Genomic DNA, 55,751 nt, shown 5'->3' with positions numbered 1-55,751 from the left:
ACAAGGTCAATGCGCTCGGCATCGGCGCGCAAGGCTTGGGGGGCTTGTCCACGATCCTGGACGTGAAGATCATGGACTGGCCGACGCACGCTGCGTCGAAGCCGATCGCGATGATCCCGAATTGCGCGGCGACCCGGCACGCGCATTTCCACCTCGACGGATCGGGCCCGGCCTATCTGGAGCCGCCGAGCCTCGACGAATGGCCGAAGGTGCAGTGGACGCCGAGCAAGGAAGCGATCCGCGTCGATCTCGACACGCTGACGCCAGAAGTGGTTGCCAGCTGGAAGCCGGGCGACCGCTTGCTCCTCAACGGCAAGATGCTGACCGGCCGCGACGCCGCGCACAAGCGCATCCAGGATATGCTTGCCCGCGGCGAACAGCTGCCGGTCCAGTTCAAGGGGCGCGTGATCTACTATGTCGGGCCGGTCGATCCGGTGCGCGAGGAAGTCGTCGGTCCGGCCGGTCCGACCACGGCCACGCGGATGGACAAGTTCACCCGCATGATGCTGGAGCAGGGCCTGCTCGCGATGGTCGGCAAGGCCGAGCGCGGGCCGGTCGCGATCGAGGCGATCAAGGACCACAAGGCGGCCTATCTGATGGCGGTCGGCGGCGCGGCCTATCTGGTCGCGCGGGCGATCAAGGCGTCGAAGGTGGTCGGCTTCGAAGACCTGGGCATGGAAGCGATCTACGAGTTCGAGCTGAAGGACATGCCGGTCACCGTCGCCGTCGACGCGACCGGCGAGAGCGTCCACCACACGGCGCCGTTGGTGTGGCGGGAGAAGATCGCGCGGGAGAAGCTGCTGGAAAAGGCCTGATTTGGTTCACGCGAAGGCGCGAAGAAGATCGGAGTGTTCGTTCGATCGGTGTCGCTTAACGCCGGCCCTTCGCGTCTTCGCGTCTTCGCGGCTTCGCGTGAACCCCGACCGGCGTTGCCGGCTTAACGGCCAAGATGCCGCCGCCCTCTCGCGAATTCGTCTCCCGTCATTCCCGCGAAAGCGGAAATCCCGCTTCTTTCTGTTCTTCGTGTCTTTGTGCGAGTCCCCTTTTTGGCTCGCACGAAGACACGAAGCTCACGAAGAGAAGGAAAGAAGAAGCGGGATTCCCGCTTTCGCGGGAATGACGAGGGTGGCTTAGGATTCCACCTTCGGCAGGCGCATTCGGGCGATTTCTATTTTCGGGCAGCGGTCCATCACGACCTTGAGGCCGGCGGCTTCGGCGCGGGCGGCGGCTTCTTCGTTGATCACGCCGAGCTGCATCCAGACGGCTTTCGCGCCGGCCGCAATGGCTTCGTCGACCGCTTCGCCGGCGGCCTGGGGGCGGCGGAAGATGTCGACCAGGTCGATCGGTTCGCCGATCTGGGCGAGTTCGCGCCAGACATATTCGCCGTGGACGTGCTCGCCGGTGATCTGCGGATTGACCGGGATGACGCGGTAGCCGTGCTGCTGGAGGAAGTGCATCACTTCATAGCTGGGGCGATCGGGGCGGTCCGACGCGCCGACCAGGGCGATCGTGCGGGTCGACTGGAGGAGGTCGGCGATTTCGGCGTCTGAGGTGATCGGCATCAACGGACTCCAAGTCGGTTTGGGCTGAGCTTGTCGAAGCCCTCTCTTCCTTCTTTCGCTGCCCCAAGAACAAGGGAGGCCTTCGACAAGCTCAGGCCAAACCGAGTGTAAGGCGTGTAACCCTCTAAGCCGCTCCGCGATCCAGCCAGGCCGCGACCTTGGCCGCGATCGCGCGGAACGGGTCGCCGGCGAAGCCGTCGGTGGCGGCGGGAGGCTCGCCGGCGTCGCTCGCCTGGCGGATCGCGATTTCGAGCGGGACGCGGCCGAGGAATGGCAGGTCCATCGCCGCGGCGGCTGCCTGCGCACCGCCGGCGCCGAACGGATCGCTGATCTGGCCGCAATGGGGGCAGGCATAGCCGGCCATGTTCTCGACCAGGCCGACGATCGGGATGTTCGCCTGGGAGAAGAGATCCACCGCGCGCGCGGCGTCGATCAGCGCCAGATCCTGCGGGGTGGAGACGATCACCGCGCCCGCGGGCTTGTGCTTCTGCATCATCGACAGCTGCACGTCGCCGGTGCCGGGCGGCAGGTCGACGATCAGCGTGTCGGTGTCGCCCCAGGCGGCGTCGATCAGCTGGCCGAGCGCGTTGCCCGCCATCGGGCCGCGCCATGCGATCGCCTGGCCCGGCTTCACCAGCTGGCCCATCGACAGGATCGGCACGCCGAAGCGGGTTTCGACCGGCAGCAGCTTCTGGTCCTCCGCCATCGGCCGCGTGCCTTCCGCATCCATCAGCCGCGGCACCGAGGGGCCGTAGATGTCGGCATCGACCAGCCCGACCTTGCGGCCCAACCCGTGCAGCGCGACCGCGAGGTTGGCGGCGAGCGTCGACTTGCCGACCCCGCCCTTGCCCGAGCCGACCGCGATGATCCGCCGCTCGCGCTTTTCGCTGGTCATCGCGATACGCACGTCGGTGACGTCGGGGAGCGCGAGCAGCGCCTGCTTCGCCGCCTCTGCCATCGCGTCGCGCGTCTTGGCGTCGAGGCCGGTCACGTCGAGAATCAGCGAGGCGCGGCCATCGGTGAGGCGCGGCGCCGCGGCGCGGCTGCCGACGATTTTGGAGATCGCGGCGTACAGGCGGTCGGGTTCGGGCATGGGCGCTCCGATAGGCGCTTGGTTCCGCACACGGAACACTGTTTTTCTGAACGGCCCTCCCTATAAAGGCCGGATGAACAAGCTGACGGCGTGGCTGAGGCCCCAAGGCGCGATGTTGAACGAAGGCGGCGGCGGGCCCTGGGGCGGCCGCGGCAGTGGTGGAAGCGGCGGCGGGGACGGCGACGGCGGCGGGCCGCGCAATCCCTGGAGCCCGCCGCCCGGCGGCGGACGGCCGCGCGGCAACCGGCCGGGACCGGCGGCGCTCGACGAGCTGCTGCGCCGCAGCCGCGAGCGCTTCGGGGGTGGCGGCGGCCTTCCCGATCTGGGCGGCAAGCCGATCTGGCTTTACGCGATCCTGCTGTTCCTCGGCCTCTGGATCCTGCTGACCAGCGTCCATTCGATCGACCCGCGCGAGCGCGGCGTGATCCTGCGCCTCGGCCGCTATGCGGGGACGATGACGCCGGGCGTCAACTTCAGCTTCCCCGCGCCGATCGACCGGGTCGTGAAGCAGAATATCGAGGAAATCCGCACCATCGACATCGGCTCGACCGCGGGCGACAACCAGAATCTGGTGCTGACCAGCGACCAGAACATCGTCGACCTGGCCTATTCGGTGCGCTGGAACATCAGCGACCCCGCGCTTTTCCTGTTCCAGCTGAAGGAGCCGGAGGACACGATCCGCGAAGTCGCCGAATCGGCGATGCGCGCGGTGATGGCCAATGTGAGCCTGAACGACGCGATCGGCGCCGGCCGGACCGATATCGAGGCGCGCGTCGCCCAGCGCATGCAGGAGCTGCTGAACGCCTATCGCTCGGGCGTGCGCATCCAGGGCGTCGCGATCAAGCAGGCCGATCCGCCGAACGAAGTGACCGAAAGCTTCAAGAAGGTGTCGGCCGCGCAGCAGAACGCGATCGCCTATGTGAACGGCGCGCGCGCCTATGCCCAGCAGATCACCGCCAAGGCGCAGGGCGAGGCGGCGGCCTTCGACAAGGTCTATGAACAATACAAGCTTGCCCCCGAAGTGACCCGGCGGCGCATGTATTACGAAGCGATGGAGGACGTGCTGTCGAAGGTCGACAAGACGATCATCGAGGCGCCGGGCGTGAATTCCTACCTGCCGCTGGACCGGCTGCCGCGCGCACGAGCGACCCCCAGCGAGGAGGCGCAGCAGTGAGCCCGGTGTTCAGCTGGAAGAACCCGATCGTGCTGCTGGTCGCGGCGATCGCGATCCTGGTGGTGCTTGCCAGCACCATCGCGGTGGTGCCCGAGACGCGCCAGGCCGTGATCGTCCGGTTCGGCGAGCCGATCAGCATCGTCAACCGCTACCGCCCGGGCGAGCAATTCGGCCGCACCGGCGCCGGACTGATCCTGCGGGTGCCGTTCGTCGACCAGCTCGTCTGGCTCGACAAGCGGGTGCAGGACGTGTCGATGGAGCGCCAGCAGGTGCTGTCGACCGACCAGCGGCGGCTGAATGTGGACGCCTATGCGCGTTTCCGTATCGTCGATCCGCTGCGCACCTACGTGACCGCCGGGAACGAGCAACAGGTCGCCGACCAGCTGCGCCCGATTCTGGGCTCGGCGCTGCGCAACGAGCTGGGCAAGGTGCCGGCCGCGGCGCTGCTGAGCCCCGAACGGACGCGGGTGATGCACGAGATCGTGCAGGGACTCGACCGGGTCGCACGGCAATATGGCGCCGAGATCATCGACGTGCGCATCAAGCGCACCGACCTGCCGGAGGGATCGCCGCTGCAATCGGCCTATGAGCGGATGCGTTCGGCGCGCGAGCAGGAAGCGCTGACCATCGACGCGCAGGGCCGCAAGCAGGCGCAGATCATCCGCGCCGAAGCCGATGCCGACGCCGCGCGCACTTATGCCGCGAGCTTTGGGAAAGACCCGGACTTTTATGAGTTCTATAGAGCGATGCAGTCGTACCGGCTGACGTTCAATTCGCAGAACGCCGACACGAATGTCATCCTGTCGCCGGACAATGCTTATCTGAAGGAGTTCACCGGGCGCGGTCGATGACAGATGTCATTCAAACGACGTTCAGCAAGCATTCCGCACCCGTAGGGCCGCGCGCCGCGCGCGACCGTGCCGGTGCCCAGACTTGAGAGGATAATCGACACGTGCGTTACGCCTATGCCTTGACCTCTGCCCTTCTGCTGGGTGGCGTCGCCAGTTCCGTCGTCATGCAGCAGCCGGTGGGCGCCCAGACCCCCCAGAACGCGCCGCAGGCGATGGCCGCCGCCGCGCCCCGCGGCGCGCCGATGAGCTTCGCCGACCTCGCGGCGAGGCTGCAGCCGGCGGTCGTCAACATCTCGACGACCCAGCGCGTCCAGGTCAGCCAGGGCGGCACCAACCCGTTCGCAGGCACGCCCTTCGCCGACCTGTTCGGCGGGCAGGACAGCAATGGCCGGCCCGTCACCCGGCAGGCGCAGTCGCTCGGCTCCGGCTTCATCATCTCGCCGGACGGCTATATCGTCACCAACAATCACGTGGTCGCGCCGGGCCGTCAGGGCGCGGTGGTCGAGTCGATCACCGTCACGCTGCCCGACAAGCGCGAGTTCAAGGCGCGCCTCGTCGGCCGCGACCTCGCCTCCGACCTTGCGGTGCTGAAGATCGACGCGGGCCAGAACCTGCCGTTCGTGCGCTTCGGCAATTCGGCGGACGCGCGCGTCGGCGACTGGGTGCTGGCGATCGGCAATCCGTTCGGCCTGGGCGGCACGGTCACGTCGGGCATCGTCTCGGCGATCCACCGCAATACCGGCCAGGGCGGCGCCTATGACCGCTACATCCAGACCGACGCGTCGATCAACATGGGCAATTCGGGCGGCCCGATGTTCGACCTGCAGGGCAATGTGATCGGCATCAACACCGCGATCCTGTCGCCTTCGGGCGGCAATGTCGGCATCGGCTTCGCGATCCCGGCCGAGCAGGCCAAGCCGGTCGTCGACGCGCTGATGCACGGCGGCCGGGTCAAGCGCGGCTATCTGGGCGTGCAGATCCAGCAGATTTCCGACGACATCGCCGAGTCGCTGGGCCTGCCGAAGAACCGGGGCGAGCTGATCGCCAGCGTCGAACCCGGCCAGGCGGCCGAGCGCGCCGGCATCCGCCAGGGCGACGTAATCGTCGCGGTCAACGGCCAGGAAGTCACGCCGGACACGACCTTGTCCTATCTCGTCTCGAACGCCGAAATCGGGTCCCGCGTGCCGATCGAGCTGATCCGGGGCGGCAAGCGGATGACGGTGACGGCAACCTTGGGCGAACGTCCGCCCGAAGAGCAGCTTGCGGCCCGGCTGGGCGGCGGCGACGACGACAGCTTCAGCAAGGACGACGACGATAACGGATCGCAGCAGGAAGCGGCCAAGGCCTCGCTCGGCCTGGCCGTGCAGCCGCTGACGCCGGGGATCGCCCGCTCGGTGGGCGTGCCGGCGACGACCAAGGGACTGGTGATCGGCGGCGTCGATCCGTCGAGCGACGCGGCCGCCAAGGGTCTGCAGCGCGGCGACGTGATCATCTCTGTGAACGGCCGCCCGGCCGCCACCGCAGAGGACGTTCGCGCCGCCGTCGCCGACGCGACCCGCGCCAATCGGCCGAGCGTGCTGCTGCTCGTCCAGCGCGGCAATTCGCCGGCGCGCTATATCGGCCTGAAGATCAAGAACGGCTAACCCTCTCCCATCGGGAGAGGGTCGACTCAAGCGAAGCTTGAGCGGGGTGAGGGTGACACGCATTGGTCGCCCTCACCCTCCCACCGCTTCGCGGCGGGCCCCTCCCTCTCCCGCTGGGAGAGGGGCTTTTCCGGCCTGCTTCCCCGCTCTACACCCGCGCCATGAGCGATGACGGCATCTTCATCGGACAGGGCGGGGGCCAGCCCCAAATCCTGAACTTCAAGCGCGCCAACCGGCACGGCCTGATCGCGGGCGCGACCGGCACCGGCAAAACGGTGACGCTGCAGGGAATCGTCGAAGGCTTTTCGAAAGCGGGCGTGCCGACCTTCGTCGCCGACGTGAAGGGCGATCTTGCCGGACTCGGCATGGCCGGATCGCCGACCGCGAAGACGCACGATGCGTTCGCCGCGCGCGCGGCGGAGATCGGCATGACCGACTGGGCCTATGCCGACAATCCGGTCCAGCTCTGGGATTTGTTCGGCGAACAGGGCCACCCGGTCCGCACGACCATCTCCGAAATGGGGCCGCTGCTGCTCGCCCGGCTGATGGGCCTCAACGAAGTGCAGGAAGGCGTGCTGACGATCGCCTTCACGGTCGCGGACAAGGACGGACTGCTGCTGCTCGACCTCGACGATTTGCAGGCCATGCTCAGCCATTGCGCCGAGCGCGCGGACGAGCTGACCACCACCTACGGCAATGTATCCAAGCAGAGCATCGGCGCGATTCAGCGCTCGCTGCTCCAGCTCCGGTCCCAAGGCGGCGAGCATTTCTTCGGGGAGCCGGCGCTGGAGATCGCCGACCTGATCGCCACCGACGATCAGGGCCGCGGCGTGGTCAACATCCTTGCCGCCGACAAATTGATGGCGAGCCCGAAGCTTTACGCGACGTTCCTGCTGTGGCTGTTGTCGGAGCTGTTCGAGCAGCTTCCGGAGATCGGCGATCCGGACAAGCCCAAGCTCTGCTTCTTCTTCGACGAGGCGCACCTGCTGTTCGATCAGGCGCCGCCGGCGCTGCTCGAGAAAGTCGAGCAGGTGGTGCGGCTGATCCGGTCGAAGGGCGTCGGCGTCTATTTCATAACGCAGAACCCGGTCGACGTGCCGGATACGGTCGCGGCGCAGTTGGGCAACCGCGTGCAACACGCGTTGCGGGCGTTCACGCCGAAGGACGAAAAGGCGATTCGCGCCGCGGCCGAGACGTTTCGCGCCAATCCCGGCGTCGATGTCGCCAAGGCGATCACGGAACTGAAGGTCGGCGAGGCTCTCGTCTCACTGCTGCAGGCGGACGGCAGCCCGAGCCTGGTCGAGCGCACCCTGATCAAGCCGCCCTCCTCGCGCGTCGGCCCGCTGACGCCGGTCGAGCGCGGCGTGCTGCGCGAGACCGACGCGATCGGCAAGAAATACGACACGGTCGTCGATCGCGAATCGGCCGAGGAATTGCTCGCGGCGAAGGCACAGGAAGCCGCCGCTGCCGCCGCCGCGGCAAAGGCGCAGACCGAGGCGGAGAAGTCCGCGGCGCTGCAGGCCAAGGAGGATGCACGCCAGGCAAAGGAAGCGGAACGCGCGCGGATCGCCGCCGAGCGCGAGGCGGCCAAGCCCGGCATGATGGACAAGATCATCGTCTCCGCCACGCGCTCCGCTTCGTCGTCGATCGGACGGCAGGTCGCGAACGAGCTGGGCCGCGCCGTGTTCGGCGGCGCGAGCCGGCGGAGCTCGTCGAGCGGCGGGCTGGTCGGAAGCCTGATGCGCGGCGTGCTGGGGAATCTGCTGCGGTGAAATCCAGCATCTGCGCCGACTCCCACGCTCGGTTTGGCCTGAGCTTGTCGAAGGCCTCCCTTCTTCTATTTCGATTTCAGAAGGAAAAGGGAGGGCTTCGACAAGCTCAGCCCAAACCGGCTTGGATGATCGCGTTAGGCTGTCTGGTCTGGGCCGCTCCCGCCCCCGCCGCCGTCCTGCCCGGCACCTATGACGGGTCGCAGACAGAGATGGCGGCGCGGCTCGTGCTCCGTCCGGACGGGAAGTTCGGCTATGCGCTGAGCTATGGCGCGCTCGACGAGCAGGCGCAGGGGCGGTGGGTCGAGGCGGGCGGGAAAGTGCTGCTGACCACCGAGCCGAAGCCGAAGCCGCCCCGTTTCGCGGTGGTCAGCGATAAGCCGGCCGCCGACGGCAGCATCCATGTCGCGCTGTCCGATCCGGACCTGCTGCAGGGATCGTCGCTGACGATGGTCGTCACCTATGCGGGTGCCAGCCAGCCGGCGTTCGTCGAGGTGGACGAGGACGGGCGCCTGCCTGTGCCGCCCGGAAAGACAGTCGCGGCGCTGGTGCCCGATCTGCCGATCTTCGACCTGAGCCTGCCCGCCTATCCCCTCACACCCGGTGGGCACACGATCGTGTTCCGGTTCGAGCCCAACGACCTCGGCATCGCCGCGTTCGACAAGGAACCGCTCGGCATCGAAGGCGATACGCTGGTGCTGCAGCGTTACGGCCGCACGATCCGTTTTGAAAAGGATGCCAATTGACTCGTGAACTGACGGTCCGCGCGGTGCTGCTGGGCGGGGTGATCACTCTGCTGTTCACCGCCGCCAACGTGTATCTGGGGCTGCGCGTCGGCCTGACCTTTGCGACCTCCATTCCGGCCGCCGTCATCTCGATGGCGCTGCTGCGCGCGTTCGCGAACGGTACGATCCTCGAGAACAACATCGTCCAGACGGTCGCTTCGGCAGCCGGCACGCTGGCCGCGATCTGCTTCGTGCTGCCGGGGCTGGTGATGATCGGCGCGTGGCACGACTTCCCGTTCTGGACGACCGCCTTGATCACGTTCCTGGGCGGGTTCCTGGGCGTGATGTTCTCGATCCCCCTGCGCCGCGCGCTGGTGGTGGACACGTCCCTTCCCTACCCCGAAGGCGTGGCCGCCGCCGAAGTGCTGAAGGTCGGCGAGAGCGGCAATCGCGCAGGCCTGAAGATCATCACCACCGGCGCATTGGCGTCGGCGGGCTATGCGCTGCTCGCCGCGATGAAGGTCGCGCTGGCCGAAGCATCGACCTTCTTTCGGGTCGGCAGCGGCGCCACCGGCATTTCCGCGGGGCTGTCGTTCGCGCTGCTGGGCGCCGGGCATCTGGTCGGCCTGTCGGTCGGCATCGCGATCGGGCTTGGCATCCTGATCGGCTGGGCGGTCGCGGTGCCGTTGCTGACGGCCGGCATCCCCGGCCCGGCGGAGACCGTCGCGTTGCAGGTCTGGGGCGACCAGGTGCGCTTCTTCGGCGCGGGCGTGATAGGCGTCGCCGCGATCTGGACGCTGCTCAGCATCCTGGGCCCGATCATCGGCGGCATCCGATCGGCAGTCGCCGCGTCGGCGCATCGCAAGGGCAGCGGCGGCGAACTGCCGCTGCACGAGCGCGACATCCCGATCGGCATCGTCGCGGTCTGCACACTCGCGGCGCTGGTGCTGATCGGCGTGCTGCTGGCGACGCAGGTCGGCGCGATCGGCAACGTGGTCGTACTGATCGGCGGCAGCCTGGTGTTCGTGGTGCTGGCGGGCGCGTTCATCGCTGCGGTGTGCGGCTATATGGCCGGGCTGATCGGCGCGTCGAACAGCCCGATCTCGGGCGTCGGCATCCTGTCGATCATTGCTGCCGCGCTGCTGATCGGCGCAGTCGCGGGCGGCAACGGCGAAAGCGGGCCGCTGGTCGTCTATGCGCTGATCGTCACCGCGGTGGTGTTCGGCGTCGCGACCATTTCCAACGACAATCTCCAGGACCTGAAGACCGGCCAGCTGGTCGGGGCGACGCCGTGGCGGCAGCAGGTGGCGTTGATCTTCGGCGTGTTCTTCGGGTCGCTGGTGATCCCGCCGGTGCTATCGCTGCTAAACCAGGCCTATGGCTTTGCCGGCGCGCCGGGCGCGAGCGCGAACGCCCTCCCCGCCCCGCAAGCGGCGTTGATCTCCGCCCTGGCCAAGGGCGTGCTGGGCGGCACGCTCGACTGGAAGATGATCGGCTATGGCGCGATCGCGGGCGCGATCATCGTCGCGATCGACTTCGTGCTGGCGGGGCGGCCTCGCCTCGGCTGGCGCCTGCCGCCGCTTGCCGTCGGCCTGGGCATCTACCTGCCGATGCAGACCAGCCTGCTGGTGGTGGTCGGCGCGGTCGCAGGCTGGTTCTACGACCGCTGGGCGCACCGGCAGCGCGATCCCGAAGGCGCCGAGCGCATGGGCGTGCTGCTCGCGACCGGGCTGATCGTCGGCGAGAGCTTGTTCGGCGTGGCGCTGGCCGGGCTGGTGGTCGCCACCGGTAGCGGTGCGCCGCTGCGCATCACGCCCGAAAGCTTCGAGCCGACGGCGCTGATTCTTGCGCCGGTCCTGTTCGCGCTGCTGGCGGTGTGGCTCTACCGGCGAACCGCGCAGGCCGCTTCAGCCTAGGAAGCGGGCGATCACGTCCTTGGCGAGCCGCGCTGGACGGCGCGTGCTCGCATCCAGGCAGCACCAGCTCGATTTGACCTCGGCCAGCACGTCTTCGCCGCGCTTGATCAGCGTCGCGTAGAAAGCGCGCGCGCCCTCCACCTTCTCCAGCACGACGCTGGCGATCACCTGGTCGTCGAGGAAGGCCGGCTTGCGGTAGGTGATCTCATGCTTCAGCGCGACCCAGAGCTTGGCCGCGACTTCCTCGGCCGGCGCGAACCGGCGCCAGTGATCGATCACCGCTTCCTGCACCCAGTTCAGGTAGCGCGCATTGTTCACGTGCCCCATGAAATCGATGTCGTCGGGCAGGATGCGAATCCGGTGATCGTGAACAGCGCTACTCATCGCGCAAGCTTACACCCTTGTCAGCGAAGAGTCAGCCGCGTCCGCGATAGCCGGGCACATCCTGCGACGGGAGCCACAGGCCGGCGGGCGGATGGCCCGATTGCCAGAACACGTCGATCGGAATGCCGCCGCGCGGATACCAATAGCCGCCGATGCGCAGCCAGTGCGGCTGCATCTCGGCGAATAGCCGCTCGCCGATGCCGACCGTGCAATCCTCGTGGAAGGCGGCGTGGTTGCGGAAGCTGCTGAGGAACAGCTTCAGCGACTTGGATTCGACGATCGTCGCCTGCGGGGCATAGTCGATCACCAGATGCGCGAAATCGGGCTGGCCGGTGACCGGGCACAATGACGTGAACTCGGGCGCGGTGAACCGAACGAGATAGGGGCGGCCGGGCCGCGGATTGGGCACGTAATCGAGCACCGCGTCCTCGGGACGCGCGGGAAGGCTCGACTGCTGGCCAAGATGCGTGATGTTCATGCGGCCTTACCTAATGCGGAGCGCGGGAATACCAAACACCGGTTTGGCCTGAGCTTGTCGAAGGCCTCCCTTCTTTCTAGGGCGGGTAAAGAAAGGGAGGGCTTCGACAGGCTCAGCCCGAACCGGGAGGAAAGATTGCGCCCTTATCTGCTCGCAGCCGTCGCGCTGCTCGCCGCGCCTGCGTTCGCGCAGGACAAGAAGGCGGACACCAGGACCGAAGCGCCGGCCGACATTCCGCCGCCGCAGGTGGTGGTGACGCACCACAGCGGCGTGTTCGGCGGGCAGAAGATCAACTACACCGCGACTGCGGGCGAGATTTACCTGAAGGCCGAGGACGGCACCCCGCGCGCCGCGATCAATTATTATAGCTACGTCAAGGAACCGCGCGATCCGTCGCGGCCGGTGACGTTCCTGTTCAACGGCGGCCCCGGCTCCGGCTCGGTGTGGCTGCACATGGGCGCGTTCGGACCGAAGCGGGTCGCGATTCCGTCGGACGCGCGCGACGACGGCGCCCCGCCCTATCCGTTGGTCGATAATCCCGACTGTCTGCTGGACGTGACGGACATCGTCTTCATCGATCCGGTCGGCACCGGCTTCAGCCATGCGCTGGGCAAGACCGACCCGAAGGAATTCTGGGGCGTCACCAAGGACGCGAAGTCGATCAACCAGGTGATCCGGCTGTGGCTGAACGACAATGGCCGCTGGAACAGCCCCAAATTCTTAGGCGGCGAAAGCTATGGCACGACGCGATCCGCCGCCGTCGCGCACGAGCTGGAGGGCAGCTACAACGACGTCGCGCTGAACGGCATCATCCTGATGTCGACGATCCTCGATTTCGGCGCGCAGGCGGAGGTCGAGGGCAACGACATGCCGTACATCATCGCCCTGCCGTCGATGGCGGCGGTCGCCTGGTATCATGACAAGGTGCCGAACAAGCCGGCGACGGTCGCGGCGTTCGTGGCGGAAGCGAAGGCGTTCGCAAGCGGCGAATATGCGACCGCGCTGATGAAGGGCCAGGCGCTGACCGGGCCCGAGCGCGACGCGATCCGCGCCAAGCTTGCCCGCTACACGGGCCTTTCGGAGCAATATGTCGAGCGCACCGACCTGCGCGTCTCGCCCGGCCGGTTCTGGAAGGAGCTGTTGCGCGACCGCGGACTGGTCGTCGGCCGGCTCGACAGCCGCTACACCGGCAAGGACCGCGACAATGCCGGCGAAGGCTTCGACAACGATCCGAGCTTCTACGGCATCGACGGCGGCTATACGGCGGCGATCAACACCTATGTGCGGGGCGACCTCGGCTTCAAATCGGATCGCTCCTATGTGACGATCGGGTCGGTCCAGCCCTGGGACTGGGACCTGGGCGACCGGGGCGGCGACGGCACCTATTATAAGTCGGTCGCGCCCTATCTCGGCCAGGCGCTGCGCGAGAATAGCGGGCTGCGCATCTTCGTGGGCCAAGGCTACTATGACTTCGCGACGCCCTTCTTCGGCGCCGAATATGCGCTATCCCGCACCGGCTTCCCGCAAGATCGCATCCAGTTTCATTACTATGATGCCGGCCACATGATGTACGTCCGCGACGAGGATCGCCACAAATTGGCGAGCGATATCAAGGCGTTCATCCGCTCGCGCTGACACGCTGCTCGACTCTGCTCGAAGGACAACCGCCTTCGAGCAGAGCCGAGTCGCGATCAGGCGAACGCGAGCTTGCGACGCCGCGCCGCTGCTCCCGCTAGGCCAAAGCCGGCGATCATCATGGCCCATGCGGCAGGCTCTGGCACGCTGGGGATCTCAAGCCGCCCGGCTATGGTGCCGCTATAGACGCCGTTCCCGTTCAGGAACTGCAGCGTCCCGCTCGTGTCGATCAGGCCGGTTGCGTTGAGGAAACGGCCTGTGCCCCCGCTCACAACGAGGTTTTCCGTCGCATGAAACACCCCCGGGGTCATGCCAAGCGCGACGGCGCCTGAGTAGGTTCCGACGAGAGTGTCACCCGAACCGAAGTCGTAGGTGAAGATGCCGGAATCGTACGAGGCCGGAAGCGGCGGCGTGATGCAATGGCTTTGGATCGACGTGAAGGCCCCCAGGTTCGAGGTGCCGGTCGATGAACCATTGCCCGGCCCGATGGTGACGGTCGAACGGCCCGGCCCGCAGCGCCCCACTCCCAAGGGTGCAAGCGGGTTCACATTCTGCCGTGCGCCGGAAATCGAGACGACATAGGCGCTCGCCGGCTGAGCCGAAGCCAACGCCCCCAGGGACGCGAGGGCGGCGGTCAGGATTGTTCCTTTCATCCATTTTCTCCCTGACGCTTGCAAACGCGCAAGCGGGATCAGGTTCGGCGGAAGGATGCGCGCGCGCTACTCTCCGGTCATTATCGATTGCTTATGAAATCGTGATGATGGCGGCTAAACCGATGGGCGCCGGTAATCCGGCAGCGTGCCGCTCTCCCGCCAATAAGCGTCCAGCCCGATCGCCTGCGTCAGCAGCGGGAAGCGCGGGTCTGCGCGCAGCGGCGCGCTCGGGCTGGCAAACAGGAAGTCGGTGAGCCGTTCCGCATAGGGCGGCAGCGGTGGCCGCTCTTTGGTCAGTGGATTTCGCCGGCCGAGATAATAGTCGTAACTTTGCCGGAACGCGGATTCGAGATCGCCAAGCGCCGCGAGGTACGGGATCGCGACGAACGAGGCGACGTTTCCGCCCTTTCTGGATGCGACAATGGCGTCTGCCGCCCGTCGGCGGTCGCGCTCGCCGGCTCCATCCGCCAGCCCTTGAGCACAGGCAATCGCGACCTCGCCCGGCAGCGGACCGATTGCTGCCGCCCGGCGTCCCTCTCCGACAGTCATTGCCAGGGCCTGCTTCGTTGAGCCCGTGAAGCTGAGGAACATGAACCTGAACGGCCAGACCAGTTCGTCATCCGGCCAGCGTCGATACGCACCATCGAAGGTGACGCGCGCAGCGTCGGTCTGCCCCGTCTGCCACAGTAGCCAGGCGTACCGTGCCTGGTAGCCGGGCAAGAGCGGCTCGCTTGCGATCGCGCGCCTCATGACGTTCAGTGCATCCCGATAGCGACCAACGTTGGCGAGCGAGAAGGAAAGCTTCAGCCGGGCAAGGTTGAGATCGGGCCGCCGGGCGAGCACCTTTGCGATCGTGCGCTCAAGATTTCTCCAATTTCGGAAAACGGGTGTGACCGCGACATGGGCCAGGAGCGCGTCGCCGTTTTCGGGGTCGAGTTGCAAAGCGCGCGCGGCGGCCTGATCGATGCGCTGGGCGACTAGCTCTATTTTTTGCTCGTCGAGCGAATCGGTGCTTGAGGCCAAAGCGCGCGCAAGCGCCCCCCACGCCGGACCATAGTCCGGATCGGCGCGCACGGCTTGTTCATAGCGGGCAATCGCCTGCGTCAGGCCGATTTCGCCTAGCCTCTCGCTATCGATCCCGGCTTGATAGAACTGCTCCGCCTGGTGACGGCGCGGGGAGAGGCCGGTGCGCCACATCCAAAGACCGGTCGCTCCGACGGCCGCCGCACCGAGCGTGGTCATGGCTCGGCGTCGTGAAACGGCGCGTGGCGGAGGCTGCGACACTGCCGGCGCAGACGCGTCTGCGGCAGCTACGCGCAGGCGGTACCCCACCTTCGTGACGGTGTCGATTTCGAAGGCGCGCGTCTCCTGCGCGAGCGAACGCAGGATCGAGATAACCCGGTTGATCGCATTCTCGCCGACAATGCGGCCGTTCCAGCAACGCGCGATCAGGTCGTCCCGGCCCACAATGCTTTCCTTTGCGTCGGCAAGCGCGACCAGCACCTGCATCACGCGCGGTTCCAGCGTGCGGCTTTCGCCCTCGATTCGGACCTGACGCCACGCCGGCACGACGTCGAGCGCGCCCAAGCGGAACGGCGGCTCGCTTGCGAGCACGATCCGATCGGCCCCGCCCCCTGCCAACGTCGCCATCCGACAGGAGACTAGCGCGTCGGCGTGCCCGAATCGAGAGAGAGCTCCGGTTCCCGCGGCTGCGGACGGACGAAGATGCGGAACAGTTCGGGATGTTCGGCGCGGATGCGGTCCTCGAGCCGCGCGATCAGGTGCTCGATGTCGCTGACGCTCAGCGAATCGTCGAACTGCAGGCCCAGGGCGGCGAACACCTTGTCGGGGGCGAGTTGCGAGGTGGTGATGCTCTCCACCGATTCGACGCACGGATCGGCCGCGACCATCTTCTCGATCGATTCAGTCAGCACCGGCGACGCGCGCTCACCGATCAGCAGCGCCTTGCTTTCGCGCGCGAGGACGACGGACACGGCCGCCAGTACGCCGCCGATCAGGATAGAGGCAACGCCGTCGATCCAAGGCTTTTGCAGCTCGACCGAGACGAAGGTGCCGACCGCGGCGATGACGATGCCGATCAGTGCGGCGGAGTCTTCGAAGAAGACCATGAAGCTGGTCGGGTCCTTGCTGACCCGGACCGCGGTCCACCATGCGAGCTTGCCCTTGGCTTGCCGGAAAGCACGCCAGCCGAACCACCAGGACGCGCCTTCGAACAGGAAGGCCAGACCGAACACGATATAGCTGAGCGTCGGCCGGGTGTTCGGCTCGGGATGGCGAATATGCAGAATGCCTTCATAGATCGATACGCCCGCGCCCACCGCGAAGATCAGCAGCGCCACCACGAAGCACCAGAAATAAAGCTCGCGGCCATAGCCGAACGGGTGCTGCTCGTCGGGCGGCTTGGCGGCACGATGCTGGCCGTAGAGCAGCAGGATTTCGTTGCCCGAATCGACCAGCGAGTGGACCGACTCGCTGAGCATCGCGGAGCTGCCGGACAGCGCCGCCGCCACGCCCTTGGTCGCCGCGATCAGCAGGTTGCCGACCAGCGCCGCGATGATCGACGTGCGGGATTCGGGCGCGGGCATGTCGTGGATCAGGTGGCCGGAGCGGCCGCCGTCACCCGCCAGATGGTATTGCCGACATCGTCCGCGATCAGCAGCGCGCCGGTCTTGTCGATCGCGACCCCGACGGGACGGCCCAGGCTCTTGCCGTTGTCCATGTCCAGGAAGCCGCCGACCACTTCCTCGGCCTTGCCGGACGGGCGGCCGTTCGCGAACGGCACGAACACGACCTTGTAGCCCGACGGCGTGTAGCGATCCCAGCTGCCATGTTCGCCGATGAACGCGCCGCCGCGATAATGCGCGGGCAGCGACGTCCCGGTATAGAAGGTCAGGCCAAGGGCTGCGACATGGCTGCCGAGCGCATAATCCGGCTTGATTGCGCGGGCGACGAGATCGGGCCGTTGCGGCTTCACCCGCGGATCGAGATGCTGGCCGTAATAGCTATAGGGCCAGCCATAGAAGCCGCCCTCCTTCACCGACGTCAGATAATCCGGCACCAGGTGCGGACCGAGCTCATCGCGCTCGTTCACGACCACCCAGAGCGTGTTGGTGCCGGGATAGAAATTCGGGCTGTTCGGGTTACGCAGGCCGCCCGCGAACACGCGCGAGCGCCCGGTCGCGCGGTCGATCTCCCACACCGCGGCTCGGTTCTTTTCGGCTTCGAACCCGTTTTCGACGATGTTGCTGTTGGAACCCACGGTCGCATACAGCCGCTGGCCGTCCGGACTGACGGTCAGGCTCTTTGTCCAGTGATGGTCGATCGGGCCGCCGGGCAGCTCCGTCAGCACCTGGCCGGGCGCGGTGATGCTGGTCTGGCCCGGCGTGAACGGATAGCGCACGATCGCGTCGGTGTTGGCGACGTAGAGAAAACCGTCGATCCAGACGACGCCGAAGGGCGAGTTCAGGTGATCGAGCAACGTCACCTGCAGCTCCGGCTTGCCGTCGCCGTTCGCGTCGCGGATCAGGGTGATCCGGCTCTCGGCATCCGGGCTGCCGGGGAATTTCGTCGCCTTCGACTTCACGATGCCGAAGATCAGGTCCTTGGGTCGCTTGACCGGCTCCGACGGCGGCGACTTGGCCTGGACCGCGAGGATGTCGCCGTTCGGCAGGACATAGACGTTGCGGGGATGATGCAGGCCGGTCGCGAGCGCCTGGATCCTGAGGCCGGGGGCGACCTTCGGCGTGGCGCCGTTCTTCCAGCCCTCGCCCGGCGCGACGTTGATCGGCGGCAGCAGATAGGCCTTGGGATCGGGGAGCTTCGGGTCGGGGCCGAGCTGGCTCGATTCGTCGAACTTGGGGTCGCTGCAGGCGGCGAGCGCCAGCACCAGGGCGAGCAGGGAGAGAGCGCGGGTCATTCGACGACCGCCGCACCGTGCCGGTAGACCATCGATCCACCGAGCCAGGCGCTGACCAGCAGGATCAGCACGACGATCCCGGAGAGGATGATCCCGGTCGGGACCACCGCCTGCCAGCCGTCGCGGCTGTGCACGAAGGCGTTCACCAGCGACAGGATCATCGCCAGCAGGTTCAGCAGCATGTGCGGCGTCGCCGGGCGGAGCGCGCGGATGCGGCGGTTGCCGAAATAATCGATGAAGCCGAAGACGGCAGCCAAGCCGCCCATGATCAGGCCAGCGGTGATCAGCCAGATCGAGAAATACTGCCACATCAAATAGGCCGTCTGGGCGTAGATGATGTCCGTCACGAACGCGCCGATGAAGAAGGCGACCGGGAACGGGATCAGCATCGGGTGGATCGGATGGCCGAAAATCCGGGCCGTTGAGCGGGGATTCCCGTTGTCCGTCTCGTCGCGCATCGGTGCCTCGCTGCTGGATCTGCAGGCATTACGATGGGGCACGCCCAGAGTTCCGCGCGCTGCGGCGGAATCGGTTCCCAAGCGTTACGGCTTTGACTAAGCAAAACGCGAGACACGGAGGAACGCGCATGGACGCCCTGGTTTCGACCGACTGGCTGGAAAAGGAACTGAACGCCTTCGATCTGCGCGTCGTCGATGCCACCTGGCTGATGCCGGGCGAAGGCGACGCCGCCGCCGCTTACGAGCAAGCGCACATTCCGGGCGCGGTCTTTATGGACCTGGCGGAGCTGGCCGACAGCCACAGCTCGCTTCCCAACATGCTGCCCTCCGCCGAAAAGTTCGCGAGCCGGATGCAATCGCTGGGCCTGGGCGACGGCAGCCGCATCGTGATCTACGACCAGTCGCCCTACAAGACGGCGGCGCGGGCGTGGTGGATGCTCCGCACGTTCGGCGCGCATGACGTGGCAATCCTCGACGGCGGGCTCGCCAAGTGGCGCGCGGAATCGCGGCCGGTCGAAAGCGGCAAGCCCAACGTCCGCCACCGCCACTTCACCGCCTGGGCGGATTCCAAGGGCGTGCGCTCGCTCGACCAGATGAAGGCAAATGTGGGCAGCAAGGCCGAGCAAGTGCTCGATGCGCGCGGCGCCGATCGCTTCGCTGGCCAGGTCGCCGAACGCGCGGGCGTGCAGCCGGGCCATATCCCGGGATCGAAAAACCTGCCCTACACGCAGCTGTTCAACGCCGACGGCACCTACAAGCGCGGCGACGACCTGCGCCGCGCCTTCGAACAGGCCGGCATCGATCTCGACAAGCCGGTCGTGACCACGTGCGGCTCCGGCATCACCGCATCCGTGCTGCTGTTCGGGCTGCACCTGCTGGGCAAGGACGCGGCGCTGTACGACGGATCATGGAGCGAATGGGGCGCGGACGCCTCCACGCCCAAGGAACTCGGCGCCGCGGCGTGAGCGAAGGCGAACGCGACGCGGAACAGCAGCCGGCCACCACGCTCGTCACCGCCGGGCGACGGGCGGAGTGGACGCAAGGGATCGTCAATCCGCCGGTGTGGCGGGCATCGACGATCCTGTACGACAATGTCGCCGACCTGAAGGAACGGCAGAAGGACACGCACCACCGGCTCTATTACGGCCGCCGCGGCACGCCGACGCAGTGGTCGCTGGCGGACGCGCTGACCGAGCTCGAGCCCGGCGCGGAGGCGACGCTGCTTTACCCGTCGGGCGTGGCCGCGGTCGCGACGGCGTTGCTGGCGGTGCTGAAGCCCGGCGACGAGCTGCTGATGGTCGACAGCGCCTATGAGCCGACGCGCGCGCTGTGCGGCGGCCTGCTCAAGCGCCTCGGCGTCACCACGCGCTTCTATGACCCGCTGGTGGGCGCCGGCATCGCCGGCATGATCGGCGAGAACACCCGCGCGGTGTTCATGGAAAGCCCCGGCAGTCTGACCTTCGAAGTGCAGGACGTGCCGGCGATCTGCGCGGCGGCCAGGGCCCGCGGCGTAACGACCTTGCTCGACAACACATGGGCGACGCCGCTCTATTTCCGCGCGATCGAAAAGGGCGTCGACCTGTCGATCCTCGCCTGCACCAAATATGTCGTCGGCCATTCGGACGCGATGCTGGGATCGGTGACGGCGGCACCGTCAGCCTGGAGCAAGCTGCGGCAGACCACCTACCAGCTCGGCCAGCACGCCGCGCCGGACGATGCCTGGCTCGGGAGCCGCGGCCTGCGCACGATGGGCGTACGGCTGGCGCAGCATCAGGCGAGTGCGCTGAAGGTCGCCCGCTGGCTTGGCGAGCAGCCGGAGATTGCGCGCGTGCTTCATCCGGCGCTGCCCGACTGTCCGGGGCACGAGACCTGGGCGCGCGACTTTACCGGCGCTTCGGGCCTGTTCGGGGTCGTGCTGAACGGCGGCGACGATGCTGCCCGCGCGGCACTGATCGACGGGCTTCGGCTGTTCGGCATCGGCTTCAGCTGGGGCGGCTTCGAAAGCCTCGTCGTCCCGGCCGATCCGGCCCCGCTTCGCAGCGCCGTGCCCTGGTCCGCCGAGGGCCTGCTGGTGCGGCTGCACATCGGCCTGGAAGATCCCGACGATCTGATCGCCGATCTTGCCGCCGGCCTCGCCCGATTCCGGGCTGCTGCTTCCTGAACGCACTGTTCCGCCAAGGTTAAGATGCACTTAGCTATTTGGGGCACGTTGGAACCGTAGGGCTTGCCCCGCGTCGATTCCATGTGTTGTCGAAGGAGACAGAGGGTGAAACTTTCCACCAAACTCACCGCCGGTCTGCTCGCCGGCGCGACCTTGCTGGCCGCGTCGACGCCGGCCGATGCGCAATGGCATCATCGTTATTATGGTCATCGTGGGGACCGGGCCGGCCTGGCGCTCGGCGCCGGCGCGCTGGGCCTCGCGCTGGGTGCGGCGATCGGATCGAGTTCGCACCGTGGCTATTATGGTGATGGCTATTATGGCGGTGGCTATTACGGCCGGCCCTATGCCTATGGCTATGGCGGCTATGGCGACGGCTATTATGCCCAGCCCTATGGCTATGGCTACGGTTCGTACTACGCGCCGCGGCGTTGCTGGACCGACCGGCAGTGGGACGATTGGCGCGGCCGCTGGCGCCGGGTCCGCGTCTGCGATCGCTATTAAAGCTTAGTTGAGGGCGGCGCCGCGCGAACCGGCGCCGCCTGATGCGTCGGCATACTGCACCGGCGCGCTCTTCGGATAGATAAAGCCGAACGTGGGGTAGGTCGTGCCGCCCAGATCGTCGACCCCGGCGTACCAGACCTTCACTTCGCTCCAGTCGCCCTCGGGCGAGACGTCGACGACGCGGACGTCCTTTTCGATGCCGCCCGGCCGCGACCAATTGGCGTGGGTGACCGTGATCTCGCGATCGGACACGATACCGCTCACCATCGCGACATGGCCGATGGTCATTTTGCCGTGCGGCTTCAGCACCATCACGCTGCCGACTTCCGGCGCATGACCGCGATCATAGCGGCCCGCCGCCTGGTCCCACCAGGTGCCGGCGTTGCCGTGGATATCGATGCCGGAAATCATCCGCGCATAGGGCACGCACTGCCAGAACTGAGCGCTGGCCGGCGTGATCCCAAACATCGAAGCAAACAACAAAGTGGCGCCAAACACGGCGCTGCGACCGAATTTCATTGTAAAGAGTGTCCCCGCTCTCGCTGACAGCGCTGTAGGGAAGGGCCGCTTCCCGAGTCATCCGTCGTGCGGCGACTCGAACCCAAGTTCCGATGAATGGCGGGAACTTTTCAGCTCATCGTCAGTGCGCTTCGACTCGTCGGCGCTGCTTCCAAGCGGGCGGGCGAATCACTATAGCCCGCGGCCATGGAGCGGCTGGACGGCGGCTCGGCGGTTCCGGCGAGCTTGCGCGGCGGAGTCGTCGCGCTTGGCAATTTCGACGGATTTCACCTTGGCCATCAAGCTGTTGCGGGCCGCGCGATCGCACGCGCGCGAGCCGAGGGCCGGCCTGCCCTGGTGGCGACGTTCGACCCGCACCCGGTGCGCTTCTTCCAGCCCGACGCGCCGCCGTTCCGCCTGACCACGCTCGACCAGCGCCAGCGACTGTTCGCCGCAGCGGGCGCCGATGCGATGGTCGTCTTCCACTTCGATGCCGCGCTGGCCGGGCTTTCGGCCGAGGCATTCGTAGCGGAGCGGCTGGTCGGGCTGATCGGCGCCGCGGGCGTGGTGACCGGCGAGGACTTCACATTCGGCAAGGGCCGTTCCGGCGATGCCGCCGTCCTGGCCGAGCTTGCCGCCAGGGACGGCCTGTTCGCCGAAGCGGTGGCGCCGGTCGCCCTCGACGGCGAACCGGTCTCTTCCAGTCGCATCCGCGAGGCGCTGCAGGCCGGCGATTGCGCCACGGCCGAGCGCCTGCTGACGCGGCCGTTCGCGATCGAGGGCGTGGTGCAGCACGGCGCCAAGCTTGGCCGCACGATCGGCTATCCGACCGCGAACATCGATCTCGATCGCTATCTGCGCCCCCGCTACGGCGTTTATGCCGTGCGCGGGCGGCTGCCGGACGGGCGCGTGATGGATGGAGCGGCCAATCTGGGGATTCGGCCAAGCTTCGATCCACCGAAGGAACTGCTCGAGCCGTATTTCTTCGGCGACCCGGGCGATCTCTACGGACAAACGATCGAGGTCGAGCTGCACCGCTGGCTGCGGCCGGAAGAGAAATTCGACAGCCTCGACGCACTGAAGGCGCAGATCGAACGCGACTGCGCCGAGGCGCAGCGCCTGCTCGGCTAGGCAGCCAGCGCCGCTTCGGGCTCCATTGCGATATGCCCCGGCAAGGCCGCCACTGCGGCGAGCCAGCGGCCGACATGCGGGTAGGCGCCAAGGTCGAACCCGCCGTCTTCAGCAACGTGCGTATAGGCATAGAGGCAGATGTCGGCGAGGCTGAAGGCGCCGCCGGCGAACCAGTCGCGACCGGCCAGATGCTCGTCCATCAGACGAAGCGCCGCCTCGCCCGCGGTCCGCTTGGCAGGCAATTGCACCTGCTGCGCCTCCGTCAGCCGGTCCTCACCGACGAACACGCGCCAGAAGCGCAACGTCGCGACGTTGGGCTCGTGATTATATTGTTCCCAGAACATCCAGTGCAGCATGTCGGCGCGGGCGAAGCGGTCATGCGGGATCAGGTGCGATCCGTCGGCGAGCCAGAAGCAGGCGGCATTGCTTTCCGGAAGGAAGCGGTCGCCGACCTGAAGGACGGGGATGCGGCCATTGGCGTTCACGGTGCCGAGGAACGCGGGCGTACGGGTTTCGCCGCGCATGATATCGTAATTGTGCCGGGTCAGCGGCACGTCGAGATGCGCGGCCGTCAGCCGGATCTTGTAGCAATTGCCCGACCGCGCGTCTTCGTGAAGGATCAGCTGCCCGTCCATATCGCCCTCCTGTGCGGGCCGGCGCTGTCATGGGGACGGCGTCCACGCCAATCAGTTTCGACGAACCGCCGATAAGCCTCGCTTATCCACCCACCGTCAGCACGATCTTGCCGACATGGTCGCCCGCATCCATCCGGGCGTGCGCCTGGGCGGCCTCGGCCAGAGGAAACGTGGAGTCGATGACGGGCTTCAGCCGGCCGGCCCGCACGTGCGGCCAGACCATCCGGTCGAGCTCGTCGGCGACCAGCTGCTTGAACTCCCGGGAACGGGGACGGAGCGTCGATCCGGTCAGGGTCAGGCGGCGGCGCATGATGTCGAAGATCGGGATTTCGGCCGTAGCCCCGCGCTGGACCGCGATCGAGACGTGCCGGCCTTCCTCCGCCAGGCATTCGAGATTGCGCGACAGATAGTCGCCGCCGACCATGTCGATCACCGCCTGCACCCCTTTGCCGCCGGTGGCCTGCTTGGTTTCGGCGACGAAGTCCTGCGTCTTGTAGTTGATCGCGTGTTCCGCGCCGAGCTCCAGGGCGCGCGCGCATTTCTCGTCCGATCCGCAGGTGACGATCATCCTGAGGCCGAACAGCCTGGAAAGGCTGATCGCCATCGTGCCGATGCCGCTGGTGCCGCCATGGAGCAGCACCGCATCGCCGTCGCCGACGAACGCGCGCTCGAACAGGTTCACCCAGACGGTGAACAGTGTCTCCGGCATCGCCGCCGCTTCGACCAACGTCAGCGCTTCGGGCACGATCAGGCACGAGCCGGCGGGGGCGACCGCATATTCGGCATAGCCGCCGCCGGGGATCAAGGCGCAGACCGGCTGGCCGATCAGCGCCTCTTCGGCCAGGCCGCTGGCCGCGACGACCTGCCCGGCGACTTCCAGGCCCGGGATCGAAGGCGCGCCCGGGGGCGGCGGGTAGCCGCCCTGGCGCTGCAGCACGTCGGGGCGATTGACTCCCGCGGCCGCCACCTTGATCAGCACCTCGCCTTCGCCGGGGCTCGGCACGGGGCGCTCGACGGGCTTCAGCACCTCGGGCCCGCCGGGCGTCTCCGGGTCGATCGCGATCATCATCTTGGGCAAATCGATCACAGTCATCCCCAGAAAGCGTGAGCGCCCTAATTGACTTGGGGGCGTAGCGGGTCAACGTTCCGGTCATGGACCTGGACGATATCCTGCCGAAAAATCCGGGGGATCCGCTGGTTATGCTGCTGAAGCAGGACCTCGATCCGATGTCGGTCGAAGAGCTGCAGGCCCGGATCGCCGCGCTGGAAGGCGAGATCGCGCGCGCCAAAGGCAAGATCGAACGCGCGGTTAACCACCGCGCAAGCGCTGACGCTCTATTCAAGCGATGACTCGGCGCGGTGCCCTTTGTCACAGCGGCGGGCCGATGGAGACGGTAATATGCCGGGGTTGATGAACGGAAGACCGTCTCCGACATTAGGACAGAAGCGGTGCCCGGCACCCGCCGGGCCCCAGGAGTAACCTGAATGCCCTCTTTTGCCCCCGCGCTCGAGACCACGCTGCACAAGGCGCTGACGCAGGCGTCCAGCCGCCGCCACGAATATGCGACGCTCGAGCATCTTCTTCTCGCGCTGACCGACGACAGCGATGCATCCAAGGTGATGGTCGCCTGCGGCGTCGATCTGGGCGAGCTGAAGGACGCGGTCACCCATTATCTGGATACCGAGCTCGAGGCGCTGCGCGTCGAGGGCGAGACCGATCCGTCGCCGACCAGCGGCTTCCAGCGCGTCGTCCAGCGCGCGATCCTGCACGTGCAGTCGTCCGGCCGCGATGAAGTGACCGGCGCGAACGTGCTCGTCGCGCTGTTTTCCGAGCGCGAGAGCTACGCCGTCTATTTCCTCCAGCAGCAGGACATGAGCCGTCTCGATGCGGTCAGCTATATCAGCCACGGCGTCGGCAAGGGCGGCACGCCCCCGGAGACGCGCGAAGTGAAGGGCGCGGAAGAGGAAAAGACCCAGAAGGCCGAAGGCAAGCAGAAGAACGAGAGCGCGCTGAAGCAGTTCTGCGTCGATCTCAACGCCAAGGCCAAGGACGGCAAGGTCGATCCGCTGATCGGCCGCGGCCCGGAGGTCGACCGGACGATCCAGATCCTCTGCCGCCGGTCCAAGAACAATCCGCTCTATGTGGGCGATCCGGGCGTCGGCAAGACCGCGATCGCGGAAGGACTGGCGCGCAAGATCGTCGAGGGCGACGTGCCCGAAGTGCTGAAGCCCGCCGTCATCTACGCGCTCGACATGGGCGCGCTGCTGGCCGGCACGCGTTATCGCGGCGACTTCGAGGAGCGGCTGAAGGCGGTGGTGGGCGAGCTCGAGAAGCTGCCGCACGCGATCCTGTTCATCGACGAGATCCACACGGTGATCGGCGCCGGCGCGACCTCGGGCGGCGCGATGGACGCGTCGAACCTGTTGAAGCCGGCGCTGTCGGGCGGCGTGATCCGCTGCATCGGCTCGACCACCTACAAGGAGTTCCGCAACCACTTCGAGAAGGACCGCGCGCTGCTGCGGCGCTTCCAGAAGATCGACGTGAACGAGCCGACGGTCGAGGACACGATCAAGATCCTCGCCGGCTTGCGCTCGGCGTTCGAGAACCATCACAGCGTCAAGTACACGCCCGACGCGATCAAGTCGGCGGTGGAACTCTCGGCGCGCTACATCAACGACCGCAAGCTGCCCGACAAGGCGATCGACGTGATCGACGAAGTCGGGGCGATGCAGATGCTGGTGGCGCCGAACAAGCGCAAGAAAACGATCACCTCGAAGGAGATCGAGGCGGTGATCGCGACGATGGCGCGCATTCCGCCGAAGAGCGTGTCCGCCGACGACAAGAAGAGCCTCGAAAGCCTGGAAACCGACCTGAAGCGGGTCGTGTTCGGCCAGGATATCGCGATCGAGAAGCTGTCGTCGGCGATCAAGCTTAGCCGTGCCGGCCTGCGCGATCCCGACAAGCCGATTGGCAATTACCTGTTCACCGGCCCGACCGGCGTCGGCAAGACCGAGGTCGCGCGCCAGCTCGCCTCGATCATGGGCATTCCGCTCCAGCGGTTCGACATGTCCGAATATATGGAGCGCCACTCGGTCAGCCGGCTGATCGGCGCGCCTCCGGGCTATGTCGGCTATGATCAGGGCGGGCTCTTGACCGACGCGGTCGACCAGCAGCCCCATTCGGTGCTGCTGCTCGACGAGATCGAGAAGGCGCACCCGGACCTGTTCAACATCCTCCTTCAGGTGATGGACAACGGCAAGCTGACCGACCACCACGGCAAGACGGTCGATTTCAGGAACACGATCCTGATCATGACCACCAATGCCGGCGCGTCGGACATGGCGCGCGAGGCGCTGGGCTTCGGCGTTTCCAGCCGCGAGGGCGAGGACGAGGAAGCGGTCAAGCGGATGTTCACGCCGGAGTTCCGCAACCGCCTCGATGCGATCGTGCCGTTCGGCTATCTGCCGCCGGAAGTGGTTGCCCGCGTGGTCGACAAGTTCATCCTGCAGCTGGAGCTGCAGCTGGCCGACCGCGACGTGCACATCCAGCTCGACGACGACGCCAAGACGTGGCTGACCGCGAAGGGCTATGACAAGCTCTACGGCGCCCGCCCGATGGGCCGGCTGATCCAGGAAAAGGTCAAGCAGCCGCTCGCGGAAGAGCTGCTGTTCGGCAAGCTGGTCCATGGCGGCGAAGTGAAGGTCCACCTGAAGGACGAGGCCCTCGCCTTCGAGATCGTCGCCGCCCCGCCGAAGAAGCCCAAGAAGAAGGGCGCCAAGGCGGACGTGAAGGCGTAAGCCAGTCTGGAATGGAGCAGATCGGGGCGGCGTCGGTTTGAACCGGGGCCGCCCTTCTGTTATAACGATGGTATGAACAAGCCGCTGAAGGTCGTTAAGATCGGAAACTCCGCGGGCGTGATCCTCCCGCGGGATCTGCTTGCCAAGCTGCATGCCGAGCCGGGCGGGATGATTTCCGTCGAGACCAACGACGACGGAATCCGGCTGAAGCCGTTCGAGGCTGACTTCGAGGCCCAAATGGCGGCGGCGCGTGCTGTCATGGAGCGTAGAAAACGAGCCCTTCGCGAATTGGCGAAGTAGATGGCTCAATGGATTTGGGTCGGCGTTGACGCCGCCCTTGCGGCGCACCGCGCCCAGATCGCCGAACACGGCGGCGGAGACGGGGTTCGGGACGAAGCATTGCTGGAAAGCGCGCTCTCCAGACCGCTCAGCCTGGCCGCTTATGGCGAACCGGATGCAGCCGCGCTGGCGGCCGCGTACGCCTTCGGCCTGGCGCGAAACCATCCCTTTGTAGACGGCAACAAGCGCACGGCAGCGGTCGTCAGCGAAGCTTTTCTGAACCTGAATGGCTACGATCTGACGGCAACCGACCCTGAGGTGGTCGTAGCTTTCCTTGCGCTCGCAGCGGGCGAGTTGACCGAGGCTCAGATGGCCGACTGGTTCCGCCAGCACCTCGCTTAATCCTCCACGATCCGGCTCTGGTCGCGGGTTTCGGGCATGCGGAGGTAGACGATCAGGGACAGGCCGATCAGCGCGGCGACATAGGCGTAGAAGCCGCGTTCGAGGCCCTGGTCCTTGAGCCAGAGGGCGACCGCTTCGGCGGTGCCGCCGAAGAGCGTGTTGGCGAGCGCGTAGGGGAAAGCGACGCCGAGCGCGCGGATATGGGCGGGGAAGAGCTCGGCCTTCACCACCGCGTTGATCGAGGTGTAGCCGGTCACGATCAGCAGCGCGGCGCAGACGATCGCGAAGGCCATCCAGGGGTCACGCACCGTCTCCAGGGTCGTGAAGATCGGCCAGGTGAAGACGAGGCCCAGCACGCCGAAGCCGATCATCAGCGGCTTGCGGCCGATCCGGTCGGACAAGGCGCCCGCCAGCGGCTGGACGCACATGAACAGCAGCAGGGCGGCGGCCATGATCGCGCTTGCCGTCGCGGGGCTGAACCCCGAGGTGTTGGCGAGGAATTTCTGCAGGTAGATCGAATAGGCATAAAAGGCGAGCGTGCCGCCGGCGGTGAGCGCCATGACCGTGAATGCCTCGCGCGGATGGTCGCGGAACAGCGCGAGCGCGGTCGAGCGCGGCGCATCGGTGGCTTTCGCGTTCTCGAACGATTCGGTCTCGGCGAGGCGGCGGCGGATCCAGAAGACGATGACCGCGAGCGTACCGCCGACCAGGAACGGAATGCGCCAGCCCCAGGCGAACATGTCGTCCTTGGTCAGCACCGATCGGATGACCAGCAGTAGTGCGAGCGCGGTGAGCTGGCCGGCGATCAGGGTCACATATTGGAAGCTCGACCAGAAACCGCGGTGCTTCCGGCCCGCCATTTCCGAGAGGTAGGTCGCGCTGGCGCCGTATTCGCCGCCGAGGCTGAGGCCCTGGACCATGCGGGCGACGACCAGGATCAGCGGCGCGAGCGGGCCGATCTGCGCATAGGTGGGCGTCACCGCGATCGCGAGCGAGCCCGCGCACATCAGCGAGACAGACAGGGTCAGGCCCGCCTTGCGGCCCTGGCGGTCGGCATAAACGCCCATCAGCCAGCCGCCGATCGGGCGCATCAGGAAGCCGACCGCGAACACCGCGGCGGCGCTCAGCAGCTGGGCGGTGCGGTCCTCTGCCGGGAAGAAGGCGTGGGCGAAGTAGAGGGTGAAGGCGCTGTACGCGTACCAGTCATACCATTCGACCAGGTTCCCCGCCGATCCGCCGAGGATGGAACGGAGGCGGTGGGGTGTGCGGGCGTGCATGGGGCCTTCTAAGCAGGATCATGGCCTGTAGGACAGCCCTCTCCCTGCAGGGGAGAGGGCAGGCTGAGCGAAGCTCAGCCGGGAGAGGGGCCGAGCGCTGTACCACAGGACCCTCTCCCCGCTCGCGCCCGCAGGCGCGAGTCGACCCTCTCCCCTGAGGGAGAGGGTTGAGGGTCACGCCGCGTCCTTTTTGAACTGGGCGGCTTCGGTGCTTTCGGCGAGCGCGGTCGTCGACGCCGCGCCGCCCGACACCGCCTGGGCGACGAGGTCGAAATAGCCGGTGCCAACTTCGCGCTGGTGGCGGGTGGCGGTGTAGCCGGCGGCTTCGGCCGCGAATTCGGCCTGCTGGAGCTCCGAATAGGCGGCCATGCCGCGGTCCTTATAGCCGCGCGCCAGCTCGAACATGCCGTGATTGAGCTGGTGGAAGCCGGCGAGCGTCACGAACTGGAATTTGTAGCCCATCGCGCCGAGCTCGCGCTGGAACTTCGCGATCGTGTCCTTGTCGAGCTTCGCTTCCCAGTTGAACGAGGGCGAGCAATTATAGGCCATCATCTTACCCGGGTGCGCCTTCTGCACGGCCTCGGCGAAACGCCTGGCGTCCTCGAGATTGGGGTGGCTGGTTTCCCACCACAAGAGATCGGCGTGCTCGGCAAAGGCGATGCCGCGCTTGATGCAGTAATCGACGCCGGTGCCCTCCTTCAGACGGAAGAAGCCCTCGGGCGTGCGCTCGCCGGTCAGGAATTCATGGTCACGCTCGTCGACGTCGGAGGTGATCAGCTTCGCTGATTCCGCATCGGTGCGGGCGACGAGGACGGTCGGCACGCCGCACACGTCCGCCGCCAGCCGGGCGGCGTTGAGGTTGCGGATGTGCGCCTGGGTCGGGATCAGCACCTTGCCGCCCAAGTGGCCGCACTTCTTTTCGGAAGCGAGCTGGTCCTCGAAATGCACGCCGGCCGCGCCCGCCTCGATATAGGCTTTCATGATCTCGAAGCAGTTGAGCGGCCCCCCAAAGCCCGCCTCGGCGTCGGCGACGATCGGCACGAACCAGTCGCGCTTGGCGCCGCCTTCGCTATGCTCGATCTGGTCCGCGCGCTGCAGCGTGCGGTTGATTTTCCGGCACAGCTCCGGCCCGGCATTGGCGGGGTAGAGCGACTGGTCCGGATACATGGCGCCGGCGGTATTGGCGTCGGCCGCGACTTGCCAGCCGGAGAGGTAGATGGCTTTGAGGCCGGCGCGGACCATCTGCATCGCCTGGTTGCCACTGAGAGCGCCGAGCGCATTGATGTACGGTTCCGACTTCAGCAGCTCCCACAGCTTCAGCGCGCCCCGCCTGGCAAGCGTATGCTCGATCGGCACCGAACCGCGCAGCCGCTCGACGTCCGCAGCGGTGTAGGTGCGGCGGATGCCGTCGAACCGGCCCTCGGGCGCGACGACGAGATGGGCGAAGTCGGTCATGTGCAATCCCTTTACAAATCTTTCCCTCGACATGGGCAAAATGGACGAGTTGAACATGGATTCAGCAAAATTCCCGACCGGTTTCGCGTGAAGCTGTTCGCGTCCGCAGCCAGCGCGGACGTGCGCAAGTAAATTATTGACAAGAGAGTGCGTTGCATGACACTGGAACGTAGCAGGAACGCAGGCGTGTAGGACAGCATGGCGAAGCTGATCGCGGGGCATCAGGTGCGCAAGGTTCGGCGACAGGCCGGGCTGTCCCAGGCGGCGATGGCCGAGCAGCTGGGCATTTCGGCGAGCTATCTGAACCTGATCGAGCGCAACCAGCGGCCGCTGACCGCGCAATTGCTGGTGCGGCTGACGGAGCTTTACGACTTCGACCCGCGCGCGCTGAACGCGGCCGCGCCGGGGGGCGGCGGCGACGCGATCCGGCGGCGGCTGGGCGACCCGATGTTTGCCGACCTGGAGATCGACCGCACCGAGCTGGAGGAATGGCTGGCCGCGGCGCCCGGCGGCGCCGAAGCCTTTGCGCGCGCCTATGACCGGATCGGCGGCGGGGCGGCCGCGACCGCAGCCGGCGACGACCCGCTGGCGGCGGTGCGGCGCGAGGTCGAGCGCTGGCGCAACCATTTCCCCGACCTGGATGCGGCCGCGGAGGCGCTGGCGGACGAGCTGCGGCTGTCGGCCGGCGACCTGTATGCGGCGATCGCCGAGCGGCTGCGGGTCAAGCATAGCCTGACCATCCGCGTGCTGCCGGTCGAAGTGCTGCCCGATGCACTGCGAAGGCTCGACCTGCACGCGCGCCAGCTCCAGCTATCGGAAATGCTGGACCCGGCGTCGCGGACGTTCCAGGCGGCGTTCCAGCTGGGGGCGATCGAGGCGCGGGCGGAGATCGACGCGCTGGTGAAAGGCGCCGGCCTGGCCGAGCGCGCGGCCGAGCGGCTCTATCGCCGGCACCTGACCTCCTATTTCGCGGCCGCGCTGATGATGCCGTATGCGCGGTTCCTGCGCGCGTGCGAGGCGACCGGCTATGAGGTGGAGCTGCTGCAGCGCCGGTTCGGCGCCGGGTACGAGCAGGTCGCACACCGGCTGACCACGCTGCAACGGGTCGGCGCGCGCGGGCTCCCGTTTTTCATGATCCGGATCGATCGCGCGGGGCAGGCGAGCAAGCGCTACGCCGGCGCGAGCGGCGCGGTGCTGGTGGAAGCCGAAGGGCGCTGCCCCTTATGGCGGCTGCACAACGCGTTCGACCGGCCGGGGCGGATCGAGCGCGACCTGGTCGAGCTTCAGTCGGGGGAGCGCTGGTTCACCCTTGCCCGCACCGTCCATCCGCAGGGCGCGCGCGCCGGGCAGGTCTCGGCCGAGTTCGTGGTCGGCCTGGGGCTGACCGCCGACCTGGCCGGGAGCCTCGCGCTCGCGCGCGGGCTGGACCTGACTGGCGCCGCCACCCCGATCGGCCTTGGCTGCCGATCCTGCACCCGTCCGCAATGCCCCCAGCGCAGCGCCCCGCCTGCCGGCCGCGCTCTGCTGTTCAACGACCGGGAACGGGGGTTGAGCGCGTTCAGCTTTGTCGAGGATTGAGGGGCGTCAGCTAGGCTGCTGCCCGCTCCTTTAGCGACCCAGAATCCGGGGGCGGCACCAGATGGGGCGCCCCCGCGGCTCTCTCTGCCTGGCCTCCGCGCTCAGCGAGCGCAGTGGTGACTCGGCCGTCTGGCCTTCGCAAAGTCCGACATCCAATCTGGATCAATTAAATGAAAATGACTGACCAACTTATATCAAGTTGGCACACGAATTCGCTATTGGCCTTCTCTCCTAATTGATTTGCAAAGGCCCGACGCGAGGCGCATCTTTTCTTTTCTCTTCGAGAAAAGGAGCGAACAATGCCTCCTGTGACCTGGAATTCCATTCAGAAACAACTTGTTGGTTCTGGACTCCTCAACAAGGACTCCGTGTTCGAGATTGCGGAGGATGGCAGGTTGCCCGACGACCTGATTGTGGCTGTGAAGCGGGCGGAGCTGGTGACCGGCCATCGACTGGTCAGCAGCAATCTCAGCTTCCAGGACCTGGAGCGGCTCGCGCCACTGACCGAGTTTCTGGCGCTGAACTTTTGCGGCGTGCCCGATCGCAGCGGCGGATTGACGCCGCTGACCGCGGGCTCTCCCGGCGGCCGCTGGAGTCGAGGAAATCTCAGCGTATCGATCAATCCGGCGGGGGCGAACTTGGTCAATCCGCCGGGCGCGCCAGCGACGAACCCCACCGCGATCATCGCTGCGGCATTCGGCCTGTGGCAGACCGCGTGCCCGTTCTTTTCCTTCAGGTTCGTTCCCCCCGGCACCGGCGAGGACGTACGCGTCGTCTTTGGCGGAACGAACGTCGATCCGGCGTTCACAGGCGCCGGCGGCGTGCTGGCCTCCGCCGGCTATCCGCCCAGAGGCAATCTTCAGTTCGACTTCAACGAGACATGGTCGCCGACCAGATTGCTCGGCGTCTGTCTTCACGAGATCGGGCATCTGCTGGGCCTGAGCCATTCGAACAATCCGAACGGACTTATGTACCCGTTCGCAACGCCCGGCGTGGTGGTGGACGCCGAGTCGAGAGAGGCGATCAACGCGCTCTATGGCTGGCAAGCACAGCAACGGCTCGGCGACCGCGGCACCAGCCATCGCGCGATGCTTGCGACTACCAGCAGCGTCAACTTCACTTCCCGTCTGGAAACCCTGCACATGGTATGGAAGGGCGTCGAGGGGGACAGCGGAATCTATCATTCCACCTTGGGCGGAAACTGGTCGCCGCAGGAGCGGGTTCCCAACGTCGGCTGCTCGTTCAGCCCCGCCATCACCACGGTTCCCGTGCCCGGATCCCAGACGTTGGCGACGGGACTGCTGATGGCATGGAAAGGCGTGCACGACGATCAAGGGATTTATTGGACGCGCAACCTGGGCTTCGGCTGGGAACCGCAACGGCGCATCACCGGCGTCGGCACCAGCGCGGCGCCGGCGCTCGCGAATGTGGCCGGCCAGGTCCGCATGGCCTGGAAGGGCGTCGATGGCGACGGCGGCATTTACTGGTCGAGCTACGACGGCAACGAGGGCTGGTCGCCGCAAGCGAACATCCGCGGCATCGGGACGACCGACTCTCCTGCCCTGGTCGGGCTCAACGGCGTCTTGCACATGTTCTGGAAGGGCATTGAAGGAGACGCCACTGCCTATCATTCGTCCTTCGATTTCGCGAACGACCCGATCTGGAGACCGCAGCGACAGATCGAATATTTCTCTTATGAGACCGGCGGCGGGATCGCGCTGGCGATCGGCACGACCAACGCTCTCTCCGCCACCCAGCGCGGCAACAAGATTCTGCTGACCTGGAAAGGCGTGGAGGGCGACCAGCAAATCTGGTTCAGCCTTTTCGACGGCAACGAGTTCAGCGGCCAGACCGCCGTGGCAGGTGTCGGCACCTCCGTCGGCCCGGCAGTCGCCGATATGGGCGGACGCAGCTTCATGGCCTGGAAGGGCGTCGACGGAGACAGCAACATCTATTGGTCGGTGCTTTAGCGATAATCCGGCCACCAGGACGCTTCAGGACCAAGCCCCTGGGTGCCGGCTGCGCGCATCGCTGACTGTCCTGGACGTACGTCGCCGAAGGCGTTGCGAGGTCGCCATCGCCGCACCCGAACATGCTCGACGGTTGCGGAGGTGTCCGGCCAATGCGAAACAGGGCCATGACCGCGCCCTCCCCGACCGCCAACATCGCCCTGCTGATCGATGCCGACAATGCGTCGCCCGACAGCCTGGAGGGCGTGCTGACCGTGCTTGCCGAGCTGGGCGCGGTGAATGTGCGGCGGGTCTACGGGAACTGGAGCAAGGCGTCGCTGAAAGGATGGGCGGCGATGACGCACGCCCAGGCGCTTGATCCGCAACAGCAATTCGACGTGACCAAGGGCAAGAACGCGACCGACATGAAGATGGTGATCGACGCAATGGACCTGTTGCATCGCGGCACCGTCCAAGGCTTCGGCATCATGTCGAGCGACAGCGACTTCATGCCCCTTGCCATGCGCATCCGGCAGGACGGGCTGCCCGTCTATGGTTTCGGCACGGCCAAGACGCCGGAGAGCTTTCGCCAGGCCTGCACCCGTTTCATCGATGTCGGCGCGCTCGAGGCATACGCGCAGGACGCCGCGCCGGCCGACAAGCCGGAAGTCGATCCGGCGCTGGTTGAGCTGTTGGGCGATGCGGTGAAGGCCTCGAAGCGCGACGAACGGGGCTTTGCCAGCCTGTCGGAAGTCGGCCAGCGGGCGAGCGCGCGATCATCGTTCGATGCGCGAACCTATGGCTATGCACGGCTGTCGGAACTGATCGACGCCCTGCCGAACTTCACGACCGAACGGCGCGACAACGGCGTGTTCGTGAAGCGCGTCCACTGAGCGCGGATCAGACGATCACCACCGCGTCGCCGACACGGGCCTGGTCGAACAGCTTTCGCGCGAACGGTTCGGGCAGGCCGATGCAGCCGTGGGTCGCGCGCCCTTCGCGGACGTTGCTGGCGTGGATCGAGACGCCGTCGCCGGTCAGCCGCAGCGTGTAGGGCATCGCCGCGTCGTAGAGGCTGGAGCGGTGGTCGCGGTCCTTGGCCAGGATCGGATAGCGGCCGGCCGGCGTCGGCTTGTCGGGGGCGCCATAGAGAATGACGGCGGTGCCGATCTCGTCACCGCCGCGGAACACCGAGATCAGCTGGGCATCGCGGTCGATCCGCACCCAGAGCGGGCCGGGCGGCACGTCGCGGTCGTTCCAGACGAACTCGCCATAGCGCATCGGCCCGGCGACCGCGAGCAGGCTTGCCACCGGCTGCGGCGCACCCTCCAGCGGCAGCGGACGCGCCGGGGTCGCGACGATGCGCAGGGCGGGCGCGATATAGGCCGGGGCGTCCGCGCCGACCTGCGACACGCCGAACAAGACCGCCACGGCGGTCGCCGCGCGCAGGCCCCAGCGGGCGAGGTGCCTAGCCGGCGGGTACATCGGCGAGCAGCAGCACGCGCTGACAGCAAAGCATCGGAAGCGTGCGTACGATCCGCATCAGCACCCGCCTGCGGCGCCAGGCCGCTCCGACGATGCCGAAGCCCAGGATCATCAGCGCCCAGGTGGACGGCTCCGGAATCGACGGCGGCGGTGGCGGCGGGCCTCCTCCGCCCGGCAGGAAGATGCCGCCGACTGCAGTGGTAATGGGCGGATTGATGCCTTCGAAGCAGCAGGGGACGGCGGGCCGCTCGCCAAAGACCGGCACTGGCCCCGCGATCACCGGAACGAAGCCAGGCGCGAGCTCGGCGCTTTCGAACAGCAGCGGCACCGGCGCAGGCGGCGGCGCCAGGATCGGCAGCGCGGGCGCCGGCCGGCGCGGCCGCGGCGCCGCGTGGACGATGCGGTGCGGCGCCGCGCGGGGATGCTTTATCTTGACCAGATCGGCATGGGCCCGCAGGCCCGGGGACCGCGCGCGGATATAGTCGGCCGCGCTTTTCGCGACCGACTGGCCCGCCGCGATCAGCCGCGCCCCCGGCCCGGTTTCCGGCGCGACCGCAAGCAGCGCGCAGGCGGCGGCGAGCCCGGCCGCCTTGGTGCCGACGATGCCGGCTTCGGACAGCCGGGCACGGCCGCGGCTGTCCACGACGAAATGCTGCCCGCCTTTCGAAGGCCTCGCGAAAAACACGCGCATGCGACCAGTTCTCCCGAGCGACCGGCGCGAATACATGGCCCGCGACTAATCACTCAATTGAACATTCGATTACATGCAAAGTTTCATTTCGACAACGGCCAGACGAAACCTGTCCACGATTATCCGAATACTTGTTTCGCGAGCGTAGCGATGAGCAGACAAGGCGGCTTTCCTGAATCGGAAGCCGCCTTGCACGTTCGGGAGAATCAGCGGCCGGAGGCGACGAGCACCGGTGCGGCGCCGGCTGCGAGCCGGACGATGCGGTCGCGCGCGGCGGCCGCGGCGGCGCGGACATCCGCGCGGCATTGATCGAGCCTGGCCGGCCCGCGCGGATCGGCCGCCGACGACGTTCCGCACAGCGCCGACGCGGCGTGGAGGATGCGCAGGTCGAGCGCGCGCACGCCGGCGACGGTGCCGAGATCGAGGCCGGCGGTGCTGACCGTCGCCCGCGCACTCACCGGCTGGGCGGACAGCGGGCTCGCGATGCTGAGCAGAGCGAGCGGGATCAGGAACGGTGTTTTCATGACGGGTCTCCAGGGTTCGAAGGGGAGCCGTCGGCGCCAACGTGAGACTGTATTTAGGCCCGGCGAGCGCCCGATGTTAGCAACGATGTTGCAGACTCGTTCTGCAAAAGTGCAGAATGGGCGCATGTTCGACTGGAACGACGCGCGCTATTTCCTGGCCGTCGCCGAGAGCGGCAGCACGCTTTCGGCGGGACGCGCGCTGCGCGTCAGCCAGACGACAGTCGCGCGGCGGATCGCGGCGCTGGAAGAAGCGCTGGGGCTGGAGCTGTTCGACAAGCGCCGTGCCGGATATGCGCTGACGCCCGCGGGCGAGACGCTGCTTGTCGAAGCGCGTCACGTCCAGACCTCGGCGCTGGCGATGGCGGAAACGGCGGCGGCGCAGAAGCGCGAAGGCACCGGGACGGTGCGGCTGACCGCGGAAGAGTCGTTCGTCGTTTCGGTGCTGCCGCCGATGCTGCGCGACTTGCGGGACCTGCATCCCGGCATCGTCATCGAACTCGACGCCAGCGAAGAAGTGCGCGACCTGGAAGCCGGCGCGGCCGATATCGCGATCCGCATCACCAAGAAGCTGGAAGGCGGCGGCCTGGTCGGGCGGCGGGTCGGCGAGGACCTGTGGACCGTCTATTGCAGCCGCGACTATGCCGAGGCGCATGGCGCGCTGCGCAACCGGCGCGAGCTGGCGGGGCATCCGCTGATCGGCGGCGGCGGCGGCAGCATCGGCCGCTATTATTCAGCCTGGCTGAAGGACAATGGCCTGGAGCATGCCATCGCGATGACGCACGGCACAGTGACGGGGCTGCTTTCGGCGGTGCGGTCGGGCCTGGGTTGCGCGGCGCTGCCCTGCACCGTCGCCGAGCTGGACGAGGCGCTGATCCGCTGCCTGCCGCCGGCGGCCGGCATGCGCGAGGTCTGGCTGCTGACCCACGAACGCATGCGCCACACGCCGAGAGTGCGCATCGTGCTCGATTTCCTGGGCGACCGGCTGCTGCGCCACGCCAGGCAGGTCGAAGCGAGCCTCAGGGAACGGCCGGCCGGGATTGCGGACGCACGGCAATCCGTTACCGTCCCCGCTCGAATCGAGGAGTGAACGGGCGCATGGAGCTGGTGCGATCGGCGGCTCCGCCGGATGGAGACGCGGCGCGAGAGCGGCTGGTCGGCGCGATTGCCGGCGCTGCCGCGGGCGACCGGCGCGCGTTTCACGAGCTGTACCAGCGCACGTCGGCGAAACTTTACGGGGTGTGCTGCCGTATCTTGGGCGAGGGACAGGATGCGGAGGACGCGTTGCAGGAAGCCTATGCCAATGTCTGGCGGCGCGCCGACCGCTTCGACGCGTCGCGCGCGAGCCCGATCACCTGGCTGGCGGCGATCGCGCGCAATGCCGCCATCGACCGGCTGCGGGCGCGGGGCACGCGACGCACGGCGCCGATCGACGATGCCTATGGCGTGGCGGACGAGAGTCCGCGCGCCGACGCGCTGCTGGAGCGGGACAGCGACGCCCGCCGCCTCCACGGCTGCCTGGCCGAGCTGGGCGGCGGCGAAGCGGCGCTGATCCGCACCGCATTTCTGGAAGGCGCGACCTATTCCGAGCTGGCCGAGCGCAGCGGCGAGCCGCTCGGCACGATCAAGAGCCGCATCCGCCGCGCGCTGATCAAGCTTCGCGATTGCCTGTGCCGATGACCGACGACGACGACCTGCAAGCGGCGGAGCACGCGCTCGGGCTGACCGACGCAAGTGCGCGCGAGGCGAGCGATCCGGCCTTTGCGGCAGCCGTCGATGCCTGGCGCGCGCGGCTCGATCCGCTGCTCGGCCCCGAGCGCGCGCCCCCGCCGCAGCTGTGGGACCGGATCGTCGCGCGCCTGCCCGCCAACGACGTCGCCCCCGCCGACCCGGCGCGACGCTGGCGCCTCGCCACCTTCGCGGCAAGCGCGGCCGCGGCCATCCTGCTTGGCGTGGTGATCGCACGGCCGGATGGCACCGTTCCCGTGACGCAGGCGGCCGTACCGGCGCACATGATGGTCGCGTCGCTGACGCCGAAGGAGGGCAGCGGCGTCGTCAGCATCACCTATGACAAGAGCGCGGGCCGGATGGTGGTGAACCCGGTCGGCATGGACGCGCGCGGCAAGGCCCCGGAGCTGTGGGTGATCCCGGCAGACGGCAAGCCGCGGTCGCTGGGCGTGGTGCCCGAAAAGGCGGCGGCGACGATGATGGTGAGGCCCGAGCATCGCGCGATGCTGGCGAAAGGGGTGATGCTGGCGCTGTCGCTGGAGCCGGCGGGCGGCTCACCCACCGGCCAGCCGACCGGGCCGGTCGTGATGACCGGTATCATGTCCGCGGTTTGAGGCGTATATTTAGCCGCGGCGGTGCATCCGCCGTCACATTTGTTGCGTAGCTCGACTCAGCGGCGACCGGGAGGGATGCCGCGGATCTGCAAGAGGGACAACAAATGAAAACCACCCTGAAAGCCGCGGCTGCGGCTCTTTCGCTCGCGTTCGTGATCTCCGGTGCCTATGCGGCCGAAAAGACCGTGATGGTCGGCGGTGCGGCGATGTATCCGTCGAAGGACATCGTCGACAACGCGGTGAACTCCAAGGATCATACGACACTGGTCGCGGCCGTGAAGGCGGCGGGCCTGGTCGACACGCTGAAGGGAGCGGGGCCGTTCACCGTCTTCGCGCCGACCAACGCCGCGTTCAACAAGCTGCCGGCGGGCACCGTCGACACCCTCGTCAAGCCCGAGAACAAGGACACGCTGACCAAGATCCTGACCTATCACGTGGTGCCGGGGCGGATGACGTCCAGGGACCTGATGGCTGCGATCAAGGCAGGTGGCGGCAAGGCGACGCTGACCACGGTCGAAGGCGAGCCGCTGACCGCGTGGATGAAGGGCGGCACGCTGGTGCTGACCGACGCCAAGGGCGGCAACAGCGACGTCACGATCAAGGACGTGATGCAATCGAACGGCGTGATCCACGTCGTGGATACGGTGCTGATGCCGTAGGGGTTTTTCTCCCCTCCCTGAAAGGGAGGGGTTGGGGGTGGGTGTCGCCGCAGGCGATCAACACTCGGCCTTTGGCGTTTTGCTCGGCCTTCGGCCGATACCCATCCCTAACCCCTCCCTAGAAGGGAGGGGAAAATGCTTTGACCGCCTCCCCCGGAAAATCCGTGAACAGGCCGTCCACGCCGGCGCTCGCGAACATGCGCAGTTCGTCGGCGCCGCGGCCGTGGGTGCGGGGATCGGGGCCGGTGCGGAGTTCGGCCGGAAGGAACAGGTTCTCCGCGCGGAAGGTCCAGGGAATGACCTTCAAGCCGGCGGCGTGCGCGTCGTCCACCAGACTCGTCGGCGGCAGCGAGCGGCCGTCCGGGTCGCGCGGGACGATCAGCGCCTTGGCGGGGCCGATCGCATCGGCATAGCCGGCGATCGTCCGCAAACCCCCGGGCGTGGTCATCGCCGCGTAGCTTTCGGCGCCGCCGTCGGCAGGCGCGCCTTTTTCCTCCAGCAACTGGACCAGCTTCAGGTTGGTCGCCGAACGAAGCGCTTTCAGATTGCCGACTTCGAAGCTCTCGATCCAGACCGGATCGTCGCGGCGGGTCCAGCCGTTGCGGGCGAAGGTTGCGACCAGCGTCTGCTCGATCGGCAGACCGATGGACGCGAAATAGCTGGAATGCTTGATCTCGGCGACGACGCCGCGGCCGCGATCACGGGCATAGGCGATTAGTTCGTCGAGGGTGACGATGGGCTCGTCGCGATACGCGGTGTTGGCCGGGCGGAGCTGCGGCAGCCGTTCGCGGGCGCGCAGCGTCTTGAGCTCGGCGAGGGTGAAGTCCTCGGTGAACCAGCCGGTCAGCGTGTGGCCGGCGATTGTCTTCGTCGTGCGGCGAACGGCGAATTCGGGGTGGTCGGCGACGTCCGTGGTGCCGGAGATTTCATTCTCGTGGCGGGCGACGAGGTGACCGTCTTTCGTCGGCACGACGTCGGGTTCGACGAAGTCCGCGCCCTGATCGAACGCCAGCGCATAGGCGGCGAGCGTGTGTTCCGGCCGCTCGCCGGAGGCGCCGCGATGGCCGATCACAAAAGGCATAGGCCGTCTCCCCTCGTCACCCCGGCCTTGAGCCGGGGTCCCGCTTACTGAGCGAAGAAAGAAGAAGCGGGATGCCGGATCAAGTCCGGCATGACGAAAAGTTGAGAAGCCGGCGCGGGGCGACTAACAGCACGCCGATGCAAGCCAGCGACCTTCGCATCGCGCTGTTCAGCGGCAACTACAACTATGTCCGCGACGGGGCCAACCAGGCGCTCAACCGGCTGGTGGGCTATCTGCTCCGCCAGGGGGCGCAGGTGCGCGTCTATTCGCCGACGACCGATACGCCCGCCTTTCCGCCCGCCGGCGAGCTGGTGTCCGCGCCCAGCTTCGCCTTTCCGGGGCGGCCGGAATATCGCTTTTCGACCGGCATCCCGGCGCGGCTGCGGCGCGATCTGGACGGATTCCGGCCGAACCTGTTCCATGTCGCGGCGCCCGACGTGCTGGGGCACCGCGCGGTCAGCTTCGCGCGGCGGCGAAACCTGCCCGTTGTCGCGTCGGTGCACACGCGGTTCGAGACCTATCCGCGCTATTACGGGCTCGCTTTCCTGGAGCCGGTGATCGAGGGCATCCTGCGCCGCTTCTACCGCCGCTGCGACGCGATCGTGGCGCCATCCGATTCGATGGCGCAGGTGCTGCGCGACCAGCGCATGAGCTATGACGTCGGCATCTGGACGCGCGGCGTGGACCGGGAGATCTTCAACCCCGGCCGCCGCGACCTCGAGTGGCGGCGCGGGCTCGGCATCGCGGACGATGACGTCGCGATCGGGTTCCTCGGCCGGCTGGTCATGGAAAAGGGCCTCGACGTGTTTTCGGACGCGATCGACGGGCTTGTCCGCCGGGGCGTGAAGCACCGCGTGCTGGTGGTCGGCGACGGGCCGGCGCGCGACTGGTTCGAGCGACGGCTGCCCGACGCGGTGTTCGCCGGCTTTCAAGGGGGCGCCGATCTGGGTCGCGCGGTCGCCAGCATGGACGTGCTGTTCAACCCCTCCGTCACCGAGACGTTCGGCAACGTCACGCTGGAAGCAATGGCGTGCGCGGTGCCGGTCGTCGCTGCGATCGCGACCGGGAGCGAGAGCTTGGTGCGCGACGGCGTGACCGGGCGGCTGGTGCGGCCGGGCTGGATCGAGGGATTTGCCGATGCGCTTTCGGTCTATGCGACCGACGCGGACGTGCGGCGGGCGGCGGGCGCCGCGGGCGAAAAGGCGGCCGAGCGCTTCGGCTGGGACCAGGTGAACCAGGCGCTGGTCGACACCTACCTCCGCGTCCTCCGCCAACGCGCCGCCGGCGGCACCGTGCCGCGCATGGGGCCTGTGCCTTAGGTTTTTTGGTTCTCGCGAAGACGCGAAGGCGCGAAGAGTTCGAGCGGGTCTCGGCCGGCGGAGCCGATCCTTTAGCCAGTTCATCTCCGGCTCCGCCGGAAGGGCAACGAGGATGAATGCTTCACCGTCCCTTCGCGGCTTCGCGTCTTCGCGTGAACCAACTGACGTGCGTGTAGAAAACCACACACAGGCGCGCTAAGGGCGCCGGACTTATGGCCGATACTCCTCCCGACTACCGCGACACCGTCTTCCTGCCGAAAACCGACTTTCCGATGAAAGCGGGCCTTGCGCAGAAGGAGCCGGCGATTCTGGCGCGGTGGCAGGCGATGGGGCTGTATCAGCGGCTGCGCGAGAAGCGCGCCGGGCGGCAGCGGTTCATCCTGCATGACGGCCCGCCCTACGCCAATGGCGACATCCATATGGGCCATGCGATGAACAAGGTGCTGAAGGACATCATCGTCCGCAGCCAATCGCTGATGGGCAAGGATGCGCCCTACATCCCGGGCTGGGACTGCCACGGCCTGCCGATCGAATGGAAGATTGAGGAGGAATACCGGAAGAAGAAGCTGAACAAGGACGACGTGCCGCCGGCCGAGTTCCGCGCCGAATGCAGGGCCTATGCGGCGAAGTGGGTCGGCATCCAGAGCGAGCAATTCCAGCGCCTGGGCGTGATGGGCGACTGGGACGACCCGTATCTGACGATGAAGTTCGACAGCGAAGCGTCGATCGTCGGCGAGCTGCTGAAATTCGCCGAGACCGGCCAGCTGTATCGCGGCGCCAAGCCGGTGATGTGGAGCCCAGTCGAGAAGACCGCGCTGGCCGAAGCCGAAGTCGAGTATGAGGACATCACGTCCACGCAGATCGACGTGGCGTTCGAGATCGTCGAGAGCCCGATCCCGGAACTGGTCGGCGCGCATGCGGTGGTGTGGACGACCACGCCGTGGACGATCCCGGTCAACCAGGCGATCGCCTATGGGCCGGAGGTGGACTATGCGCTGACATCGTGCCGCACCCACGACGGACCGAAAATCGGACCCTTTCTGGTCGCGACCGAGCTTGTGGAGGCGTTTCAGAGCAGGGTTGATGCTCTTCTTCGCGGGCCATCGGATCCCGAACTCGATGGTTGCTGGTCGATCGACAGCTTCCACTCCGGCGCCGATCTCGCCGGGACGATCGCCCGTCACCCGATGCACCATCTCGGCGGCTTCTTCGCGAAGCCGCGGCCGTTCCTTCCGGGCGATTTCGTCACCACCGACCAGGGCACGGGCCTTGTCCATATGGCGCCGGATCATGGCGAGGACGATTTCGAGCTGTGCAAGGCGCACGGGCTGGAGCCGGTGTTCGCGGTCGAGGGCGACGGCAAGTATCGCGCCGACTGGGCGTGGCTGGGCGGCCAGGGATCGGTGATCAACCCCAAGTTCAACGCGCCGGACGGGCCGATCTGTTCCGACTTGGCGCAAGCCGGCGCGCTGCTGGCGGCGAGCGCAGACTATCGCCACAGCTATCCGCATAGCTGGCGGTCCAAGGCGAAAGTGATCTTCCGGGCGACCCCGCAATGGTTCATCGGGATGGATAAGCCCCTCTCCCAGCGGGAGAGGGAGGGACCCGCCGCGCAGCGGTGGGAGGGTGAGGGCGACCAAACCCTGTCGCCCTCACCCCGCTCGCCAGAGGCGAGTCGCCCTCTCCCGATGGGAGAGGGAAGTAACGCCCCCACCCTCCGCGAACTGGCGCTCGACTCGATCGAACGGACGCGGTGGGTGCCGGAGAAATCGCGCAACCGGATCGCGGCGATGGTCGAGGGACGGCCGGATTGGGTCATCTCCCGCCAGCGCGCCTGGGGCGTGCCGATCGCGCTGTATGTGAACCGCAGGACCGGCGAGTATCTGCGCGATCCCGCGGTCAACCACCGGATCATCGAGGCATTCCGCGCCGGCGGGGCCGATGCGTGGTTCCTGGCCGATCACCAGGCGTTGCTTGGGCCCGATTACGACGCGGTCGACTATGAGCCGGTCGGCGACATTCTCGACGTGTGGTTCGACAGCGGCTCGACGCACGTGTTCGTGATCGAGGCGCGCTACGGCATGGACGCGCGCGCGGACCTGTATGTCGAAGGCTCCGACCAGCATCGCGGCTGGTTCCAGTCGTCGCTGCTGGAAAGCTGCGGCACGCGCGGGCGGGCGCCTTATGCGGCGGTGCTGACCCACGGCTTCGCGCTCGACGGGCAGGGGCGCAAGATGTCAAAGAGCCTGGGCAACGTCGTCGACCCGCTGAAGGTGATGAGCGAAAGCGGCGCCGATATCCTGCGCATGTGGGTCGCCTCGACCGACTATTTCGAGGACGTGAAGATCGGCAAGGAAGTGCTGGCCGGCGCGTCCGACGCGTACCGGAAGCTCCGCAACACCTTCCGATATCTGCTGGGCGCGCTGGACGGGTTCGGCGAGGCCGAGCGCACGACCGAGTTTCCGGAGCTGGAACGCTATATCCTGCACCGGCTGGCGGAACTGGACCGCGAGCTGAAGGAGGCGGTGAACGGCTTCGAGTTCAATCGCTACGTCCGGCGGCTGAGCGAGTTCGCGAACGAGGACCTGTCCGCCTTCTTCTTCGATATCCGCAAGGACTGTCTCTATTGCGACGCGCCCGCGTCCCCGAAGCGGCGGGCGTACCGGACGGTGCTGGACATATTGTTCAATGCGCTGGTGCGGTATCTGGCGCCGGTGCTGCCGTTCACGACCGAGGAAGTGTGGCAGACCCGTCTCTCGACTTCGCTCGAGATGAGCGGGTTGGAGTCCGTGCACTTCGCGGAATGGCCTGAGGTGGATGCGGGGTGGCTGGACCCGGCGCTTAGCGCCAAGTGGGATGCGCTGCGGTCGCTTCGAGGACAAGTCACCGAAGCGATCGAACCGCTGCGCCGTGAGAAGGTGATCGGATCGAGCCTTGAGGCCGAGGTGACGGTGCCGGAGCGCGCCGACGCCGACCTGGAGGAGCTGTTCATCGTGGCGAAGGTCTCGCCCGGCGATACGATCGCGGTGACGAGGACCGAGCGCCTGAAATGCGGCCGTTGCTGGCGGCATTTGCCGGAAGTGCCGGAGGATGGGGCGCTGTGTGCGCGGTGTTCGGAGGTGGTGGGTGCGTAACCAGACTCCGTTCGCTTCGAGCGCAGTCGAGAAGCGGAGCTCGACGTCACGCGCGTTTCTCGACTTCGCTCGAAACGAACGGAGTGGAGGTCTTTGTCGGTGAGCAATACCCGCCGCCTTGGCCTTCTCATCGCGCTTGCGGTCTTCGTCGTCGACCAGCTGGTGAAGTGGGTGATGACGGGGCCGCTCGACCTGCTGACGGTCGGGACGGTCGAGCTGCTGCCGATCTTCCGCTTTCACTTCGTGCCGAATTACGGCGTGTCGATGGGATTCCTGACCGCCGGGTCCGAGACGATGCGCTGGGCGCTGGTGGCGCTGACGGCGGCGATCGGGACCGGCGTGCTGGTCTGGCTGTGGCGCGAAAAGAACCGGGGCGACGTCGCCGCGCTGGGCCTGGTGCTGGGCGGTGCGATCGGCAACATCCTGGACCGGGTGCGGTTCGGCTACGTGGTCGACTTCCTGGACCTGCACTTCGGCGACTTCCGCCCCTTTTTGGTCTTCAATGTCGCCGACGCCGCGATTACCATCGGCGTTCTGATCCTGCTCGGGCGCGCGCTGTTCATGCGCCAGGCAAACGAACCCGCGGAGAATGTGAATGCGTAATGTGATTGTCCTGGCCGTGGCGGGGCTGACGCTCGCGGGCTGCGGCGGCGGCGGACTGAACCGCGCGCGCCCCGACGAGTTCGCGGTGGCGCGCCGCGCGCCGCTGGTCGTGCCGCCCGATTTCGCACTGGCGCCGCCCAAGCCCGGCGCGCCGCGGCCGCAGGAGGCCGACAGCTCCACCCAGGCGCTGCAGGCGATGTTCGGCGGCCCCGCCCCGCGCAGCGCGCCGGAGCAGGCGACGCTGGGCAATGCCGGCGCGAGCAATGCGGTGCCCGGCATCCGTTCCGAAGTCGGATCGCCCGCGACGACGGCGGTCGACAAGGGCGCGGTGACTCGCGACATCATCGCTGCTCCGGAGGGTGACGGGCAGGACGCGCGGGCGAGCACGACGGCAGTGACGCCGGCGCCGGCCGCGACGCCGACTCCGGAGCCTTCGCCGAGTCCGACACCGCAGAGCTAGCCCTCACCTCTCCCGTAGGGAGAGGTCGAGTCAGCGCGTGCGCTGACCGGGTGAGGGGATCGTGGAAGTTCGGATAGGCCCGATCCCCTCACCCCGCTCGCGCCATAGGCGCGAGTCGCCCTCTCCCTGTGGGAGAGGGACGAGGTCAAGCCTGCAGCTCGACGTCCCAGTAGAGCCAGTCGCGCCAGGTTTCGTGCAGGTAATTCGGCGGGAAGGCGCGGCCGTGGTCCTGGAGCTGCCAGGTGGTCGGGCGGTAGGGCTGTTCGAACAGCGCCATATGCGCTTCGGTGGGGGTGCGGCCGCCCTTTTTCAGGTTGCAGGGCGCGCAGGCGGTCGAGACATTTTCCCAGGTGGTGCGGCCGCCATAGGCGCGGGGGACGACGTGATCGAAGGTGAGGTCGCGACTGGTGCCGCAATATTGACAGCTGAAGCGGTCGCGGAGGAACAGGTTGAACCGGGTGAAGGCCGGGTGTTGCGAAGGCCGCACATATTGCTTGAGCGCGATGACGGACGGCAGCTTCATCGCGCTGGTGGGACTTCGAACCTCTTTCTCGTAGGATTCGATGATGTCGACCCGATCGAGGAACACCGCCTTGATCGCCGTCTGCCAGGGCCAGAGGCTCAACGGATAGTAGCTGAGCGGCGTGTAATCGGCGTTCAGCACCAGGGCCGGGCAACTGTCCGGATGTCGGATCAGATCGGGATGGTACAAACGCCGTTCCCCTTTCCACGCGCCCCAGGCTTGTGCCCGAGGAGAATGACGACGAAATGACATTCCGCCCGAGTCCCCGTCAAGCCGATCCCCGATTTTGTCCCTAGACTTATCCACAACACGATTCGCGCCGAGCCCGACCGGCAGGCTGCACCTGGGCCATGCGATGAGCGCGGTGCTGTCCCACGACTTCGCCCGGGCGCGCGGCGGCCGCTTTCTGCTGCGCATCGAGGACATCGATCCGGGCCGCGCCCGCGAGGAACATATCGCCGGGATCGAGGGCGACCTGCGCTGGCTGGGACTCGATTGGGACGGCCCCGTCGTGCGCCAGTCGCAGCGGCTGGCGCTGTATGCCGAAGCGCTGGAACGGCTGAAGCTGCGCGGGCTCGTCTATCCCTGTTTCTGCACCCGCGCCGATATCGCTCGCAGCGCTTCTGCGCCGCACGGTCCCGACGGCCCTTTGTATCCGGGCACGTGCCGGGACCTGCGCGCGCCCGATCTGGACCGGCCGCACGCGTGGCGGCTGGACGTCGCCAAGGCGATAGCGCTGACAGGCCCGCTCAGCTGGCGCGACGAACGCGTGGGCACCGTCGCGGCGCGGCCCGAGCTGCTGGGCGACGTGGTGCTGGCGCGCAAGGATGCACCGGTCAGCTATCACCTGGCCGTCACCGTCGACGATGCCGCGCAGGGCGTGACCGACGTGATCCGGGGCGAGGATTTGTTCCTGTCGACTCATGTTCACCGGCTGCTGCAGGATCTGCTGCAGCTGCCGACGCCCGCCTATCACCATCACCGGCTGCTGATCGGACCGGACGGCGAGCGGCTGGCGAAGCGGCACGGCGCGCTGGCGCTCGCCGATCTGCGCGCCGACGGCGTCGATCCGCAGGCTATCGTCGCAGCCTTTCGCGCCGGCACCGCGCCGCTTGGATTTCGCCTCTCCAAGGACTAGATTGCGGGCATGACTCTCTTCCTCTGGATCCTGATGATCGCGGCCGCGATCGCCGCGGTGGTGATGCTGATTCGCGGCGTCGTCACCTTCCTGCAGACGACCGAGGCGGACCTGAAATCGGGCAATACCGGCCCGAGCGCATCGGGGCTGAAGCAGAACCGGATGATGATGGGCCGCATCTTCTTCCAGGCGATCGCGGTGTTCATCGCCGCGCTGCTGATGCTGCTGGCGCGGTAGGAGGGTGAACCAACCTTCGCGGGGTTCGGCCTGAGCCTGTCGAAGGCCTCCCTTTCTTTTGCGGCGTGAAGAAGGAAAGGGAGGGCTTCGACAAGCTCAGCCCAAACCGAGTTCAGGGCGAGCCGAACGGAGTTTGGGATTTGGTCAAGCTCAACAAGATCTACACGCGGACCGGCGACTCGGGTACGACCGGGCTGGTCGACGGATCGCGCGTGTCCAAGGCCGATCCGCGAATGGCGCTGATCGGCGATGTCGACGAGGCGAACAGCGCGCTGGGCGTGGCGATCGCGGCGTTGGGCGACGATCCGATCGTGCGCGATCTGACGCGCATCCAGAACGACCTGTTCGACCTGGGCGCCGATTTCGCGACGCCGGGCGAGGACTTCGCCCCTTCGGAAATGACGCTCCGCATCGTGCCGGCTCAGGTCGAGCGGCTGGAGCGCGAGATCGACGCGATGAACGAGGGACTGGCGCCGTTGCGCTCCTTCATCCTGCCGGGCGGGACGCCGGGCGTGGCGGCGCTGCACCTGGCGCGCGCGGTGGTCCGCCGCGCCGAGCGGACGGCGGTTGGCGCCGCGACCGAAATTGTGCTGAATCCGGCCGCGCTCGCCTATCTGAACCGTCTTTCCGACCATCTGTTTGTCGCGGCGCGCGCGGTCGCGGCGCAGCAGGGCGGCGACGTGCTGTGGGTTCCGGGCGCCTCGCGCAGCTAAGCTCCTGCCGCAAATAAGAACAAAAAGGTAACGACAAGCGCGCAATCCGCCCCTATGATGGCACGGATGACGCCGTTTGCGCATCTGGGGGAGGCGGAGCCGCTGGCCGCGCTATTCGGGCGCGTGCGGGGGCTGAGCATGGACCTGGCGGCGCCGCTGTCGGACGCGGATGCCACCGTCCAGTCGATGGACGACGCCTCGCCCGCCAAATGGCACCTGGCGCACACCAGCTGGTTTTTCGAGACCTTCGTGCTGCGGGACGTGCCCGGATATCGGGCGTTCGATCCGGCATACGCCTATCTGTTCAACAGCTATTACGAGGCCGAAGGGCCGCGCCATGCCCGACCGCGGCGGGGCATGCTGACGCGGCCGAGCCTCAATGAGGTGCGGGCGTATCGCGCGCATGTGGACGCGGCGCTGGCCGATGCCCTGCCGGGGCTTGGCGCGGAGGCGCGGGGGCTGGTCGAGCTCGGCTGCCATCATGAGCAGCAGCACCAGGAATTGCTGCTGACCGATATCCTGCACCTGTTTGCGCAGAATCCGCTGCGGCCGGCGGTTTGGAGCCCGGAACCTGCTTCTCCTCTGTCGCTCGTCACGAGCGAAGTCGAGGGGCGCTGGGAAGGGCCGGACGTACGCCCCTCGACTTCGCTCGGGACGAGCGGGCTCGGGTGGATCAGCCATGAAGGGGGAATCGTCGAGATCGGCCATGCCGGTCCTGGCTTTGCGTTCGATTGCGAGGGGCCGCGGCACCAGGTGCTGCTGACTCCTTACGCGCTTGCCGATCGGCCGGTGACCAATGCGGAATGGATCACCTTCATCGAGGATGGCGGCTATCGCGAGCCGCGCTGGTGGCTGTCCGACGGCTGGGCCTGGGTGCAGCGCGAACGGGTGGAGGCGCCGCTTTATTGGGAGCGCGACGGCGCCGGGTGGGTCAGCTTGGGGCTGGACGGGCTGAAGCCGGTCGATCCGGCCGCGCCCGTTACGCATGTCAGCTTCTACGAGGCGGATGCTTATGCAAGCTGGGCGGGCGCGCGGCTGCCGACCGAGGCGGAATGGGAGCATGCCGCTGCCGGGCTGGACCCCAACGACGGCGAATTCCTTGATGCCGCGGGGCCGGTGCGGCCGCGTCGCGGCGGTCTTTTTGGAAGTGTCTGGGAATGGACCGGCAGCGCCTATCGTCCGTATCCGGGCTTTCGGCCCGCAGAAGGCGCGGTCGGCGAGTATAACGGCAAGTTCATGAGCGGGCAGTTCGTGCTGCGCGGCGGATCGTGCGCGACCCCGCGCGGCCATGTGCGGGCGAGCTACCGCAATTTCTTCTACCCCCATCAGCGCTGGCAATTCACCGGCGTGCGGCTGGCGAGGGATTTGTGAACCTGCTCGCGCCCAACCGGATCGACCCCGCGTTTCGCGCCGATGTGCTGGCCGGGTTCCGCAGCGCCCGGCGCGCGATCCCGGCGCGCTGGTTCTATGACCGCGCCGGTTCCGAGCTGTTCGAACGCATCACCGGCCTGCCCGACTATTATCCGACGCGCGTCGAGACGGCGCTGCTCCAGCGGATCGCGCCCGAAGTGGCCGAGCGGGTCGGGCCGGGGCGCGCGGTGGTGGAGTTCGGATCGGGATCGTCGATCAAGACGCCGCATCTGCTGGAGGCGGTCGCGCCCGCCGCCTACGTGCCGATCGACATTTCGGGCGAGTTCCTGCGCGAAAGCGCGGCCGCGCTTGCCTCCGACTTCCCGAAGCTGTCGATCCTGCCGGTCGAGGCCGACTTCATGCACCCGATCGCGCCGCCGCCGGAGATCGCGTCGCTGCCGAAGCTCGGTTTCTTCCCCGGCTCGACGATCGGCAATATGGTCGCGCGGACCGCGGTCAACCTGCTGCGCGCGATGGTCGAGACACTGGGCGTGGGATCGATGCTGCTGATCGGCATGGACCGGATCAAGGACGTGAGCGTGCTGATCCGCGCCTATGACGATCCCGAGGGCGTGACGGCGGCGTTCAACCTGAACCTGCTCCATCGCATCAACCGCGAACTGGACGCGGACATTCCCGTCGACGCGTTCCGCCACCGCGCGATCTGGAACGACCGCTTCGCGCGCATCGAGATGCACCTGGAGGCGACGCGCGACGTCGCCTTCAGCATCGAGGGCGAGCGCTTCACGATGGCGGCGGGCGAGACGATCCACACCGAGAACAGCCACAAATACGGCCCCCGCGACGCCCGCCTGCTGCTGCGGGCCGGCGCCTGGACGCCGATCGCGGAATGGACAGATGACGAGGATCGGTTTGCGCTGATCCTGGCCGAGGCGCAGCCGCCGGGGACGGCGCCGTAAAAATTGGTTCGCGCGGAGGCGCGGAGGCGCGGAGGGTCCGCGTTTCAGGATCACTTCGGCGAAGCCGAGCTAAGCTTTGACCGGCTTCGCCGGAGAGTCGCGTAACCTCGGACTCTCTGCGCCTCCGCGCCTCCGCGCGAACCATTCTTTCTTTTCTTCCAACCCGAGCGCCGTCAAAGGCAGGTGGATGCCGGATCAGGTCCGGCATGACGAAGGGAAGTGCAATGAAGGCAGTCGGAGTGATCGGCGCCGGGCAGATGGGCGCGGGGATCGCGCAGGTTTCGGCGCAGGCGGGGTATCGGGTGTTTTTGGCCGATGTGAGCCGAGAGGTGGCGGAGAAGTCGAAGGCGGGGATTGCCAAGCAGCTCGACCGCGCGGTTTCCAAGGAAAAGATCAGCCAGGCCGACCGCGACGCGGCGCTGGCGCTGATCGAGCCGGTGGCGGACTATGGGCCGATGGCCGAGGCGGGCTTGATCGTCGAGGCGGCGACCGAGAATGAGGCGATCAAGCGCAAGATTTTCGAGAGCGCGGGCAAGGTGCTGGCGGCCGACGCGGTGCTGGCGTCCAACACATCGTCGATCCCGATTACGCGGCTGGCGCAGGCGGCGCCGGACCCCGCGCGCTTCATCGGCGTGCATTTCTTCAATCCGGTGCCGGTAATGGGGCTGATCGAGGTGATCCGCGGACTCGCGACCTCCGACGAGACGGTCGCGAAGGTGGAGGCGTTCGGGCAGAAACTCGGCAAGCGGATCGTGCATGCGAACGACGCGCCGGGCTTCATCGTCAACCGCGTGCTGATGCCGATGCTGAACGAGGCGTGCTTCGCGCTGGGCGAAGGCGTGGCGACGATCCCCGACATCGACGCGGCCTGCCAGCTGGGGCTGAACCACCCGATGGGGCCGCTGACGCTGGCGGATTTCATCGGGCTGGATACGTGCCTGTCGATCACGCGCGTGCTGTTCGACGGGACGGGCGACCCGAAATTCCGGCCGGCGCCGCTGCTGGTCAAATATGTCGAGGCCGGGTGGCTGGGGCGGAAGACCGGGCGGGGGTTCTACGACTATTCCGGGGCGGAGCCGGTGCCGACGCGGTGAATGAGCACCTCTCCTACGGGGAGAGGTCGAGACGGCGAAGCCGTCCGGGTGAGGGGGTGCGGAGCTTCGCATTCGAACGCCGAACCCCCTCACCCCGCTCGCGGCTTTGCCGCGAGTCGCCCTCTCCCCGCAGGGGAGAGGGAAGCTTGACTCCGCCCCCTCCCTCCACCAGATGCAATCCGACCAAATCAGTCCGATTGACTATGCGCCTGTCTAACCTTGCCGATTATGCCGTCGTGATCATGTCCGCCGCCGCGCGGGCGGGGGACGGCGCGCGGCTGTCGGCGACGGTGCTGGCGGAGGAGACGGGGATTCCGCTGCCGACCACGCAGAAGCTGCTGGGCAAGCTTGCCGGCGCGGGGCTGTTCCGCTCGGCGCGGGGCGGCGGCGGCGGGTTCGTGCTGACGCGCTCTCCGCAAGCGATCAGCCTGGCCGACGTGGTCGAGGCGGTCGAGGGGCCGATCGCGATGACCTCCTGCGTGGACGAGGGCCGCCACGACTGCGCGCTGGAAGGCGCGTGCCAGGTGCGGCCGCATTGGGGGCCGGTGAATGAGGCGATCAGGGGGGCGCTGTCCCAGGTCACTTTGCAAAGTCTGACCGCCCCCGCTCCGGTTCGGGCTGAGCCTGTCGAAGCCCTCCCTTCTTCTTTTTTGAATTCAGAAAAGAAAGGGAGGCCTTCGACAAGCTCAGGCCAAACCGAGTTTGGGATTCAGGCTGGAGTGAATTCGTAATGGCGACCCGTAACCAGGAGGCGTTCGACGTCGCCGAGAAGCTCTCCACCTATGAATGGGGCTTTAGCAGCGACCTGGAGCAGGAATTCGCGCCCAAGGGGCTGGACGAGAGCACCGTCCGCTTCATTTCGGCGAAGAAGAACGAGCCGGAATGGATGCTCGACTGGCGGCTGAAGGCGTTCCAGCTGTGGCAGACGATGGAAGCGCCGGATTGGGCCAAGCTGAACGTGCCGCCGATCGATTACCAGGACGCCTATTATTACGCGGCGCCGAAGCACAAGCCGACGCTGAAGAGCCTGGACGAGCTAGATCCGGAAATCCGCCGCACCTATGAAAAGCTCGGCATCCCGATCGAGGAGCAGAAGGTCCTCGCGGGCGTCGAGGGCGCGCGCAAGGTGGCGGTCGACGCGGTGTTCGACTCCGTCTCCGTCGCGACGACCTTCCGCAAGGAGCTGGAGGCGGCCGGCGTCATCTTCCGCTCGATTTCCGAGGCGATCCGCGAATATCCGGAGCTGGTGAAGAAATGGCTCGGCCGCGTGGTGCCGATCCACGACAATTACTTCGCGACGTTGAACAGCGCGGTCTTCAGCGACGGCACGTTCGTCTACATCCCCGAAGGCGTGCGCTGCCCGATGGAGCTTTCCACCTATTTCCGGATCAACGCCGAGAATACGGGGCAGTTCGAGCGGACGCTGATCGTCGCCGACAAGGGATCGCACGTCTCCTATCTCGAAGGCTGCACCGCGCCGATGCGCGACGAGAACCAGCTCCACGCCGCCGTGGTCGAGCTGGTCGCCCTGGACGATGCCGAGATCAAATATTCGACCGTCCAGAATTGGTATCCGGGCGACGCCGAGGGCAAGGGCGGCATCTATAACTTCGTGACCAAGCGGGCGCTGTGCCAGGGCCGCAACGCGAAGGTGTCCTGGACCCAGGTCGAGACCGGCAGCGCGATCACCTGGAAATATCCGAGCTGCGTGCTCGCGGGCGAGAACAGCGTCGGCGAGTTCTATTCGGTCGCGGTGACGAACAACTATCAGCAGGCCGATACCGGCACCAAGATGATCCATCTGGGGAAAGGCAGCCGCTCGACGATCGTTTCCAAGGGGATCAGCGCCGGCAAGTCGAACAACACCTATCGCGGGCTGGTCCGCGTCGGCCCGACCGCGGAGGGCGTGCGCAATTTCACCCAGTGCGACTCGCTGCTGCTGGGCCACGAATGCGGCGCCCACACGGTGCCGTACATCGAGGTCAAGAACCCGAGCGCCCAGATCGAGCACGAGGCGACCACCAGCAAGATCAGCGACGACCAGCTGTTCTACGCGATGAGCCGCGGGCTGGGGCAAGAAGACGCCGTGGCGCTGATCGTCAACGGCTTCGCGAAGGAAGTGCTGCAGCAACTCCCGATGGAGTTCGCCGTGGAAGCGCAGAAGCTGCTGGGGATTAGCCTTGAGGGGAGCGTGGGGTGAGCGAGGAGACGTCACCGGCTCTTCGAGGCCGAATAGTGGCTGCCTTGGTCGAGCCCGTATTTTGGCTCGTCCTTCTATTGGCGGCTGCCATCACGACATATTTTTGGTCAGCCAAAAAATCGGACCGCTCGTTTTGGGCGGAAATGGCATGTTCCGGATACCTTTTCCCTAAACACCTCGAAGACGGTTCGGTGGTTAAGCGCGATCTGGAAGGTCCGGACGAGCAGAAGGCAGCCTTCTCCGAGGCGGCTCGGAGGATTGGCTTCAACAAAGAGAAATCCCGCGTCGCGGGCACATCAGCCTCCGTTCTTTGCAACCAGCCTAACAAGGCGAAATGATGCTCAAGATTGAAAACCTCCACGCCACTGTCGACGACAAGCCGATCCTGCGCGGGCTCGACCTCTCCGTGAATGCGGGGGAGGTGCATGCGATCATGGGGCCGAACGGGGCGGGCAAGTCGACGCTCGCCTATGTGCTGGGTGGGCGGCCGGGGTATGAGGTGACGGAGGGGTCGGTCACTTTCAAACCGGTTCAGGCTGAGCCTGTCGAAGCCCTCCCTTCCCCTTCTTCGCCGCCGCAAGAAGAAGGGAGGTCTTCGACAGGCTCAGGCCAAACCGAATTGGGCGCGTTGAACCTGTTGGAAATGGAACCGCACGAACGAGCCGCCGCGGGGTTGTTCCTCGGCTTTCAGTATCCGGTCGAAATCCCCGGCGTGTCGAACGTGCAGTTCCTGCGCACGGCCCTCAACGCGCAGCGCCGCGCACGGGGCGAGGACGAGCTTTCGGCGGGCGATTTCCTGCGGCTCGCCAAGGCCCAGGCCGAGGCGCTGGGGCTCGATTTCGACATGCTGAAGCGGCCGGTGAATGTCGGCTTTTCGGGCGGCGAGAAGAAGCGCAACGAGATGGTGCAGATGGGGATCATCGATCCCCGCTTCGCGGTGCTGGACGAGACCGACTCCGGCCTCGACATCGACGCGCTGAAGGCGGTCGGAGAAGGCATCAACCGCATCATGCGCAAGCCCGACAAGGGCGTGCTGCTGATCACCCATTACCAGCGGCTGCTCGACTATGTGCGGCCGGACTTCGTCCACGTGCTGGCGGGCGGGCGCATCGTGCGCTCGGGCGGGCCGGAACTGGCCCACGAACTGGAGCGCGAAGGGTATGGAGCGCTGGCGGCGTGATGCGTGCGCTGAACCTAATCCTCCCCGGGACGGGGAGGTGGCAGCGCGAAGCGCTGACGGAGGGGGCCCCGGGCAGGTCGGAGCGGGCGATGGGCCCCC

General features: G+C 67.0%; 55 protein-coding genes and 1 pseudogene (1 of these 56 running past the window's edge). 37 read left to right on the top strand and 19 right to left on the bottom strand.

Features of this window, described 5'->3' with window-relative positions; all coding sequences use genetic code 11:
* A protein-coding gene (locus SCH01S_RS12710) for a fumarate hydratase (RefSeq protein ID WP_046349189.1) crosses the window boundary here: on the top strand, nt 1-815 show its 3' portion. 706 nt of this gene lie to the left of the window's left edge; only the last 815 of its 1,521 coding nucleotides appear in the window; its start codon lies beyond the left edge, outside the window; the stop codon is at nt 813-815.
* Nucleotides 816-1,130: 315 nt separating this feature from the next.
* Here SCH01S_RS12710 and SCH01S_RS12705 read toward each other — a convergent pair whose 3' ends face one another.
* Nucleotides 1,131-1,562: a CoA-binding protein gene (locus SCH01S_RS12705; protein ID WP_046349356.1), complete on the bottom strand. Its 432-nt coding sequence runs from the start codon at nt 1,560-1,562 to the stop codon at nt 1,131-1,133.
* Nucleotides 1,563-1,686: 124 nt separating this feature from the next.
* Complete coding sequence (locus SCH01S_RS12700; protein ID WP_046349188.1) at nt 1,687-2,655, bottom strand: Mrp/NBP35 family ATP-binding protein; 969 nt, start codon at nt 2,653-2,655, stop codon at nt 1,687-1,689.
* Between the two features lie 73 nt (nt 2,656-2,728).
* Here SCH01S_RS12700 and hflK point away from each other — a divergent pair, with 73 nt between their 5' ends.
* From hflK to SCH01S_RS12670, 6 genes are all read left to right on the top strand, one after another.
* Nucleotides 2,729-3,829 (top strand): FtsH protease activity modulator HflK, encoded by a 1,101-nt coding sequence (gene hflK, locus SCH01S_RS12695; RefSeq protein ID WP_046349187.1) that lies wholly within the window; start codon nt 2,729-2,731, stop codon nt 3,827-3,829.
* On the top strand, nt 3,826-4,680 hold the full coding sequence (gene hflC, locus SCH01S_RS12690; RefSeq protein WP_046349186.1) for a protease modulator HflC: 855 nt from the start codon (nt 3,826-3,828) through the stop codon (nt 4,678-4,680). Before hflK ends, hflC begins: the two co-directional genes overlap by 4 nt.
* A gap of 101 nt (nt 4,681-4,781) precedes the next feature.
* Nucleotides 4,782-6,323 carry a DegQ family serine endoprotease gene (locus tag SCH01S_RS12685; protein ID WP_046349185.1) on the top strand — a complete coding sequence of 514 codons (1,542 nt, stop codon included), beginning with the start codon at nt 4,782-4,784 and terminating at the stop codon, nt 6,321-6,323.
* Between the two features lie 161 nt (nt 6,324-6,484).
* A complete protein-coding gene (locus SCH01S_RS12680; protein ID WP_046349184.1) occupies nt 6,485-8,095 on the top strand; it encodes a helicase HerA-like domain-containing protein in 1,611 nt (536 codons plus the stop codon).
* Nucleotides 8,096-8,220: 125 nt separating this feature from the next.
* Nucleotides 8,221-8,838 carry a hypothetical protein gene (locus SCH01S_RS12675; protein WP_046349183.1) on the top strand — a complete coding sequence of 206 codons (618 nt, stop codon included), beginning with the start codon at nt 8,221-8,223 and terminating at the stop codon, nt 8,836-8,838.
* Nucleotides 8,835-10,733, top strand: a complete 1,899-nt coding sequence (locus SCH01S_RS12670) for an OPT family oligopeptide transporter (protein ID WP_046349182.1) — start codon at nt 8,835-8,837, stop codon at nt 10,731-10,733. The genes SCH01S_RS12675 and SCH01S_RS12670 overlap by 4 nt, the downstream gene beginning before the upstream one ends.
* Here the strand turns inward: SCH01S_RS12670 and SCH01S_RS12665 are convergent.
* Nucleotides 10,725-11,117, bottom strand: a complete 393-nt coding sequence (locus tag SCH01S_RS12665) for an acyl-CoA thioesterase (RefSeq protein WP_046349181.1) — start codon at nt 11,115-11,117, stop codon at nt 10,725-10,727. The genes SCH01S_RS12670 and SCH01S_RS12665 overlap by 9 nt on opposite strands.
* 31 nt (nt 11,118-11,148) lie before the next feature.
* Nucleotides 11,149-11,595 carry a preQ(1) synthase gene (gene queF, locus SCH01S_RS12660; protein ID WP_046349180.1) on the bottom strand — a complete coding sequence of 149 codons (447 nt, stop codon included), beginning with the start codon at nt 11,593-11,595 and terminating at the stop codon, nt 11,149-11,151.
* Nucleotides 11,596-11,730: 135 nt separating this feature from the next.
* On the opposite strand from queF, the gene SCH01S_RS12655 reads away from it, so the two are divergent.
* On the top strand, nt 11,731-13,230 hold the full coding sequence (locus SCH01S_RS12655) for a S10 family peptidase (RefSeq protein WP_046349179.1): 1,500 nt from the start codon (nt 11,731-11,733) through the stop codon (nt 13,228-13,230).
* A 56-nt stretch (nt 13,231-13,286) separates the two neighbouring features.
* Here SCH01S_RS12655 and SCH01S_RS17245 read toward each other — a convergent pair whose 3' ends face one another.
* The 5 genes from SCH01S_RS17245 to SCH01S_RS12630 all read right to left on the bottom strand — a co-directional run bounded on the left by SCH01S_RS17245 (nt 13,287) and on the right by SCH01S_RS12630 (nt 18,278).
* Nucleotides 13,287-13,883: a PEPxxWA-CTERM sorting domain-containing protein gene (locus SCH01S_RS17245; RefSeq protein WP_052733931.1), complete on the bottom strand. Its 597-nt coding sequence runs from the start codon at nt 13,881-13,883 to the stop codon at nt 13,287-13,289.
* A 114-nt stretch (nt 13,884-13,997) separates the two neighbouring features.
* Nucleotides 13,998-15,470 (bottom strand): winged helix-turn-helix domain-containing protein, encoded by a 1,473-nt coding sequence (locus SCH01S_RS12645; protein ID WP_169746394.1) that lies wholly within the window; start codon nt 15,468-15,470, stop codon nt 13,998-14,000.
* A 74-nt stretch (nt 15,471-15,544) separates the two neighbouring features.
* Nucleotides 15,545-16,489: a cation diffusion facilitator family transporter gene (locus SCH01S_RS12640; RefSeq protein WP_046349177.1), complete on the bottom strand. Its 945-nt coding sequence runs from the start codon at nt 16,487-16,489 to the stop codon at nt 15,545-15,547.
* An 8-nt stretch (nt 16,490-16,497) separates the two neighbouring features.
* A complete protein-coding gene (locus SCH01S_RS12635) occupies nt 16,498-17,820 on the bottom strand; it encodes a PQQ-dependent sugar dehydrogenase (protein ID WP_046349176.1) in 1,323 nt (440 codons plus the stop codon).
* Nucleotides 17,817-18,278, bottom strand: a complete 462-nt coding sequence (locus SCH01S_RS12630) for a DUF2231 domain-containing protein (protein WP_046349175.1) — start codon at nt 18,276-18,278, stop codon at nt 17,817-17,819. Before SCH01S_RS12630 ends, SCH01S_RS12635 begins: the two co-directional genes overlap by 4 nt.
* 128 nt (nt 18,279-18,406) lie before the next feature.
* Between SCH01S_RS12630 and sseA the strand changes: the two genes are divergently transcribed.
* The 3 genes from sseA (at nt 18,407) to SCH01S_RS12615 (ending at nt 20,940) form a co-directional block, all read left to right on the top strand.
* Nucleotides 18,407-19,243: a 3-mercaptopyruvate sulfurtransferase gene (gene sseA / locus SCH01S_RS12625; protein WP_046349174.1), complete on the top strand. Its 837-nt coding sequence runs from the start codon at nt 18,407-18,409 to the stop codon at nt 19,241-19,243.
* Nucleotides 19,195-20,439, top strand: a complete 1,245-nt coding sequence (gene metC / locus SCH01S_RS12620; RefSeq protein ID WP_084689564.1) for a cystathionine beta-lyase — start codon at nt 19,195-19,197, stop codon at nt 20,437-20,439. The genes sseA and metC overlap by 49 nt, the downstream gene beginning before the upstream one ends.
* Nucleotides 20,440-20,544: 105 nt before the next feature.
* Entirely contained in the window at nt 20,545-20,940 is a 396-nt protein-coding gene (locus SCH01S_RS12615) for a hypothetical protein (RefSeq protein ID WP_052733930.1), read from the top strand.
* Nucleotides 20,941-20,943: 3 nt separating this feature from the next.
* Here SCH01S_RS12615 and SCH01S_RS12610 read toward each other — a convergent pair whose 3' ends face one another.
* Nucleotides 20,944-21,408, bottom strand: coding sequence for a CHAP domain-containing protein (locus SCH01S_RS12610; RefSeq protein ID WP_046349354.1), 465 nt, complete (start codon nt 21,406-21,408; stop codon nt 20,944-20,946).
* 237 nt (nt 21,409-21,645) lie between these two features.
* On the opposite strand from SCH01S_RS12610, the gene SCH01S_RS12605 reads away from it, so the two are divergent.
* Nucleotides 21,646-22,569: a bifunctional riboflavin kinase/FAD synthetase gene (locus SCH01S_RS12605; protein WP_046349171.1), complete on the top strand. Its 924-nt coding sequence runs from the start codon at nt 21,646-21,648 to the stop codon at nt 22,567-22,569.
* Here the strand turns inward: SCH01S_RS12605 and SCH01S_RS12600 are convergent.
* Both SCH01S_RS12600 and SCH01S_RS12595 read right to left on the bottom strand, forming a co-directional pair.
* On the bottom strand, nt 22,566-23,204 hold the full coding sequence (locus tag SCH01S_RS12600; RefSeq protein WP_046349170.1) for a glutathione S-transferase family protein: 639 nt from the start codon (nt 23,202-23,204) through the stop codon (nt 22,566-22,568). The genes SCH01S_RS12605 and SCH01S_RS12600 overlap by 4 nt on opposite strands.
* Before the next feature lie 82 nt (nt 23,205-23,286).
* Nucleotides 23,287-24,270, bottom strand: a complete 984-nt coding sequence (locus tag SCH01S_RS12595; RefSeq protein ID WP_046349353.1) for an NAD(P)H-quinone oxidoreductase — start codon at nt 24,268-24,270, stop codon at nt 23,287-23,289.
* An 86-nt stretch (nt 24,271-24,356) separates the two neighbouring features.
* Between SCH01S_RS12595 and SCH01S_RS12590 the strand changes: the two genes are divergently transcribed.
* From SCH01S_RS12590 to SCH01S_RS12575, 4 genes are all read left to right on the top strand, one after another.
* Complete coding sequence (locus SCH01S_RS12590; protein ID WP_046349169.1) at nt 24,357-24,554, top strand: DUF1192 domain-containing protein; 198 nt, start codon at nt 24,357-24,359, stop codon at nt 24,552-24,554.
* 135 nt (nt 24,555-24,689) lie between these two features.
* Nucleotides 24,690-27,002 carry an ATP-dependent Clp protease ATP-binding subunit ClpA gene (clpA, locus tag SCH01S_RS12585; RefSeq protein WP_046349168.1) on the top strand — a complete coding sequence of 771 codons (2,313 nt, stop codon included), beginning with the start codon at nt 24,690-24,692 and terminating at the stop codon, nt 27,000-27,002.
* 72 nt (nt 27,003-27,074) lie between these two features.
* On the top strand, nt 27,075-27,302 hold the full coding sequence (locus SCH01S_RS12580; RefSeq protein WP_046349167.1) for an AbrB/MazE/SpoVT family DNA-binding domain-containing protein: 228 nt from the start codon (nt 27,075-27,077) through the stop codon (nt 27,300-27,302).
* A complete protein-coding gene (locus SCH01S_RS12575) occupies nt 27,303-27,683 on the top strand; it encodes a type II toxin-antitoxin system death-on-curing family toxin (RefSeq protein ID WP_046349166.1) in 381 nt (126 codons plus the stop codon).
* Here SCH01S_RS12575 and SCH01S_RS12570 read toward each other — a convergent pair.
* Nucleotides 27,680-28,960: an MFS transporter gene (locus SCH01S_RS12570; protein WP_046349165.1), complete on the bottom strand. Its 1,281-nt coding sequence runs from the start codon at nt 28,958-28,960 to the stop codon at nt 27,680-27,682. The two genes, SCH01S_RS12575 and SCH01S_RS12570, sit on opposite strands and share 4 nt — an antisense overlap.
* A gap of 174 nt (nt 28,961-29,134) precedes the next feature.
* On the bottom strand, nt 29,135-30,415 hold the full coding sequence (aceA, locus tag SCH01S_RS12565; RefSeq protein WP_046349164.1) for an isocitrate lyase: 1,281 nt from the start codon (nt 30,413-30,415) through the stop codon (nt 29,135-29,137).
* 198 nt (nt 30,416-30,613) lie between these two features.
* Here aceA and SCH01S_RS12560 point away from each other — a divergent pair, with 198 nt between their 5' ends.
* The 3 genes from SCH01S_RS12560 (at nt 30,614) to SCH01S_RS12550 (ending at nt 34,835) form a co-directional block, all read left to right on the top strand.
* Entirely contained in the window at nt 30,614-31,993 is a 1,380-nt protein-coding gene (locus SCH01S_RS12560) for a helix-turn-helix domain-containing protein (protein ID WP_046349163.1), read from the top strand.
* A gap of 368 nt (nt 31,994-32,361) precedes the next feature.
* Nucleotides 32,362-33,963: a matrixin family metalloprotease gene (locus tag SCH01S_RS12555; RefSeq protein ID WP_046349162.1), complete on the top strand. Its 1,602-nt coding sequence runs from the start codon at nt 32,362-32,364 to the stop codon at nt 33,961-33,963.
* Nucleotides 33,964-34,130: 167 nt separating this feature from the next.
* A complete protein-coding gene (locus tag SCH01S_RS12550; RefSeq protein ID WP_046349161.1) occupies nt 34,131-34,835 on the top strand; it encodes an NYN domain-containing protein in 705 nt (234 codons plus the stop codon).
* Between the two features lie 7 nt (nt 34,836-34,842).
* Here SCH01S_RS12550 and SCH01S_RS12545 read toward each other — a convergent pair whose 3' ends face one another.
* The 3 genes from SCH01S_RS12545 to SCH01S_RS12535 form a co-directional block, all read right to left on the bottom strand.
* Nucleotides 34,843-35,427 carry a L,D-transpeptidase family protein gene (locus SCH01S_RS12545; protein WP_046349160.1) on the bottom strand — a complete coding sequence of 195 codons (585 nt, stop codon included), beginning with the start codon at nt 35,425-35,427 and terminating at the stop codon, nt 34,843-34,845.
* Complete coding sequence (locus SCH01S_RS12540; RefSeq protein WP_046349159.1) at nt 35,411-36,118, bottom strand: PEPxxWA-CTERM sorting domain-containing protein; 708 nt, start codon at nt 36,116-36,118, stop codon at nt 35,411-35,413. Before SCH01S_RS12540 ends, SCH01S_RS12545 begins: the two co-directional genes overlap by 17 nt.
* Before the next feature lie 206 nt (nt 36,119-36,324).
* Complete coding sequence (locus tag SCH01S_RS12535) at nt 36,325-36,642, bottom strand: UrcA family protein (protein ID WP_046349158.1); 318 nt, start codon at nt 36,640-36,642, stop codon at nt 36,325-36,327.
* Between the two features lie 124 nt (nt 36,643-36,766).
* On the opposite strand from SCH01S_RS12535, the gene SCH01S_RS12530 reads away from it, so the two are divergent.
* The 4 genes from SCH01S_RS12530 (at nt 36,767) to SCH01S_RS12515 (ending at nt 39,640) form a co-directional block, all read left to right on the top strand.
* Entirely contained in the window at nt 36,767-37,729 is a 963-nt protein-coding gene (locus SCH01S_RS12530; protein WP_084689560.1) for a LysR family transcriptional regulator, read from the top strand.
* A gap of 8 nt (nt 37,730-37,737) precedes the next feature.
* Nucleotides 37,738-38,319, top strand: a complete 582-nt coding sequence (locus SCH01S_RS12525; RefSeq protein ID WP_046349157.1) for a sigma-70 family RNA polymerase sigma factor — start codon at nt 37,738-37,740, stop codon at nt 38,317-38,319.
* A complete protein-coding gene (locus tag SCH01S_RS12520) occupies nt 38,316-38,981 on the top strand; it encodes an anti-sigma factor (protein ID WP_046349351.1) in 666 nt (221 codons plus the stop codon). Before SCH01S_RS12525 ends, SCH01S_RS12520 begins: the two co-directional genes overlap by 4 nt.
* A 104-nt stretch (nt 38,982-39,085) precedes the next feature.
* Nucleotides 39,086-39,640 (top strand): fasciclin domain-containing protein, encoded by a 555-nt coding sequence (locus tag SCH01S_RS12515; protein WP_046349156.1) that lies wholly within the window; start codon nt 39,086-39,088, stop codon nt 39,638-39,640.
* A 118-nt stretch (nt 39,641-39,758) separates the two neighbouring features.
* Here SCH01S_RS12515 and SCH01S_RS12510 read toward each other — a convergent pair whose 3' ends face one another.
* Entirely contained in the window at nt 39,759-40,721 is a 963-nt protein-coding gene (locus SCH01S_RS12510; RefSeq protein ID WP_046349155.1) for a glycerophosphodiester phosphodiesterase, read from the bottom strand.
* A 137-nt stretch (nt 40,722-40,858) separates the two neighbouring features.
* Between SCH01S_RS12510 and SCH01S_RS12505 the strand changes: the two genes are divergently transcribed.
* The 4 genes from SCH01S_RS12505 to SCH01S_RS12490 all read left to right on the top strand — a co-directional run bounded on the left by SCH01S_RS12505 (nt 40,859) and on the right by SCH01S_RS12490 (nt 46,237).
* Complete coding sequence (locus SCH01S_RS12505; protein WP_046349350.1) at nt 40,859-42,040, top strand: glycosyltransferase family 4 protein; 1,182 nt, start codon at nt 40,859-40,861, stop codon at nt 42,038-42,040.
* Between the two features lie 212 nt (nt 42,041-42,252).
* Nucleotides 42,253-45,174 (top strand): isoleucine--tRNA ligase, encoded by a 2,922-nt coding sequence (gene ileS / locus SCH01S_RS12500; RefSeq protein ID WP_046349154.1) that lies wholly within the window; start codon nt 42,253-42,255, stop codon nt 45,172-45,174.
* A 93-nt stretch (nt 45,175-45,267) separates the two neighbouring features.
* On the top strand, nt 45,268-45,777 hold the full coding sequence (lspA, locus tag SCH01S_RS12495; protein ID WP_046349153.1) for a signal peptidase II: 510 nt from the start codon (nt 45,268-45,270) through the stop codon (nt 45,775-45,777).
* Nucleotides 45,770-46,237, top strand: coding sequence for a DUF3035 domain-containing protein (locus tag SCH01S_RS12490; RefSeq protein WP_046349152.1), 468 nt, complete (start codon nt 45,770-45,772; stop codon nt 46,235-46,237). Before lspA ends, SCH01S_RS12490 begins: the two co-directional genes overlap by 8 nt.
* Nucleotides 46,238-46,382: 145 nt before the next feature.
* On the opposite strand, the gene SCH01S_RS12485 is transcribed toward SCH01S_RS12490, so the two are convergent.
* Entirely contained in the window at nt 46,383-46,949 is a 567-nt protein-coding gene (locus SCH01S_RS12485) for an HNH endonuclease (protein WP_046349151.1), read from the bottom strand.
* 97 nt (nt 46,950-47,046) lie between these two features.
* Here SCH01S_RS12485 and gluQRS point away from each other — a divergent pair, with 97 nt between their 5' ends.
* The 10 genes and pseudogenes from gluQRS (at nt 47,047) to sufC (ending at nt 55,652) form a co-directional block, all read left to right on the top strand.
* Nucleotides 47,047-47,898, top strand: a complete 852-nt coding sequence (gluQRS, locus tag SCH01S_RS12480; RefSeq protein ID WP_084689559.1) for a tRNA glutamyl-Q(34) synthetase GluQRS — start codon at nt 47,047-47,049, stop codon at nt 47,896-47,898.
* Nucleotides 47,899-47,907: 9 nt separating this feature from the next.
* On the top strand, nt 47,908-48,135 hold the full coding sequence (locus SCH01S_RS12475; protein ID WP_046349150.1) for an HIG1 domain-containing protein: 228 nt from the start codon (nt 47,908-47,910) through the stop codon (nt 48,133-48,135).
* 140 nt (nt 48,136-48,275) lie between these two features.
* Nucleotides 48,276-48,848 carry a cob(I)yrinic acid a,c-diamide adenosyltransferase gene (locus SCH01S_RS12470; protein WP_046349348.1) on the top strand — a complete coding sequence of 191 codons (573 nt, stop codon included), beginning with the start codon at nt 48,276-48,278 and terminating at the stop codon, nt 48,846-48,848.
* Nucleotides 48,849-48,914: 66 nt separating this feature from the next.
* Nucleotides 48,915-50,219: an ergothioneine biosynthesis protein EgtB gene (egtB, locus tag SCH01S_RS12465; RefSeq protein WP_245612259.1), complete on the top strand. Its 1,305-nt coding sequence runs from the start codon at nt 48,915-48,917 to the stop codon at nt 50,217-50,219.
* Complete coding sequence (egtD, locus tag SCH01S_RS12460) at nt 50,216-51,178, top strand: L-histidine N(alpha)-methyltransferase (RefSeq protein WP_046349149.1); 963 nt, start codon at nt 50,216-50,218, stop codon at nt 51,176-51,178. Before egtB ends, egtD begins: the two co-directional genes overlap by 4 nt.
* Nucleotides 51,179-51,402: 224 nt before the next feature.
* Entirely contained in the window at nt 51,403-52,272 is an 870-nt protein-coding gene (locus SCH01S_RS12455) for a 3-hydroxybutyryl-CoA dehydrogenase (RefSeq protein WP_046349148.1), read from the top strand.
* A gap of 203 nt (nt 52,273-52,475) precedes the next feature.
* Nucleotides 52,476-52,880, top strand: a pseudogene (locus SCH01S_RS12450) (SUF system Fe-S cluster assembly regulator); the annotation flags it as partial.
* A 122-nt stretch (nt 52,881-53,002) separates the two neighbouring features.
* The gene (gene sufB, locus SCH01S_RS12445; protein ID WP_046349146.1) at nt 53,003-54,472 is read left to right on the top strand and encodes a Fe-S cluster assembly protein SufB; all 1,470 of its coding nucleotides are present in this window, start codon (nt 53,003-53,005) and stop codon (nt 54,470-54,472) included.
* A 35-nt stretch (nt 54,473-54,507) separates the two neighbouring features.
* The gene (locus tag SCH01S_RS16555; RefSeq protein ID WP_157032922.1) at nt 54,508-54,810 is read left to right on the top strand and encodes a hypothetical protein; all 303 of its coding nucleotides are present in this window, start codon (nt 54,508-54,510) and stop codon (nt 54,808-54,810) included.
* Nucleotides 54,810-55,652: a Fe-S cluster assembly ATPase SufC gene (gene sufC / locus SCH01S_RS12440; protein ID WP_046349346.1), complete on the top strand. Its 843-nt coding sequence runs from the start codon at nt 54,810-54,812 to the stop codon at nt 55,650-55,652. Before SCH01S_RS16555 ends, sufC begins: the two co-directional genes overlap by 1 nt.
* The last annotated feature ends 99 nt before the right edge of the window (nt 55,653-55,751 follow it).

The sequence above is a fragment of the Sphingomonas changbaiensis NBRC 104936 genome, assembly GCF_000974765.1.
Lineage (GTDB): Bacteria > Pseudomonadota > Alphaproteobacteria > Sphingomonadales > Sphingomonadaceae > Sphingomonas_B > Sphingomonas_B changbaiensis.
The sequence above is the reverse complement of the archived record's forward strand: the minus strand, read 5'-3'. Positions and strand labels throughout refer to the sequence as shown.

Bases quoted from the DNA above. Each gene is read 5' to 3' on its own strand.
- SCH01S_RS12705 (WP_046349356.1), bottom strand. From the start codon at position 1,562: ATGCCGATCACCTCAGACGCCGAAATCGCCGACCTCCTCCAGTCGACC.
- SCH01S_RS12700 (WP_046349188.1), bottom strand. From the start codon at position 2,655: ATGCCCGAACCCGACCGCCTGTACGCCGCGATCTCCAAAATCGTCGGC.
- hflK (WP_046349187.1), top strand. From the start codon at position 2,729: ATGAACAAGCTGACGGCGTGGCTGAGGCCCCAAGGCGCGATGTTGAAC.
- SCH01S_RS12680 (WP_046349184.1), top strand. From the start codon at position 6,485: ATGAGCGATGACGGCATCTTCATCGGACAGGGCGGGGGCCAGCCCCAA.
- SCH01S_RS12675 (WP_046349183.1), top strand. From the start codon at position 8,221: ATGATCGCGTTAGGCTGTCTGGTCTGGGCCGCTCCCGCCCCCGCCGCC.
- SCH01S_RS12665 (WP_046349181.1), bottom strand. From the start codon at position 11,117: ATGAGTAGCGCTGTTCACGATCACCGGATTCGCATCCTGCCCGACGAC.
- queF (WP_046349180.1), bottom strand. From the start codon at position 11,595: ATGAACATCACGCATCTTGGCCAGCAGTCGAGCCTTCCCGCGCGTCCC.
- SCH01S_RS17245 (WP_052733931.1), bottom strand. From the start codon at position 13,883: ATGAAAGGAACAATCCTGACCGCCGCCCTCGCGTCCCTGGGGGCGTTG.
- SCH01S_RS12640 (WP_046349177.1), bottom strand. From the start codon at position 16,489: ATGCCCGCGCCCGAATCCCGCACGTCGATCATCGCGGCGCTGGTCGGC.
- SCH01S_RS12635 (WP_046349176.1), bottom strand. From the start codon at position 17,820: ATGACCCGCGCTCTCTCCCTGCTCGCCCTGGTGCTGGCGCTCGCCGCC.
- SCH01S_RS12630 (WP_046349175.1), bottom strand. From the start codon at position 18,278: ATGCGCGACGAGACGGACAACGGGAATCCCCGCTCAACGGCCCGGATT.
- sseA (WP_046349174.1), top strand. From the start codon at position 18,407: ATGGACGCCCTGGTTTCGACCGACTGGCTGGAAAAGGAACTGAACGCC.
- metC (WP_084689564.1), top strand. From the start codon at position 19,195: ATGGGGCGCGGACGCCTCCACGCCCAAGGAACTCGGCGCCGCGGCGTG.
- SCH01S_RS12610 (WP_046349354.1), bottom strand. From the start codon at position 21,408: ATGTTTGGGATCACGCCGGCCAGCGCTCAGTTCTGGCAGTGCGTGCCC.
- SCH01S_RS12605 (WP_046349171.1), top strand. From the start codon at position 21,646: ATGGAGCGGCTGGACGGCGGCTCGGCGGTTCCGGCGAGCTTGCGCGGC.
- SCH01S_RS12600 (WP_046349170.1), bottom strand. From the start codon at position 23,204: ATGGACGGGCAGCTGATCCTTCACGAAGACGCGCGGTCGGGCAATTGC.
- SCH01S_RS12595 (WP_046349353.1), bottom strand. From the start codon at position 24,270: ATGATCGCGATCGACCCGGAGACGCCCGGCGGGCCCGAGGTGCTGAAG.
- SCH01S_RS12590 (WP_046349169.1), top strand. From the start codon at position 24,357: ATGGACCTGGACGATATCCTGCCGAAAAATCCGGGGGATCCGCTGGTT.
- clpA (WP_046349168.1), top strand. From the start codon at position 24,690: ATGCCCTCTTTTGCCCCCGCGCTCGAGACCACGCTGCACAAGGCGCTG.
- SCH01S_RS12580 (WP_046349167.1), top strand. From the start codon at position 27,075: ATGAACAAGCCGCTGAAGGTCGTTAAGATCGGAAACTCCGCGGGCGTG.
- SCH01S_RS12575 (WP_046349166.1), top strand. From the start codon at position 27,303: ATGGCTCAATGGATTTGGGTCGGCGTTGACGCCGCCCTTGCGGCGCAC.
- SCH01S_RS12570 (WP_046349165.1), bottom strand. From the start codon at position 28,960: ATGCACGCCCGCACACCCCACCGCCTCCGTTCCATCCTCGGCGGATCG.
- aceA (WP_046349164.1), bottom strand. From the start codon at position 30,415: ATGACCGACTTCGCCCATCTCGTCGTCGCGCCCGAGGGCCGGTTCGAC.
- SCH01S_RS12560 (WP_046349163.1), top strand. From the start codon at position 30,614: ATGGCGAAGCTGATCGCGGGGCATCAGGTGCGCAAGGTTCGGCGACAG.
- SCH01S_RS12550 (WP_046349161.1), top strand. From the start codon at position 34,131: ATGACCGCGCCCTCCCCGACCGCCAACATCGCCCTGCTGATCGATGCC.
- SCH01S_RS12545 (WP_046349160.1), bottom strand. From the start codon at position 35,427: ATGTACCCGCCGGCTAGGCACCTCGCCCGCTGGGGCCTGCGCGCGGCG.
- SCH01S_RS12540 (WP_046349159.1), bottom strand. From the start codon at position 36,118: ATGCGCGTGTTTTTCGCGAGGCCTTCGAAAGGCGGGCAGCATTTCGTC.
- SCH01S_RS12535 (WP_046349158.1), bottom strand. From the start codon at position 36,642: ATGAAAACACCGTTCCTGATCCCGCTCGCTCTGCTCAGCATCGCGAGC.
- SCH01S_RS12530 (WP_084689560.1), top strand. From the start codon at position 36,767: ATGTTCGACTGGAACGACGCGCGCTATTTCCTGGCCGTCGCCGAGAGC.
- SCH01S_RS12525 (WP_046349157.1), top strand. From the start codon at position 37,738: ATGGAGCTGGTGCGATCGGCGGCTCCGCCGGATGGAGACGCGGCGCGA.
- SCH01S_RS12520 (WP_046349351.1), top strand. From the start codon at position 38,316: ATGACCGACGACGACGACCTGCAAGCGGCGGAGCACGCGCTCGGGCTG.
- SCH01S_RS12515 (WP_046349156.1), top strand. From the start codon at position 39,086: ATGAAAACCACCCTGAAAGCCGCGGCTGCGGCTCTTTCGCTCGCGTTC.
- SCH01S_RS12510 (WP_046349155.1), bottom strand. From the start codon at position 40,721: ATGCCTTTTGTGATCGGCCATCGCGGCGCCTCCGGCGAGCGGCCGGAA.
- SCH01S_RS12505 (WP_046349350.1), top strand. From the start codon at position 40,859: ATGCAAGCCAGCGACCTTCGCATCGCGCTGTTCAGCGGCAACTACAAC.
- ileS (WP_046349154.1), top strand. From the start codon at position 42,253: ATGGCCGATACTCCTCCCGACTACCGCGACACCGTCTTCCTGCCGAAA.
- SCH01S_RS12490 (WP_046349152.1), top strand. From the start codon at position 45,770: ATGCGTAATGTGATTGTCCTGGCCGTGGCGGGGCTGACGCTCGCGGGC.
- SCH01S_RS12475 (WP_046349150.1), top strand. From the start codon at position 47,908: ATGACTCTCTTCCTCTGGATCCTGATGATCGCGGCCGCGATCGCCGCG.
- egtB (WP_245612259.1), top strand. From the start codon at position 48,915: ATGACGCCGTTTGCGCATCTGGGGGAGGCGGAGCCGCTGGCCGCGCTA.
- SCH01S_RS12455 (WP_046349148.1), top strand. From the start codon at position 51,403: ATGAAGGCAGTCGGAGTGATCGGCGCCGGGCAGATGGGCGCGGGGATC.
- sufB (WP_046349146.1), top strand. From the start codon at position 53,003: ATGGCGACCCGTAACCAGGAGGCGTTCGACGTCGCCGAGAAGCTCTCC.
- sufC (WP_046349346.1), top strand. From the start codon at position 54,810: ATGCTCAAGATTGAAAACCTCCACGCCACTGTCGACGACAAGCCGATC.